This window comes from Thiomicrorhabdus arctica DSM 13458 (assembly GCF_000381085.1).
In the GTDB taxonomy this organism is placed as follows: Bacteria; Pseudomonadota; Gammaproteobacteria; order Thiomicrospirales; family Thiomicrospiraceae; genus Thiomicrorhabdus; species Thiomicrorhabdus arctica.
The window spans coordinates 1-57671 of sequence record NZ_KB905899.1; the positions used below are offsets into that span (position 1 = coordinate 1).

Here is a 57671-nt window from a genome sequence, read left to right on the forward strand (position 1 = left end):
GTGGGAGTTCCCATGTGAGAGTAGGTCATTGCCAAGCTTATATTCTAAAAACCCGTGTTGCCTTAGGCTTCGCGGGTTTTTTTTTGGGTGGAATTCATGCGTATTGCCAAGTATTGACTGTATACAAGGGTGTTGTTACGTTTAGATTTAGCGTTTATAAATGAAATTTTGTTTTTACTTAATGCCCACTAATTTAATCTATTTTAAAATATTTTGTGTAGAATGGATTTTATTTGCTGGAAAAATAATGTACAGAAAGTATTTTGGTTTAACTAACCTGCCTTTCAAAACCACCCCGGATATTAGTGTTTTTTACAAACATGGTTCTAGGCAAGAAATTCTCGAAGCTCTGGTCTATACGGTTACGCGAGGAGAGGGTATTGTTAAGGTTACTGGAGAGGTGGGTTGTGGCAAAACGATGCTTTTACGTTTGCTTGCCCACTCCCTACCGGAGTGTTTTTCAATTGTATACATTAATTCTCCCAACTTATCAGCAAAGGATATGATTCTTTATATCTGCAGTGAACTCGAAATCGACGTTGATAGTTCTATGCTCAAGTTCACAGTACTTACCGCCTTGAAAAATGAACTAGTGAGACTTCACTCCTTGGGCAAACATGTCGTTATGTTGATAGATGAAGCGCAGTCTATGACAATTGATGTTTTGGAAGAAATTAGGCTGTTGAGTAATTTAGAAACAGATGATGATAAGCTGATTCAGATTGTATTGTTTGGTCAGCCAGAATTAGACGTTGCTTTGCGAAATGACCATATTAGACAGTTAAAGAGTAGGATATCGTTTAGTATTTATATACCACCGTTGACACCTAGTGAAGTGCAAACATATCTTAATTATAGGGTTCGTAAATGTTCTTACAAGGGATTGGATTTGTTTGATGGTAAAGTTTCGAAGCAAGTTCACCGACTGTCTTTAGGATTGCCGCGTACCATTAATATAATCGCTGACAAATTGTTAATGTCTGCCTATGGTTGCGGTGATTCACAGATTAGCAGGAAACACATTAGGCTTCTGCCTGCTTCTTCAGATAATGCTTCCCAAAAATGGATGAATTCAAAATATGTGGCACTAATGTTTATTTCTTTACTTTTGCTGTCTATTTTACTGGTGTATTCTTTTTACAATAGTATAAAAATGGAGGATTCTTTAAGCCAGTTTATAAGTGCATATGATACAAATCTTGATGCTAAAAAAGGTACCCTTTCAGTTGAAAATAGCACCACTTTAAAGGGGGTACACCCCGTGACGCAAAGAATGCTGCAAGATTCTCAAGATTTTGGCCGTGAGTCCTCTCCGCATTCAGACACAGCAGTCGTTGGTAATGCAGCCGTTATTGATCGTAAGCCATTTATTAAGTATCAGGTAAAAGATGAAAATGCACTTGTTAATAACCCAGTACTACTAGAAAAATTGTTATCATTGCACGCTCAATCTCTTCAATGGATTAATCAATTGCCAGAAGCATCCTATGTCGTGCAGCTCTCTACCTCGAATTTACGAGATTTAAAGGCCGTCACGGCATATTATAAACAGTATGCTATCCCTATTGCCTCTCTCCATCTTCTGATAGACTTCAAGCCAAACGCAAGTAAATTCAAGTTGAAAGCTTTTTATGTGAGTTCACAGAATTATTCCGAGTTGGTGAAAGTTATACGCGAGTTGCCACCAAAGTTAACACTTTCTAAACCTTATATTACAACTGTTAAACAGTTGGCACAGAATTTTGAACTAACATCCAATAAACTTAATCAGCATGGAATATACAACGATGGTAAATAACCTTAAAGTTAAACGTAGAATTTCAACTTTGGCTTTTGTTGTTATGCTAAGCAATTTGTCTGGTTGTAATGAATCTGCTGTAAAAAGAGATCCTATCGCACCACCTGTATCCGATGCTTTTACCCCTGACGGACATATCCTTGCAAAGAGGAAAGTTGAGGATGTCGTACATGCTGGTGCGGGTATTCCTTCTATTGTAAATCGTAGAAAGCCAAGATTACCCCATCTATATGCGAAACCATCATTAAATTATTCTTTAACGGCTGTGAATGTTCCTGTTGCAGAACTACTTTTTCAAATTGCAAAGGATGCCGGTAAACAAATTGATATTTATCACGGTCTGAAAGGGCGTGCAACGATAAATGCTGTGAATCAACCATTAGAGAGGATTCTTGATAGACTCTCTGATCAATCTGGTTTTATCTTTGTGATGCAGGGTAATACCATTGTTATTAAACCTGATCGACCTGAGTGGCGAAATTATGATGTTGACTACGTTAATATCAACAAAACCAGTGAAGATGCTATTGAAATGAAAATGAGTGTCTCTGCTGGTGGAGCTAAATCAACAGGCCTGGGAGGAAGTTCGACAAAAGTTTCAGTCAAATCTGAGCACAATTTCTGGAGTCGACTAGAAAATAATATTACTTTACTTGCACAGCTTGACCCTTATTCACTCGCCTCTACAACATCAGCAACCACTACTGCAGGTTTATCACAAAATACGGTAATCAATCCAGAAGCAGGTGTGATCTCCGTTTACACCACCAGTAAAAAGCATAAAGCGATTAAACAATATATTTCTGAGGTCACAACGCGAGCGCAAAGACAAGTTCTCATCGAGGCAACGGTAGTAGAAGTTAAGCTGAATGACAGATATCAAGCTGGTATTGATTGGACCTTAATCGGAAATCGCGCTTTTGGGCGAGATGGTGGTTTGCAAATTTCATCACCCTCTCGGTCTAATTTTTCGGCTTCCGGTGATGGCTTTTCCATTTCCACTGTTGATAACCTTGGTAGTAAACTCGTGGGAGCAGCAAGCGGAGATTGGAATATCTTATCAAGTTTGAACTTACTTAAACAATTCGGTGATTCTAAAGTTCTTTCGAGTCCTAAAATTATGGCCATTAACAACCAGACCGCCTTATTAAAGGTGGTCAATAATCTGGTTTACTTTACTGTCGATGTCAATACGACGCTGGCCACAGCAAACATACCATCGACCTCTACTTATGAGACTAAAATACATACTGTGCCAGTCGGTTTTACAATGAGCGTAACGCCCTTTGTTAGTGAAGCAGGCGATGTGACCTTAAATGTGAGACCTACGATTTCTAGAAAAATAGGTGAGATTCAGGATCCGAACCCACAGTTGAAGGATATTAAAAGCGTCATTCCAATAATACAAGAAAAAGAGATGTCTTCAGTGTTAAAGCTTAAAGATCGCCAAACGGCTATTATTGGTGGTTTGATAGAAGATAATAATTCTAATGGTCGCACGGGTCTACCCTGGTTGAGTGATATTCCTGTGATAGGTGACCTCTTTTCCCAGCGGGATGATGAAACAAGCAAAAGTGAATTGGTAATTTTTATTCGTCCCGTCATAATCAAAAACCCTGATATTGATAACGGTGACTTGCAACAAGTTGGACGCTTTCTGAAAACCAGTAATTATTAGAGAAGTGAAATAGTTATGAGTGTTTTATTAGAAGCCTTAAAGAAAGCTGCTGCTGAAAAAAAGAGAGCAATGGAGGGTACTGTTGATACAAAAATGGTTCACTCGGATTCTCACAAAGTTTCCGATAAAATGACTGCTCCACCCCTTAAATTATCGACAGAAAAGGTTGGTTCAGTTGCATCAATTGTTGAATCGTCAAAGAGTGCTGTTGAAGAGGAACTGGACGTTGCAACCCCCTTGTCCTTTACCTTGAGTGATATGTCTGCCCCAGAGTTCAATCAAGACGAACTGGACCAAGCTAATACAGAGCCTTCCCTTTCAGTAGAATCGTCAGCTTTGGTATCCGATAATATTGATCACGTTTCTGAAGAAAGCGACCCATTACTGAACGAAGTTCAGCTCAACACCGCTGACTCTTTTGTTGATGAAAATGAATTAAATCAGGATATTTCTCAAGTTACATCTTCTATATTAAATGATTCTGAAAGAGCATCGTCGCCAGATTTGGAATCCAACACTCTGTTTGAAACGGATAAAGACAGTTTCGAATGGAGCATGAACGCGCTTCCTGGCTACGCGACTGCATTAGTAGATGATTCTACTCCGATTGAAAAAAATTCTATCTTGCTAACGGGAGCTTTAACATCTGAACCGAAAATAGAGAGAAAAAATAGTTCTAGTTGGCTCTTGGTTCTTATTGTTGTACTCATATTTATCGGAATCAGTGTTTATGGGTTGAATTACTACCAAAGCAAAAGTGAACAACTTGAAAATAGTATGCGTAAATACAAGTTGGACAAGATTCAGTCTGCATTACCAAAAAAACCGCTGCCAGTTGCAGTTGCGGTTGATCGCTCTTTGCAGAACGCAAATCAATCTTCACAAAAATTGGACTTTACCCCTGATGTAACTGTAAAGGATGCTATTCATGCTTCAAGCGTGTCAAACACCACTACCTCAAATCTTGTTGTGCTTCCGGTCGCCCAAAAAGAGCTGAACACCTCTGTTGTCAAGGGTTCTAAAAAGAGTGTTGTTAAACCTAAAAATACGCCCTCATCTATTAAAAAGAGGACGGCATCTCCCATTAAGCAACCCGTTTTGGTTAAATTTGATCAAACTAAAATCCCTTTATCGGAGGCATACAGTGCTTATGAACGTGGTCATCTAGAGTTGTCTCAACAAAAGTTTAACGAAGTTTTGACTCTTGATCCTAAAAATATAATGGCAATGATCGGTTTGGGTGGTATTGCTGCTTCGGCTGGCCATTATTACATTGCTATGGATCATTATCAGCAAGCTCTAAATATTGAGCCCAATAGCCTTTCTGTGTATGAGGCAATTGCCAATCTTTCGACGAATATCGAACTGAATTCCGACTGGTATGGCTCTCTTAAGAATATGGCTACGATATACCCTAATTCTGCTCCATTACAGTTTGCGTTGGGTAATTTATATGCATCAAACAATGATTGGTTAGCCGCTCAAGAGTATTATTTTAATGCATATGCTCTTGATATGAATAATCCAGATTTTACGGCTAATCTGGCCATTAGTTTAGATCGATTGGGCAAGTATCCACTTGCTGGACAATATTACACTCAGACATTGGCATTAGCCGGAGCCACTCAAGTGAGTTTTAATGTTTCAGACATAAAGAATCGTTTGATTTCAATCCGACAATTTATGGATCAGGAAAAATAGATGGAAAATCCGGGTCGCTTAGGGGAGCGTTTAGTTGAAGATGGTAGCATTTCCGCCGATCAATTAAGTATTGCATTGACTGAACATAAAAGAACAGGCCATAAACTAGGAGAAATTCTAGTCTCTATGGGATTTGTTTCAGTTGAAATTGTCCGAGAAATTGTGGGCTCCTATGTAGGTTATGCCTCCATGAGTTTAAAGGAGGTTGTACCCGATCCGAAAGCTATTTCCTTAGTCTCTGAGACATTCGCCCATAATTACTTGATTATGCCGATTAGTTTAAAAGACAATCGGTTGCAAGTTGCAATGTCTAATCCCGGCGATATATTGGTTTTAGATAAACTTAAACGCCATCTTCAAAATCCAAACCTACAGGTTGCCCCTGTACTTGTGGTTGAGTCTGAGATACAAACAGCAATCGATAATTATTACGGTTATGAATTATCGATTGAAGGCATTTTAAGGGAGCTTGAGACCGGAAAAGCTGATGCCTCTAATATTTCTATTGCCAATGAATATTCACAACCCATGGTTCGATTAGTGGATAACTTATTGACGGATGCCGTTAAAAGAAATGCTTCAGATATCCATTTTGAACCTGAAGAAGATTACATTCGCATTCGTTATAGGATCGATGGTGTTTTACAGCAGATACGTTTGCTTCATAAAATGTATTGGTCTGGTTTAGTGGTACGTTTAAAAGTAATTTCTTCACTGGATTTAACCGAACAACGTCTTCCGCAAGATGGTCGTATGTCACTCATTGTTCACGGCAGAAGAATCGATTTCCGAGTGTCTTCTCTTCCCGGAACCCATGGCGAAAACTTTGTTTTACGTATATTAGATCGAGAGAAAGGTATTGTACCGCTAGACGAATTGGGTCTTGATACCGATTCTTATTCTGAATTGAAGCTGATGATGAACCGTCCTACTGGAATTCTATTGGTAACAGGGCCCACAGGCTCTGGTAAAACAACGACTTTATATTCAATATTGAATGAATTAAATGACGTTGGCGTCAATATCATGACCTTGGAGGATCCTGTTGAATATCCAATGTCGATGATTCGGCAAACCCCAGTTAATGAAGAGATAGGAATGACTTTTGCTGCGGGCATTCGCTCATTAATGCGCCAAGATCCAGATATTATCTTAATTGGGGAAATTCGTGACTCAGAAACGGCAGAAATGTCTATAAGAGCTGCGATGACAGGGCATCAGGTTTTTGCGACTCTTCATACGAACTCAGCCATTGGTGCAATTCCTCGATTACTGGATATCGGTGTATCACGTTCTATTATGGCTGGAAATATTATTGGAATTATTGCCCAAAGATTAGCTCGAAAATTATGTACTCATTGTAAAAGTCCATATCAACCAGAAGAGTTTGAAAGACAATTACTCTCTATCTCAGAAGAGGATGATATTCAATTGTACAACGCAAAAGGGTGTGATAAGTGTAATGGCATCGGTTACAAAGGCCGTTTAGCGGTACTTGAAACATTGCGTTTTACCACAGAGATGGATGAGCTTTTACTCGAGGGTGCATCACAACACGCACTCCTTGATAAAGCCATTGAGAATGGATTTTCTACCATGGTTCAGAGTGGTATTCGCTGGGTAAAACAAGGTGAAACGACACTTGAAGAAATTAGCCGTGTTGTTAACTTAACTGAGTTAGTTTAAAAAGGGAATTTTCATGCAGAACTATCATTACACTGGCATCAATAAATTTGGTAAACGTGTAAACGGAGTATTACCTGCCAGTAATGAGCAAGAACTTGAGCAGAAGCTTATTAAATCTCATATCTCTTTACTCACATTCAAAAAGCAATCGACTTCTTTTTCATTTTCAACTAAACCCAAAGTAACACGTAAAGATATTATTGGAATGACCTTTCAGCTTGAGCAGTTATTGAAAGCGGGTGTGCCATTAATGGAAATTCTTGATGATTTAAAAGATTCTTTCGAAAGCGATGCGGTCAAAGAGATGCTTGCTAATATTTATGAGTCAATGGAAGGTGGAAACACTTTTTCTTCAGCACTCAGAAATTATGAAAAAGAGTTTGGTGAAGTGTATATTTCACTGGTTGCTGTCGGTGAAAAAACAGGTAAATTGGAAGATATTTTAATCGATCTTGCGAATATGCTTAAATGGGAGGATGAGTTAATTTCAAAGGCTAAAAAAGTCATGATTTATCCTGCTATTGTTGCGACAGTTGTCATTGCTGTTGTTATTTTAATGATGGTGTTCGTGGTTCCTGAGTTACTTGGTTTTATCACATCTATGGGTGGAGAGCTCGGTTTTGCGACCGTTTCGTTAATTGCCACCTCAGGTTTTGTACAAAATTACATTGTAGAAATTTTTGTGGTGCCAATTATCATCATCTTTATTTATAAATGGTGGCGTAAACAATCACCTGAATTTAAAATAAAAACGGATGAGATGTCGCTTAATGTGTGGATTATTGGACCAGTATTGTATAAATTGAAATTAGCTCGTATTGCTAACTCTCTGTCCGTCATGTATGGAGCAGGCGTGAGTTTTCCCGATAGTTTACGCATGGCGAGCATCATTGCAGGCAATAAATATCTAGAAGGCAATATCATTAAGGCTGTACGTATGATTGAGGATGGAATGCCGATTCATAAAGCATTTGAGGAAGCGCAGGTATTTCCATCAATGGCTGTTAGAATGGTCAAGGTAGGGGAGATTAGTGGTGGCATGGACAATGCCCTTAAAAATGTAAGCTACTTTTATGATAGAGAGGCTAAAGAGTTAATTGATAAAATCGAGCCAGCAATTGAACCGATTTTAACGGTGATTATGGGCTTTGTCGTGGGCTGGGTCATGATTGCAGTGCTCGGGCCTATTTATGACACCATTGCACAGGTTCAGTAAAGATGGAAATAATTTTTTATGTCACAGATGATGCTTTAACAAGCTATAACGACGCTAATAATGAGGTGTCAACTTTTTTATGGCAAGATGACGGAGCTATTGATCAATACTTATCTACGGTATCTGAAAAGAGTCAAGTCTCTATTGTTTTAGATGTTTTAGATGAAGACATCTCTTTTGAATGGGCTCCGGCCGTTTTCTCCTGGGAAAAGTCATCGATATTAGATCGGCGTAAAGAACGTATTTTCGGAGAGGATATTGCTCTTGCCGAGGTGCATTGGACCAATGCCAAGCAACAAAATTCAGATGGGCGAAAAGAAGAGTTGATGATGTCGGCAACGATCAGTGACTCGTTTCGCTTAAAGAATTTCTTGCAGAGTATTGAAGCAGCTCAACTTACCGTCAGTAGAATTTATTCTAAGCCGATTCTTTTAGAAGGTTACCTTAAAAGTAAGGTCAAAGCACACTTCAAACTATCCCGCCAAAGTCTTAAAAATCCACTATTATTGGTGACGCGCCAATCTCAACATACTTTTAGACAAACATTTTATTATGAAGGTGATTTACGAATAAGTCGTTTGGTTGAAATCGACAAAATTTATCAAACGGCCACTCAAATTCGTTCAGCACTTATTAATGAAACCAAGCTTGCTGTTACCTATGTCTATAATCAACAAATAGTGCCCTTCAATAGTCCCATTGGATTAATTTTCATTGATGGTGAGCAAGACGTTTTAGAGGACATTCTGGTACATAGTAAAGAGGAGGCTTTGGTCAGGTCTACCTGGGAAGAGGATCAATATCTCTTTGCAACGGCTGCATTCAACTCAATTTCTCCGAATGGTGTACATTGTGGTATTCCTGGTTCTGAATGTTTCTCGCCTCAGGCAATTGTTGACTTTATTTTCAGTGATTCCCCCAAGGGCTTTTATACAACGCCTTATACCGAAAAGGTCAGAAATTTAGTCCTCACCCGAAAAGTCCTTATTGGTCTCAATATTTTACTATTTTTGGGCGGGATGTATTACGTCCTGGTTTCAGGTGTTAATACGTTGATCAGTTGGCAGAAACAAGCATTATTGCAAGAGAGTATTGCACAGCATGAAATTGAGATAAACCGTCTTGAAGAGATGGTAAAACTTCAGGATGATGCGCAATTTATTAAAGCTTCAGTAGAATTTTCGGAGTCAATTTTACAATTAAAAGTTAACCGGTTAGTGAACTTTGATATTGCAAGTTTTAGTCAAGTAATTGCTCGTCATCCCAATATTCAGCTGTCAAGTCTTCAGTGGAAGACCTTGGGTCGTTTAGATAGTACAAGTAATCAAATTTCATTCTCTGCCTGGGTGTTTCCATTTCATGAAACTTACAAAGCACCCGTGGCTTGGGTGGATGCTTTTGTCGCTGATTTAAGAACTTTGCCAGGAATACAATCTGTGGTGTTACAGAAAGAGCCTTTAAATAGGGCATTAAGCCAGACACTTTTAATGGATGTTAAAAAGGGCGAAGTGAAAGCCTTGCCATTTACTATTCAAATGCGAGTTAACGATGTCGAATCTAAGTAATTATTTTTCGGATCCAATCATTCAGCGTTTTTTGAAACGAGTTGTAATTCTGCTTGTGCTCTTAATGAGTTTGTCAGCACTTACTTGGTACGGTTACGAGGAAGTAACTAAAGAACTCAACGCGCAAGAGAAGCCAAAAATTCTTAAATTGAATTCATTGCAAAGTCAGGTTCGATTTTTACAGCAGCAAGTTAAACTGTATGAACAGTATGGCGAGAAGTATGAGGAGTTAATCAAAAAAGGTTTGGTTAAAAAGCAAGATAGGGTTTTCTGGACAGATTCATTGATTCGCTTGACAGACGAATACTTAATTCCTAATTTAAAGTTTTCCTTTTCCGCTGAAAAGACCTTGGGCAGTGGGCAGTTTTCACATATTAACATTCCAAATGGTCTTTTCTTCTTTAGTCGAGTTGAGTTGAACATGGATTTACAGCATGAAGAAGATCTCTTGCGAGTGCTTGAAACAATTAATCAGAAAATTTCCCCCTTGTACTTGGTTGAAAGTTGTAAAACGCAGTTGAAAGATTCAGACCATAAGGTGAACGCAAATTTCGACTTACTGCAAGGCAATGTTTCAGCAAGCTGTTCGCTTATTGTTTTCCATACACACCCTAGCCAGAGAAAAAAATAGGATGTCGCTCGAATGAAATTACTTTTTATGAATACAAGATTTTCTAAACTATTGATCAGCATGACTTTGTTGCTCATGTCTAATGTTGCTCTTTCAGGCAGTGTCGAACCTTCTGCGAAACAAGTAACTAAAGTTAAGAGCCAGGATTCTTTGCAAACGCTTTTTTTATCCCACGCTACACGAGAGAAAATAGACAAGCAACGTGAATCTTATTTACACCCGGTTGCTGTAAAGAAAGTGACTCGAATCCTTCCCAAAAGAGATGGGGTATCAGGTAAAAGAAAAGTAAAAAGGATTTATATCCCCCCTAGAGTCGAAATTTCTGCAGTGATTGTAAAACCAGACGGTTCTACTTTGATTCGTGTGAATGATAAATACAACCATTCTCCATCCAAATATATTGATATGGATTATGCTGGCAGTAGTACTAATGGAGTACCCGTTACTATACAAGGAAAAACCAAGATTGTACCCGTTGGAAGTACACTTTTAACCCGTCAAAATAGACTGGTTAAAACGTATAAACTAGAACATTCAGCACGTATGAAATCGGCTCCTAAAACCAAGCAAATCGCTGTTAAAGAAAGATTAGAACAAGTTAAGAGTTTAACGCCACAATGATCCCTATTGAATTTCACCTCCCTTTAATCATGATGCTGTTTATTTTCAGCATCCTTATTGCCTATTTAGTGGTACATGCCAATCAATTTAAAAGGGCGCTAAAAGCTTCGCAAGATGCTCTACGACTTAGTCATGAGGCCACCATCCGAGCGGAGTTTTCTGTTAACCAGCTTGCGAAAATTGAACAGGAAAATCTTGAACTTTCTACTCAACTGCTAGTGCTTCAATCATTAAAAGGTTCTTCTGAACAGTTGCAGCGACAGGTTCAAACCTTACAGGAGCAATTGACAGACAGAGATCAACAACTTGAGATAGAGAGAGCTAAGCTTAGTCAGAGCACGGCCAAGTCAGCAGAACTTACGGTCGCTCTCGAGATGGAAAAAAGTGCCTATCATGAAAAAATCGCACTGTTAGAGTCTGCCAAAACAGAGCTTAGTAATGAATTTAAAGTGCTTGCTAACCAAATATTTGAAAGCAAGCAGGCGCAATTTACGCAACACAGCCAATCGACTATCGATGCGATGTTAAAGCCTATGCAAGGGACTTTAGAAGCCTTTAAATCTCGTGTTGAATTGGTGCATAAAGAAGACCTTGAAGGCCGTGCCAGTCTTACCGAACAGTTGAAACAATTGCACTCGCTTAATAATCAAATGAGCGAAGATACGCATAACCTTACGAGAGCCCTAAAAGGAGATAGCAAAACTCAAGGAAATTGGGGAGAACTCATTTTGGAGCGCTTGTTGGAACGCTCCGGATTGACTGAAGGGGTTGAGTTTGACCGTGAAAAAAGTTTCACTGATAATAGCGGAAAACGCTTAAGACCAGATGTCATTATCAATCTACCGGACAATAAACACATTGTCATAGATTCCAAGGTCTCTCTACTGCATTATGAATCCACTCTAAACAGTGAGAATGAACCAAAAAAAACATCGGCTTTAAAATCTCATTTACAGAGTTTAAAAAATCATATCGATGTTCTTGCGAGCAAACGCTATGAGCATTTAGAACAACTCAATGCACCAGATTTTGTCTTAATGTTTGTACCAGTAGAAGGGGCGTATTTAATGGCAATAGAGGCAGATCCTTCTATCTTTGAGATGGCCTTTGAAAAGCGAGTAGCCGTGGTAACACCAACGACGTTATTTACGACCTTGAAAACAATAGAGCAACTCTGGCGGTATGAAAGACAAAGTGAAAATACCCTTAAACTCATCAAACGAGCAGCAGAGGTGCATGATAAATTTGTCGGGTTTGTAGAAAGTTTTGAAAAAGTGGGTAAGCAGCTGCAAACGGCGCAAACCAGTTATGATTCAGCTCGTAAACAGATGATTTCCGGCCAAGGCAATTTAGTACGTCAAGCTGAAATGTTAAAAGATCTAGCGGGAAAAACAAAAAAAGAGATTCCAGCGCATTTATTGAGCGAGGCGGAGGGCAGTTCTCTCAGCCAGCTCTCTAATGATTCTTAATTTAGGTTTTTTGGGTAGGATTCATTGAATGAATAAATCTCATGCAAAGCCAATTTTCCCCCTGTTTCAGTGCATTTCGATAGGTATTTTGTAAGCTGAGAGGTAAGTCACTCAATCGGATGGAGTGAAAACTATTCTCTTCATAAAATTGCTTTAAATGAACATAGGGAAATGCGAATATTTCAAATTTATTATGACGGGATTTTAAATCAGAATTCATGAGATCCAATAGATGAGTAGCCAGACGGCGCTGTCTAAAATCAGTTTCTATAAATAAGCCTCTGAGCCAATACTGTGATTCTATTGTATCTCTCATCTGAACTAATCGTGCCAGCCCGATTAATCTTGTGTGATAACGCACTATATAAATTAAGTCGCTCCGGTTAGCACGGCTTTCTTTGTGTTGTTTAAGAAAGTGTTTAATTTCAAAGAAATCCGCAGTGGTGGCCAGGCTCAATTTAATTAGGTTTCTATCAAACAATTGAATCTCCAAATCTATTTTATAACTTCCGAATTTCACGAATCATCATAAGATAACTACTTTATGTCCCGACCTATTTGCCCAACATGTCAGCGCCCAACCAAAGTTTGTCTGTGTGATTTTATAGAACACATAGACAACCGAGTGGAAGTGGGGATTTTACAGCACCCCAGTGAAGTGGGTTTAGTAAAGGGAACCGCTAAAATAGCGCAATTATCTCTAAGTTACTGTCATACATGGTGTGGAGAGGATTTACAAGACTTACCAGACCTGGTGGAATGGTTGGGTGATGATAAACCCGTGTTTTTGCTTTACCCTGTAATAGAGGGTCAGCATGAGCCCGTTAAGTTCTACGAGGTAACACAGATTCGCCATTTACACGCGCATGAAGAGATCAAACTTCTTATATTAGATGGCACTTGGCGCAAAACACATAAAATCATGATGTTAAATTCGGTATTGAGGGGGATGGATAGAATCAGTTTAAAACCGTGCACGCCTTCAGCCTACCGAATCCGTAAGCAGAAGAGCGCTACAAGTCTATCGACTATTGAAGCGGTCTACGAGGCTTTATCACAGTTAGAAGATGATTATCTTCGCTATCAACCGCTTCTAAAAACATTTGAATCCATGCAACAGCAGCAAGCAGTGTTTACCAAAAGACCTAAATAATTTATTTAGTTTTAGCGGATGACTGTCGCGTTTCATTTTGCACTTCTTCTCTTAACTTCCTAAAGATGAATAGATTAGAGATTGAGAAGTTAAAGCCCATACCCATAATGACGCCGACAACCAAAGCTAAAATCATATGTTCTTCGAAAAAAGGGACAAAGGTCGTTAAAGTGTAATAGGTGCCATAGTTGACAGCAAACCCAATTAAAGAGCTCGAAACAAAAGCGCCCCATTGGGTGGTTTTTGCCGTTTTTTCGCGATGACTGAACGTGATGACTCGATTCAGGGCCCAGTTCCAAGAAACGGCTGGCCAAAACGAGATCGCACGCGCCACGGTATGGGAAATCCCCATCATTTGAAGTAACAGATAAACCGCTAAATCGACAATAAATCCACTACTACCAACAGCGGCAAATTGAAAGAATTCTGCTTTAGTTTGAAATTTATATTGATACAGGCGTCGCAGATGGCGTAAGTATTTTAGTTGCTCGGTTAACGTGAGTTTAGATTCACCGTGAATACGATCCACAAAATGAATAGGCACTTCTGAGACCTTATCAAAGTTACCTTTCACCATGACTTCTAATGCTATTTTATAGCCAATTGGAGACAAGTCACTAGGAGCAGGAAGATCAGCACGTCGCACTGCAAAAAAACCTGACATGGGGTCTTTTACACGTGTTAGTGGGAGAGCGGGCACCGTTGCGATAACAGAGTTGATATAACGCCATAATGTCCAACTATCATCAATACTGCCCCCTTCAACATAACGAGATCCTAAAACAAAATCACTTTCTCCGCTTCTTAATTGTGCAATCATTGTGGGCACCGCGGTCGCAGGGTGTGAAAGGTCGGCATCCATGACCACCACAAAATCACCATTGGCCTCTGAGAAACCGTCAATAACAGCGGGTGATAAACCACGGTTTTCAGTACGATTAATGAGACGGATAGGATGGTTTCGGGTAAAAAGTTCCGCGACTTTTTCGATAGAGCCATCTTGAGAATTATCATCCATGACCAAGATTTCATAGCTTAGATTCTCTTCTGCTAGTGCAGATCGAATCATTTCGCTTAAAGGGGCAAGGTTTTCTACTTCTTGATAGGTCGGAACAATAATCGATATCATGGGAGCCTTCCCTCTGTGTTTGGAATAAATCACTACAGAGTGGTTTATTAGGTTTGGTTTACTCGGTTTAATTCGTGAGTTGCAAATTTATGGTGGCATTATGCCTGAAATTTAGTGGTTAAACCACCTCGATTCCAGTCGTTTGCCCATCTTAATAAAGCGTGCTTCTACCCAATAATTCAACCAAAGTGAAAGGTATAAAGTCATGAGAACTGCCATCATAAAGACTAACGGGATAAGAGACAATTGGACGTGTTCCACTAGTTTGGGATCAATTGTGCCAAGGACAATCGCCCAGGCAATGGCCACAAAAGGAAAATGAAAGAAGTACATCGGGTATGCGACTTCGGAAAGCAGCCGCCAGCCTTTCCAGCAGGTAAGGTGATTGTTTTTCGAACGTGTATCAAAGTGAAATACCAACACTAAGGCTAATATGGCGGCACTAAACACAAAACGATGGAGCGTGATGGCGGCTAAATTTAGGTTTTCACTGAAATCAGTATAGTAAGCCGATGTCGGGTTATAGACCGGAAATTTCATACTGAGATAGATTATTCCTAAACCAAATGACCAGATAAATGCCTTTTGCATGAGGGACAGACTCAGTTCAAAATTCGGTTTTTGCCACAGTATAAACCCCCACAATACGCCTAACAACAGTGGGCTAATTCGGGTTTGAATCACATAGTACATGTTATTCATATAAATCGCAGGATCAACCTGTTGGGTAAATTGATACCAGTGCGTTTGATAGATCGCTGGCGTTTGATAAGCCACAGCAAAGCGGACTAACAATGCACCGACAATCATCAAACTTAACCACGTGAGAGGCTGCTTGCATTTGGCTAAAAAGACCACTAAAAAAGGCAAAATCAGATAGAACTGTACTTCTATCGACAAGCTCCATTGCACTGGGATAATGCCTTTGCTGTAGATATTTTCAATAAACAATAAGCTATACCAACCCTCGGTCAGTAGCTTATTGAGATCGCCAAGACTATAGAGCAATAAAGCCACGACAAACAGCGGATAAATACGAAAAAAACGGTGTAAATAAAAACGCCCAAAATCAATAGATTGGCGTTTGCTATAGACTTTCAATAGACCGTAAGTCAGTAAGAAACTGCTGAGCATAAAGAAAATATCAACGGCCTTGTCTGCTGCGAGTACGATATTGAGCCAACCAGGGATGCTTTCCACAAACACTGCTAATTTTTCAGGGTTGTTTTTAAAGAGAAAAAACACCGCAAAAAATACATGAAATAAAATCACCATTAATACGCTTATGCCTTTCAAAAAATCGATAACTGGAAAGGCTTTTGTCGGTTGGTGGAGTATGTCGCGAGCAATCGAAATAGGCTTGGTAATAGGTTTTGTTAGGAACCCGAAGAGAAAGTTTCGCATACTAAAGGTAAAGGCCGACATATATTACCGTACGCTCTTTGGTGCAATAAAGTTTTCACATAGGTAGTAATGGTAAGTCACGATAATCGAACCATTTTCGCTAAGAGATTCCTGTTTAAGCTCTGTGCACCTTTCAAAGTGATGTGGCTGCTGAGTTATTGGTGGAATTTTTTCATAATGAGGTACCACAAGCAACCCATTCATGCCAGCCTTCGGCAAGCCGTACCAAAACTCAAACTGGGTCAGCTTTGCACTGGTAATGAAAACAGGTTGGGGTCTGACATACCACGTTAGGTGACTAGCGACACTCCAGTTAGAGACAAACAAAGGCAATGGATGCCCGGTTGTTGAATAGTGTTTTTGCAATTCCAATACGGTTTTGGCGGCAGTTGGCCAACCATAATCCCCTTGAATAGGGTTCTTATAATCTTCCAGAGCAATCCAAGGTTTATAGAGTAGGCTGTGCGCCACCAAGACGAGAGAGCCTATCAATATTAAATGCAAGTAGATGACAGGTTTAAACCACGTTTTAGTTTGACGAAGCCACAACCAGTGGACGATGATTGGAATCAGTAATAACCAGGCTAGTGACACCCAATGTGGCAAACTCTTTTCATAACCTGAGCCCCAGGCAAATAACAAAGTCACAGGCAGTGAGAATAGTAATAGTAAACGACTGCCTGGGTTTTGATAGCTGGATGGCTTGAGCATCACCCACCAACCTAATAAAAACAGGAGGGGTGTGTAAGAGGCAAATTGAATGGCTTGGGTTTGCAGTAATCGTTGAATTGACCAGGTGTCACTTTTCGTGCCATGGTTTATCTGATAAATAAAGGATGCCCAGTCATGTATCGCATTCCAATACAGGATCGGTGTAATCATCAACATGGCGATAACAATGGCAATCCATAACCCTTTTTGTCCGAGCCAACTCCAGCGTTTTTCAACTACCATGACTAAAAACAAAGAAAGCACTAAGGTGACCGCGGTATATTTAGACAAAGCCGCGAGACCCACTAAAAATCCCAATGCGATCCAATATTTTAATTCGTTGGTTTGCAGGAGTTTAATCACTACCAAAATAAGGGAAAGAACGGCTACCATAAGTGGGTTATCTGGCAACATGGCCATGCCCATTAAAGAGAGAATCAAGCTGGTATTGAGAATAACCAAGCTGCCAAAGCCCATCCACTGTGCACCTATAGAGTTTAAAGCACTTTCAGTAGGGATATTTAAAGCGTGCTGAGGATTTGACCAGGCCTGGTCAGTTGTACGTCTTACAAAAAGTTGCATCGTGATTTGGTAAAGCAGGAAATTCAATAACGCATAGAGTACGATAGGAACGATTCGAGCACTCCAGTCGTATGGCGCTAACCACATTGGGATGATTTGCAGCCAACCGACCATGGGCGGATGATCAAAATAGCTCCAATCGGGCATTAAACCATAGAGTGCGTAGTGAGCCTCATCGCCGCCAAGTTCGGCTTGAAATGCTAGGAAAAGATGGAGCAGGCTCATAAAAGCCACCAGTATAAAACTGGCAATTTTAGGCGTGATAGTCCGAGTTGAAGACTGTATCAATGGCTTTTTCATAAGGGGTTAAACTCTGCCGTAATGGTCTTCAAAGCGAATAATGTCATCTTCACCGGTATATTCGCCGACTTGCGCTTCAATCAGTACTAAATCTAAACGACCTTCATTTGCCAAACGGTGCTTTTCACCAATGGGGATGTAAGTGGATTCATTCGGACGAACTAATGCTATTTTTTCACCCACTGTCACGGTGGCCGTACCAGAGACCACCACCCAATGCTCACTACGATGGAGGTGCTTCTGTAAGCTCAGGGTTTTGCCAGGTTTAACGACGATACGTTTAATCTTATATTTCTCTGCCGACTCCAACACCGTATAGGTACCCCATGGGCGATGCGCGGTGCGATGGATTTGCGGTAGGTCGCTGCCTTGTTGTTTTAAGGTTTCGACCACTGTTTTAATCTTTTGCCCTGAGCCTTTTGGTGCGATCAATAACGCATCTTCACTGTCTATGATCATCAAGTCTTCAAGATCGATTAAAACGATAGTACGTTGACTGCCGATAATCAGGTTATTTTTGGCGTTTAATAAAACGCCTTTTTCGATCTGCGTATTGCCATTTTCATCTTTAGGAAGCTCTTGATCTAAAGATTCAAAACTACCCAAATCACTCCAGCCGATATCACTCGGAATCACCTTAACAAGCGCACTTTGCTCCATGACCGCATAATCAATACTGTCTGCTGGGATGGCTTGCATTGCGGCCAGTGGAATTCGTAAAAATTCGCCTTTTTCGGTTTGTGCGTAAGCGTCGAGACAAGTTTGATGAATGTCGGAAGCATGCGCGGCTAACTCGGCCAAAAACAGACCTGCTTTAAAGCAGAACATACCACTGTTCCAGTAAAAGTTGCCTTGCTGAAGATAGGACTCAGCTAAGGCAAGTTCTGGTTTCTCTTTAAAAGACAAAACATCCAAACCATCGGCTTCAATATACCCAAAACCCGTCTCCGGATAGGTGGGCTTAATACCAAAGGTGACGAGTTGATTTTGTTTCGCAAGGGCTTGAGCTTTAGATACCGCAGCTTCATAAGCGACTTGGTCTTTTATGAGATGGTCAGAAGGGGTCACAAAAATAATTTCTTCTGGATCTACCGCCATACAGGCAAGTGCAATCGCCGGCGCCGTATTACGTGCAACGGACTCCAATACAAATTGTGCGTCAAAAACCTCACTAGGCGACTTTTTCAGTGCTTGCATTTGATCAAGCGCTAAAAAATACTGCTCTTGATTGGAGACAATTAAAAACTGGTCGCAGAAAGGCTGATTGCGCAATACGGTTTTTTGAAACAACGATTGGCCATCAAATAATGGCACAAACTGCTTAGGAAGTAGGGTTCGGCTAATAGGCCATAAACGTGTGCCAGAACCACCGCAAAGAATTAAGTTAATCATAAGTTTCTAATTTTTCTGCTGTTATTGAATCGTTTTAAATATGCATTAAGACGGTACAGACAACTCTGTCGTCTTTGATGACCGTGAGACATTTTACTGTATTTTAGCGGGCGCTTTGCAGATTCCCCTTTGAGAACCCTTTTTATGTCTAAGCGACGATGTCCTAAAGTTTAAAATGACTGCTTAAAGTTTCAAACGCTTAAAAATAACTTCTGGCACATGACGGATGATAAACATAATACCCGCCCAAAATACCGGTGTATAAAGTGTGTTTTTACGCTTTTCGATTGCATTGATAATGCTTTTCGCAATCTGCTCAGGTTGCGCCCACAAAGGGCCTTTCTTAAACTCAGCGGTCATCGGAGTATCTACAAATCCAGGCTTAATGTCTAACACATGTACGTGATATGGCATCAAACGGTTACGTAAGCCTTGCAAGAAAATAGAGACCATGCCTTTTGCAGCACCATAAACATAGTTAGATTGACGGCCTCTGTCGCCAGCGACACTGCTGATGACTGCAATACAGCCACTTTGCTGAGTTTGTAAACGATTGGCTAATAGGGTCAGTAAAGAGATCGTACTTAATGCATTGGTGTTGAGTTCCTGCAGGGTGACGGCAACACTTTGTTCGCAAGCGGCCTGGTCAGGTAAGGTCCCGTGTGCAATTAATATGGTATCCAGGGTGATGAACTTTTCAAACACCTCGTTTAACACGGATTCATGAGTTTCATATTCAGTAACATCCAGTGCCGAAAACACCGCTTGGTTAGCACCTCTAATCTTGGCATCGGCTGCAATGGTTTCTAACTGCTCTAGGTTACGTCCCAGTAAATAGAGGTTGGCATTTTGTTCAGCATACAAACGGATCGTAGCCTGAGCGATGGCAGAGGTTGCCCCAATAATTAAAATATTTTTGTGCATGAATTTGTTGTCCTATTTTTTAACGTGGTGTAACGTTTGTTAAAGGTTGAATCTTGGGCTTACGAATCAATGGATTTGCCTGAAAATCCTACAAACCTAGGCGTTGAGATTGCAAAGAGTTAAACCGTTTTTCAGCGCCGTATTGAGCGCGTACTTTTTGGAATTGTTCCCATAAAGGATAGCTTTGTTTAAAGGTCGCTTCTGACATACGTGCATCTTTTGTCAAATAGAGACGTCCACTATAATCGAGCACGATAGAATCGAGTTCATTTAAAAAGGCGAACAGAGTGGAATCTATTTTAAAGTCGAGTGCTAAGGTATAGCCTTCCACAGGAAAACTAAGGTAATTATCATTCCCTTTACCAAACGCTTTCAAAACCGCTAAAAAAGAACCCCGCTTGGATTCTGCTATTTTACTAAGAATCTTTGTTAGGCCTTCTAAACCAGAGGATTTGGGTAAGACGAATTGGTATTGAATAAAGCCATTTTTGCCATACAGACGATTCCAGTTTTGAAGACTGTCTAACGGATAAAAGAAGGGCGCATAATGCACTTGGCGTTGTGTCTGTTTTTGGCGAATTTTATTGTAATATAAGCTATTAAAGGCTTTAACAGAATGCGAGTTTAGCACAGCATTGGGCATATCTATGGGAATAGACAATTTGCCCGTCTTAGCGGTCTGTAAACCCTCACCTAAACCCTCTGCTAAGTCCTCTTTTTTGGCATGTTCACCTAACATGAGTAAAGAGCGTCCAAGCTGTTTTCCGGTAGACAGGCAGTCAATCCAGGCGACCGAATAGGTCGTTTTCTGAAACTCATCAAACAAGACTAAGGTTTCAGCAAGGTTGTGGGTTTTCCAAGTGGTTTCTTGGATGTATGCGCTTTCAATAGCCAACATTTGGAAGCTGGCCTCTAAGATGATGCCTGTTAAGCCCATGCCCCCGCAGGTGGCTAAAAACAGTTCGCGGTGTTGGGTTGCAGAGCATTCAAGAATCTCGCCTGAAGCCACCATCAACTTTAAATTGATTAGATGTGCACTAAAGCTGCCGTCCAAATGATGATTTTTACCATGCACATCACTGGCAATCGCTCCGCCGACGGTGACAAATTGTGTCCCGGGGGTGACGGGTAAAAACCAGCCTTTCGGAACAAAGACCTTCAGGATTTCGGCGAAGCTCACACCGGAGGCGCAATGTAAAATGCCTGTCTCTTCATCAAACGCTAAGAAATGGTCGAGATATTGAGTGGTGATAAGGGTGTTAGCAAGTGCACTGTCACCATAACTGCGGCCAAGCCCTCTAGCGACCAGTCCTGATAGACCAAGACTTGAATTAGCTTGAGCGGCAATCATTGATTGCACGGCGGGTGTATGCGCAGGTTTTAAGGGCGTAATCTCTATTTGTGGGTAACGACCCCATCCGCTTAGTTTCACAAATCGTCCTTATTTAAAAACATACTTTTTATCGAGTTGATATTTGACGTAATATCCAATTGCTAAACCGATAATACCCCCTATATAACGCATCTCTTTAGTCTGATAAATTGCATCAAAGGTAAACTCAAATCCCCAGAAAATTACCGTGGTAATCAATCCCATTACTGTATATAGATAAAAGGTCTTAGATCCATGCTGAATACTCACCGTTTGATATTGAAAAATATAGCGTTTATCGAGCCAGTATTTCAAGACTAAGCCCACGCCAGTCCCCACGAAAATAGACAATGTAATCGCAAAGGAGCCCTGGTAAAGCCTGATGGAAAGGTCTTGACCGGCGATGTTGGCCACAGTAGCGAATATCGCGAAAATCGTGTACATTAGTGCAATCTTCATTTATCACTCCATAATCCAAGAATCATCTAAATAATCGACTCGCCAGGATTGTTTTAAATGTGTTCCAAGAGAACACATTTAAAGGCGTTAGATTGCTTAAAAGTGCTGAAGGCACTGAGGTTAATTAATTTTATGAATTCTAACACTTCTACTGTCGCTAATAAATCGGTATTGCTTGGACTGGTAAAGTTAATGCGTCCACACCAATGGATTAAAAACGGCTTTGTGTTTGCGCCCTTGCTGTTTACCGGTCTGTTCTTGGATTTGGTTGCGGTCGGTCAGGCTTTGCTGGCTTTTATGTTGTTTAGCCTAGCGGCTGCGGCGACCTATGTGGTGAATGACCTTAAAGACATCGAGCAAGATAAGCAACATCCAGTCAAATCGCTGAAGCGTCCTTTAGCATCGGGCCTCGTCAAACCTTTGCAAGCCAAACAACTATTAGTGGGTTTATATGCAATTTTGTTGACTGGTTTTTGGTTTCAGCCCGCCGTTATGGGCGTGATTGTGGGTTATCTTCTATTAAATGTGGCTTATAGTTACTATTTAAAACACCAACCCGTACTGGATATTTTTACCATTGCTATCGGTTTTGTCTTACGGGTCTATGCGGGGGCGATGGCGATTGCTGTGCCTGTCTCCTCTTTGATGTTTGTTACGACCTTGTGTTTAGCCCTGTTTTTAGCCTCCATCAAACGCCGGCAGGAGCTGTTACAAACGAATCAACAAGGTCGAAAAGTATTGGCTTTGTATTCAGTCACTTTGATTGATCGTTATGCTGAAATTTCAGCAACGGGCGCTTTACTTTTTTATAGTTTGTTTGTCATGAATGTGCACCCAGAACTGATGGTGACCATTCCATTTGTGTTGTTTGGTCTGTTCCGTTATTGGTACCTCAGTGAAATGCTGGGAGAAGGCGAGTCGCCCACTGAAGCTTTAATGACTGATCACCAGTTATTGCTGACCGTCGTGGCTTGGGTCGGCGTATGTATCTGGGCACTCTGGCCAGCAGGCGGTTTGTAAATGGACGTTACTATGGATTTATCTTATATCGTGACCCCGTTTTTTGCTTGGTTGATCGCTGGATCAAGTAAGTTCCTCATCAATAGTTTTAAAGCCAAACAATTTGCCTTTGGTTTGATCGGTTATGGTGGCATGCCTAGTAACCACAGTGCAATTGTAAGCAGCATGGTGGCTTTAATCGCTTTTAAAGAAGGGTTTGAACATCCTGCCTTGGGTGTAGCGATTACGTTAGCGTTTATAGTGTTAATCGATGCAAACAGTTTACGTAATCAGGTTGGTCAGCAGGCAAAGGCGATTAATTTATTGAATCAAGACAAAGAGATACCAGACCTTCGAGAGCGTATGGGACATAGCAAATTAGAGCTTTTGGGTGGCATTGTCGTCGGTATCGTTACGGCTTATCTTGTTCATCTTGTTTTTTAAGTCGAGACATTTTCATTAATATTTCTCTGTATACAGACTGCTAAAAAAGGCGCTCTCTTGTCACATTCTCAATCATTAAGATCACTCTTCGCCACTCTTACCTTACAGCAACGTTGGTTGTTACTGGCCTTCATGGGTTTAAAAATGGCCTTGTTGTGGTTTGTGCCTTTGACGGGCGATGAAGCCTATTTTATTGTTTGGGGGCAAGAGTTGTCGTTGGGCTATTATGATCATCCACCAGCAGTGGGCTGGGTGCTTTATCTATTGAGCGGTATTGCTGACAACTTAGTGGTCTATCGATCGTTTGCTTTTTTTGCTGCCATCATAATTGCCTATCTGATTTACAAAATACTGAGATTACACCCTAAGATTGAACAAACCACAGCCTTTTATGTGGCGATGGCTTTTTTAGTATCACCCATATCTCTAATGTTTGTGGTTACCGCGAATGATACTGTGTTGGTATTCTTTTCTGTTTTAGGCTTTTTCTATTACGCCAAAACTCTTGCGCAGCCTACCGTGGTGAATGCATTATTCGCAGGCTTATTTTTAGGAATGGCATTTTTATCAAAATATTTCGCCGTTTTTATGTTGTTAGGGCTGGTTGTCTATAGTCTGATTTACATCAAACAATACGGCTGGAAACTCATCACTTTAATGGTCCTGATTGTTCTGGTCTTTGTGGCTGAAAATCTCTATTTTAACGCCACACATTGTTGGAATAATATTCTCTTTAATTTCTTCTCGCGTACGAAACAGAGTGCATTTGACGTCGGTAATGTTGTAAGTTATATCACAATAATTGTCGGATTGATCTCGCCGTTGGGCCTCTATTATCTAGTCCAACAAGCCAGATATCCGCAGGGTCTGACTTTACCTCCTATGATGCATCAAGTGTTATTTGCCAGTGCGCCATTGTTATTGGTTTTACTGTTGGTCAGCTTGACCAATCCGGTAGGTCTACATTGGCCTTTATTGGCGGTTACCTTGCTCTATGTGTTGTATGCACTTCTGCCACAGCAAAAACTAGTGACACTTTATCTCTTTAATGGCTACAGTTCGATGGTCATCGTTTTTGTTCTGCTTATCGCGCTAGGGTTTGTTAATCAGCTGGTTCCCGCCACACAAAAACATCATGTGGCCGTTTATACTCAGCCAGAAAAAATCTGTGCTTTACTGCCAAAATCGACTTTTTTTACCTTGGGGTACAGTAGTCAATCAGCTTTGTCTTATCACTGTCAAAATGACAATATTCACGTTTTTATGAGTGTTTCTAAATTTGGTCGTGAAGACGATAAGAAAACAAATTTTAAAGCGTTGGCAGGGCAGGATCTGAAGGTGTTTGTGACCAATGAGAAAGACATAGAAAAAATGAGACCTTTCTTTGATCATTTAGCGGTAGAAACGTTGAAAATAAGTGATGAGGTAAATTATTACCTGGTAGAAGGTCAAACATTTCATTATGGTTTCTATCGTGAACAAATCTTAAAAGTCGTGAATGAAAACTTTTATACCCCTCCCGAATGGTTTCCAGTGTTTTCTACATCGTGTGGCTTTAAAGAAAAATACGATTTTAATTGATGCATAATTTACATATTAACGATTAGCAGTAAAGTGACCAGGCCTGGTCACTTCTGTTTGGAAAGAAAACTCTAGTCTCTTTGCGCTTTACAAAGGCGTCTTGTAAGGCTGTCCTTCAATCTCTCTAACCAATTTAGGAACAAGGTAACCAGGCAGCTTTTGGCGCATGTTTTCATGCAATTCTAGTGCTTGTAAATCAGACACTTCAAAATGGCTCGCACCTTGCACTTTATCGAGTTGGTGAAGGTAGTAAGGCAATATCCCTTGATTAAATAAGGCATGACTTAAGTCGATTAATACGTCACTATTGTCGTTGACCTCTTTTAATAAAACCGTTTGATTGAGTAGCTGAAAGCCAGCTAATCGGTATTGTTGAAAGAGCTGAGCGGTCTGGCCACTGAGTTCGTTGGCATGATTACAATGCACGACTAATACTTTATTTAAACGACTCCGTTTAGCCCATTCTATGAACAGGGTTTCCGGTGCCTTACTCGGCGCAACCACCGGGGTTCTCGAGTGAATTCTTAGGGTTTTAATGTGAGGGATCTGTTCTATTTTTTCGATTAACGTGACAAGTGCAGCTTCCGACAAACTCATCGGATCTCCACCACTCAAAATGACTTCATGAATGCTCTCATCCTGATTGATCAATCCTAAGGCTTTGTGCCAATGGCGCTGATTGATCTGCTGTTCGTAAGGAAAGTGACGGCGAAAACAGTAGCGACAGTGTATATCGCATTTTGGACTGGCGATCAGCAGAACTCGGCCATGGTATTTGTGAATTAGACTTGGGGTCGGGTTATTGTTTAAATCGCCCACAGGATCAAGACTGAAACCCGGCACTTGATTGGTTTCAGCGAGCACTGGTAACACTTGCTTTAATAACGGATCTAAAGGATTACCAATTTCAATCTGCGCTAAAAAATCAGCCGGAATTTTGAGCGGGAATTCGCTCTGCGTGAGAGCCCCAATATCTAAAGCACTGATTTGCAACGTTTGACACAACTCTTTAACGGAAAAATGCTTGATGGATTTGGTCGTAGGCTTATTGGTTTGGGGCATAGGGAATATTTGTCATTGCTTGTAAGTTTTATCGGGATTCAATAGACTCCGCTGTAAATGTTTTACAGTTTACGTTAGAATACCCAGATTATAATTTTATATTCTATGACAAGTATTCGGGTAAAGATATGGCAACGTACAGCACAACTGAGTTTAAGGGTGGTTTAAAGTTTTTAATGGATGGACAACCATGTTCGATGGTTGACAATACACAGGTTTCACCAGGTAAAGGTCAGGCCTTTAACCGCGTTAAATATCGTAACCTTGTCACGGGTAAGTTAGTGGAGAAAACCTTTAAATCGAATGAAAAGGTTGATGCTGCGGATGTAGTTGATACTTCGTTGCAATATTTATATACCGATGGTGATTTTTGGCATTTCATGGATGCTGTGACGTTTGAGCAATTCCAGGCCACTGAATCTGCCGTTGCGGATGTTAAAAAATGGCTAGTCGAACAAGATGAATGTATGGTGACGTTATTTAACGGTCAGCTCATTGCCGTAACACCGCCAAAACAAATCACCTTAGAAGTGACAGATACCGATCCAGGTTTAAAAGGCGATTCGGCGGGGACTGGTGGTAAGCCAGCAACCCTTTCAACGGGGGCGGTCGTTCAGGTGCCTCTATTTGTTCAGATTGGCGAAATGGTCATTGTGAACACTGAAAAAGGTGAGTACGTCTCCCGTGCGAAGTAATCGCTTTAGCTTTCTAGCTAGCTTAGAATGGGATTGCCCGCATAGATGAATTCAAATTCTAAACGTTCCATGTTAATTAAACGCTCGCAACTGCTTCAACAGTTGCGGGCGTTTTTTTATGCCCGATCGGTTATTGAGGTCGACACTCCAATGTTGTCTGCCGGGGGTGTTCCGGATGTCCACCTATCGGCCCTGAGTACGCGCGTGCAAGTTCCCGGGGTGCGCGACCCTCAACTGTTTTACCTGCCGACGTCACCGGAGTATCCGATGAAGCGATTATTGTGCGAGGGCAGTGGTGATATTTTCTATCTTGGAAAAGTGTTTCGTGATGGTGACTTAAGCCCCAGGCATCAAGTCGAATTTACGATGCTCGAATGGTATCGCCTCGGTTTTTCGATGTTTGAATTAATGGATGAAGTCGCCACTTTAATTAATACATTCCTAAAGCGACCTTTAAATATAGAACGCCTTAGTTATCAGCAAGGCTTTGCAAAATATGCAGGAATTGAGGATATCTTGACGGCTTCGGCAGAAAGCTGTCAGGCCTGTCTGAAACAGCATGGCGTTGCGGAAATTGTTGGGGTGGCGGCAGAAGATAAAGCTTTGTGGGAGCAGTTGATACTGACTGAAGTGATTGAGCCACAATTGGGTCTAAAGGAGGGCAAAATTGCGATGACCATCTTGTTTCACTTTCCTGCCAATCAAGCTTCATTGGCACAAATTTCTGTCGATAACCCTCTGGTTGCTGAGCGTTTTGAACTGTTTGTAAATGGCATGGAGCTGGCAAATGGTTACCATGAATTGATTGAAGCCGACTTATATCAAGAACGTTTTAATACCGCTTTAATAGAGCGACAACAATTGGGCTTTAAAAGTATTGCTTTAGATAAGCAGTTATTGACCACGTTAAAAAATCAGCCCTTACCCGACTGCAGTGGGGTGGCCTTGGGTGTGGATCGTCTGTTTGCACTACAGCAAGGGTTTGATGATATTGCTTTAGGTATCGCTTTCGGTCTTGAGGACTGTTGATCAAGGTTTACCTGCTTTTAATAATTGTGTTTTAACCTATTTTTAAAATGACCAGGCCTGTTCAAGTGTCCAGAAACCTTTTCAATATTTTAGCTGATAAGTAAAAGTAGGGGGATTGACGGGGGGTGTATACTACTAACAGTGTTTTGTTTTCTAAAACAATGGGAGTTTCATTTGGAGCTCTCAATTCCCTCATATATAGGAGTTGTTCATGTCTGAAATTCCCGTTACCAAGCGTTCGGTCATTGTTTTGTTTTCTGATTCTAAAAGTCCTAGTTCACACCGTGTGCGTCTAGTCGCTAAAGAGAAAGATATCCCAATAGAAATTATTGAAGTAGATGTCGATAACATGCCAGAAGACTTACTTGAGTTGAATCCTTATGGTACCTTGCCGACTCTAGTTGACCGTGAGCTGGTTTTATATGATCCACAAGTAATTATCGAATATTTAGATGAACGTTTCCCACACCCTCCACTTATGGCGGTAGATCCAATTTCTAAAGCGCGTTCACGTCAAATGTTACGTCAAATTGAAACAGAATGGTATCCTCTCGTTGACACGATTGTTAACAGTGATGACCAGGCGGCTGTTAAAGTGGCTCGCAGAAATTTACAAGAGCGTCTTATTCAACTGATTCCAGCATTTGAACACAAGCCCTACTTTATGAATGAAGAATACTCTTTAGTTGATATCAGCATGTCTGTATTACTTTGGCGTTTACCTTCTTTAGGGATTGAATTGCCTAAATCTGCTAAGCCTATCGTTGATTACGCTGAAAAAGTGTTAGGACGTGAAATGTTCTTAGAAAGCTTATCGGATGATGAAATTGATATGCGAGATGTGATCTAATTGATTTTTGCTATTAATAAGGTGTTGTTATGATTTCTAATCGATCTTATATTATTCGTGCGATGTATGACTGGATCGTTGATAATAATTGGACACCGCATGTTCAGGTTGATGCTCATTATCCAGGGGTCGATGTACCACAAGCTCATGTTCAGGAGGGGGTCATTGTTCTTAATTTGGCACCATCCGCCGTGGTGGGATTATCGATGAAAAATGACTGGTTTACCTTTAAAGCACGTTTTGGAGGGATTGAAACGACTTTAAACTTTCCACCAGAAGCTGTTTTAGCCATTTTTGCACGTGAAAATGGCCAAGGTATGCCGTTTCCGCCAGAGCCTTACCCTGAGGAGCTTTTGCAGGGTAAGGAAGAGAACTTGGAAACAAGCCCTCGGCTGTCTGCGGTAGAGAAGAAAACGGATTCAGAAAAAAGTGCAGTAAAGTCGTCTTCTGATAAAAAGAAGCCTAGTCTGTCAATCGTTAAGTAGCGGTTGTGAAACGGGGTGATTAAGAAAATTTTATCAAAGATAGTCTTCAACGGCCATGTTAAACCGTTGGTTTAACGCTTTGTTTTGAAGGGTTCGATAATCGACAGTTCTGGAAAAGCCTGCTTTATTGCAGGCTTTTCTGTTTCTGGAAACAGCAATTTAAGGTTGGGCCCTGCGTCCATCGTAAAGTAGACAGCAATACCTTGTTCTCTTAACTGCCAAACGGTTTGCATTGCGGCGACCGACTCAGGTTGCCAATAGACAATTGGCGGCCACGTCGCCATCATGGTGGCATGCATACTTAATGCATTATGCTCAGCAGTCTGGCCGAGCAGATTGAAATCTTGCTGTTGAATTGCTTGCAAGATTTTCGCCATATCCTTTTCCGCTTGCTTGGGCCAAGCCTGGTATAAATCACAGTTGTTAACGGTGTTTTGCATGCCTAAAGTCGAACTAATCGGTTTCTGTGCGACATCAACTTTAACAAGACCCACACAGAGCCCGGGCCATGGAGTATCAATGGGCTCTGCAAAACTATCCATGCCGTCTGCCTGTCGGCCCATATGCCAAATGGAAAATCCTGAAAACAGTGAACGACTGGCGCTACCACTGCCTAAGCGAGCCAGTAATGAGAGTTGTTGAGATGCGAGTTGCCAAGCAAACAAGTCATCTAATGCTAAGACCAGTGCGGCATAACCTGAGGCCGAAGAGGCCAGGCCTGCTGCAGTGGGTACCGTATTCGTTGTCACGACATCAAAGAAAACAGTGGCGGTTCTGAAAGGATTCAAAAAATGGGATAAGCGTTTAACAAACGGGTTGCTGGGCTCTAATAATTTTCCATTTAACCTAACGGAGTCTTGTCCCGCTTGAGCAATCTGAATAGTGGTTTCTGTGCCTAAGCCGGGGAGGCTGATAGAGACGCTGCCATTCATAGGTAAGTTCAAGACTTCATCGCGTTTGCCCCAATACTTACTCAGTGCAATATTGACAGGTGCGATACCTTTACCACTTCGTTTCACCGCGGTGAGTTTAGGATTGCTTTCAGGGTGATGTCCAATGACCTGGTGCACAAAGTTTTGTTGTTGGCGCTGTTTACTCATGTTGGCTGAGTCCCTTTTTAAGGTCTGTTTTTGTTGTACGTTCGCTAGGAATAGCGCGTGTCATTGCACCTTGCACAGTGATATTAACGTGTAGTTGTTTATAGCTTTGTAGAATTGTCTTGCATGAATCTGGACAGTTTTGTAAAGAGCCTAAACCGATGACGCAATCTCCAAGTCCTGAGCCTGATATTTTAGCCGCGTGAATACTCGGACACGTTGCCAAGGTTTCGATTAAAAGTGATAACGTGGCATCATTTACGCCCAGTTGCGTCATCAACTCTTGATACGTTTTGAACAGGCTATAAAACCGTGTTAGGTTTTGCTGTTGTAAGGCTTCAAAAGCCGCCAAAGTGGTAAGCCCCATCTGTTGATAGAGAGAGGCTAACGCGGTGGGTCGAGTTAACCACTGCTTGGCGACGACTTCTAAGACTTCTGCGGTTGGAGTTTTATAACCGGCATAAATCAAACTGACTGGAAAGTCCTGATTAAGTTGCATCAGTGATTTAATTTCTAGTGGCTGTTGATCGGAGTGCGGCTGAAAATAAATAACCCCTCCGCTTAAGCTTGCGGCCAAGTCCGTACCAGAACCCCGTCCTTGAATCTTTAAGATAAGAGAATGACCGATTGCAAACAGTTCAAGGATTGATTTCTGTTGGTGTGTGATTTCGTTTAAACCACTGAGCATAGCTGCTAATACGGCTGCAGAGCTACCTAAGCCAATCGTTGAAGAAAAATCACTGCGAATACGAATCGTTAGTCCAAAAGGTAGGCGGTCCGCAAAGGCTGCAAGTGCATGACAGACAAATTTCAGTTTGGGGTGAATGGCTTCGGTTTGAGTGAGCAAGCTTTGAAGGTTGGTCATGTGGTTAGCCAGCGCTGAGTGAATATGGATTTCGCTGTCAGGGCGGCTTTGCCAATCAATATGGATGAACTGATCTAGGGCACAGGCGATCGCTGGGTGCCCGTAAACCACGCTATGCTCTCCTAGCATCATGCTATTGGCAGGTGCGGTACTCTGCCATTTTAAGGGCAGGTGGTATTTTATTGGGTGTGTTAGAGGCATTTAAGCTCTCTTTTCGCTTTCAATGACATTGCATTCAATGGCTTTGGTATATAAATGTAACGGCAGGCATTCATAATCGTAAGTTTCACACAAAGCATAAGGCGGGTCTTCAGAGATGCATAGCACTATGCCGGCATTGTCACCTGATATACTGCCAGCCCCACATATTTTGGCGGCGGCATGATGTTGATTTTCAAGTCTGTCGATAAAGCCTTGAACCTTGGCAGGGACAACTCCTATGTTAAAGAGCAATTTTTGATTTTTTCGAATGGCTCTTTTAACCCCTAACGAATCTTCTTCCGACCATGCTTCCATCAGCCTCCGTGTCACTTTTTTAAAACTTTTCCAACAGGATTTATTATCTGCCCACTCTTGTTTAACGTGCTCAACACATTGTCCTGTGGTGCTCAATGGTTTGCCGGTATCAATCAGCCATGCGTTAAAATTTTGTGCATTAACGCGCTGTATGGGTAAATTTGATTGGTACTGCAATAATCCACCATAGATGAGGGTGGCTGGATCAATGCCACTGGATTTACCATGCTGCCGACATTCGATACGCTGTGCCAGTGCAAGTAAAGCATCATTTGAAAGGTCAAAATTGTGATGTTTTATTAGGGAGGTTAATAAGCTGAGGATGACGGCCGCGGAGCTACCCAAGCCTCTACCTATATAAGCGTCTGAATATATTTTGAACTGCCAATCACCTGCTTTAAGTGGACAGAGTTCTTCAAAGTGAAAGAGGGTGTTAAGGATAAGGTCTATAGGTTTTGTCAATACGGATTGAATGGCACCTGACTTGTGTTGGAATAAAAGGTATCGGGACTCTATTTCAATACACATTTTTTGCCATATCTCATAGGGAAAACAGTGCTTTTGTTGAAAATCAACGAGTTCAATGGTGACTGAAAACAGCGTGCTTGGAGTATATTCACATTCACAGTAAGTTGGCAGGTCTATTGCCATGCTCAAAGCAGGGCATTGGTATAAAACGGCATGCTCACCAGAGAGTATCAATTTAGCCGGTACAAAGCAGAGCGTTTTCATAGGGGTCTCGCTTAACGATTAATTGTCCATCTTTTCATAGTAGCGTTTGTGGTCTTTAATGCCAGCCAATCGGTAAGGTCCATAATTATTGATGTTTAAAACAATATTTTCATCTGAAGCCCCCATCTGTTGATGGAACTCTAAATACTGTATATAGGTCAGGGGGGTTCGCTTGTCGATTTGTGCTTTATGCTTTTCAGTCATTAAAACGCTTTGATAACCGGGTTGCATTACCCCCGTAAAGAACTCAGCGACACAGCCAGAGCCATAGCTAAAGAAACTTACTCGCTTGTTTTCTATGTTGGACGTAAGGTTGTCCAATAATGAGATGAAGCTGATAAAGAGTGAAGCACTATAGCTGTTACCAATTATACGGTTATAGAGTTGGCCTGGTAAAGTTTGCGCTTCAAACTGTGCTTGCGTCAATTTCACGCCGGCTTTTCTTACCAAGGTCTGATGTGCTTTTTCGGCCATTTTGGTGAAAGGGATGTGATAGCAGAAGTAATCAATATCAGTAAAGCTTTTGCCAGTCGATTCAGTAAAATGTTCCCACACCTGTTTCAGGCTGTTGAGGTACACTTTGGTTGAATATTTACCATCCACCAGTGCTGTTGTTCTGCTATTAGGACGCCAGAAATCCATAACATCATCCGTGTAATAGCCTGAACCAGGTTCGATTTCAAGAATGCGTGGAGACTCTGTCACCAACATCGCGACAGCGCCGCAGCCTTGGGTTGCTTCACCCGACGTCTCCAAGTCGTATTTGGCAACATCCGCTGCAATTACGAGGATTTTCTCTTTTGGATTGGCTTTGACTAGGGCCGTCGCCATCTGTAATGCTGCTGCGCCAGCATAGCAAGCCTGCTTAAACTCTACGACGCGACATCGGTTAGACAGATTCAGAAGGCCATGCAGAAAAACACCCGCTGACTTCGATTGGTCAACCCCTGATTCGGTTGCAAATAGCACGGCAGAAATCTCACTAGAATTAATTTTCTGTAAAATGGGTGCCGCTGCTTTGGCAGCCAAACTGACGATATCTTCATCTGGCGATGCAATCGACATTTTTTCTTGGCCAATGCCGACATAGAACTTATCTACATCAATATTTTTTTCGGCTGCAAACGTATCTAATCCTAGATAGTAGTTGGCAGTCGCAAAATGGAGTAAATCGATACCTACTTTCATAGTGAGAATGGATTCTTTTTCTTAAATGATTTTTATTTCTTTACTGACTTAAAAGGCTTAAATGCCCAGAAAATTTCTCCGGCGTTCAAGGCAGCAGTAAAGCGCTATTCAAATGCAAGTCATCGACACTGTCGATGCCTAACAAGAATTGTGCAGTCACAAACTCTTGTTTAAATTGTTCGATTGTCTGCACCACCTTTTCGGTGGATTCCAATGCGGGTGTCAATAAAGGCGCGGCGACACCACATAAACGACCGCCCATTATAACAGCTTTTACCATGTCTATACCGTTGCGTATGCCGCCACTGGCAATAATTTTTGCTTTCGATTGGAAGGGTTGGCTTAGCTGTAAAGCCTCAACGGTAGTTAAGCCCCAGTCCTGAAAAGTAAAACCAAGCGGGTTATCCGCTCGGTGCGCTTCAATACGACTCCATGAAGTGCCGCCTCTGCCAGCTACGTCAAAGTATGTAATGCCTGCTTGGAGTCCGAGTTCAATATCCTTAGGGGATAATCCTGCACCAACTTCTTTAAGGATGATGGGCACATCCAACTGCTGTGAAAGCTGATGGATTTTATCAGCTAACCCGGCAAAATTGGTATCGCCTTCGGGTTGGATAACCTCTTGCAAAGGATTAAGGTGTAAATACAGTGCATCAGCCTGTAACACTTCAATTGCCCGTCTGGCTTCATCAACGCCAAAGCCATAGTTTAGTTGAACCGCACCTAAGTTGGCTATAAGGGGAATGCTTGGCGCGTATTGGCGTAACATAAAACTTTGCTTGGCAGCATCCTCAAGGATCATCGCGCGTTGCGATCCGACCGCCATCGGTACTTGGCAAATTTCAGCCGCTTCTGCTAGATGACGATTAATGCTTCCCAAGTTGGTCGCAGCACCGCCTGTCATGGAGGCAATCAGAAAAGGGAATGAGATGGTTTTACCTAAAAACTGGCTGGTGGTATCGATTTGCTTAAGGTTGCATTCAGGCAGGCCGCGGTGCGTTAACCTAATCTGATCAAAACCGCCTTGTTGACGTTCTACTAAAGGGTCGTGTAGTACGGCATCGATATGTTCTTGTTTACGTTGTGTCACTTGTTGCGAGACAAAGTCAGCTTTCGTGGGTGTTTTAGAATGTGACATCTAACTGCGCTCTAATTTGATGTGCGCTTCCATCAGTTCACCAGGATTTGTCTGCGCGGCCAGTAAAGAGAGTTCTCCGCAGAAAGCGGTTGCCCCTGCGATACAAGCCAAACGACGAGCATTAACACCAGGTTCGACATCCTTGCGAGCGCACCCTAATTGTTCTAGGTTGTCTAAAACAAAATCTAAGCCTTTGCCATTGCCGACGGTGCCGACAATTAAATTTGGAAGCGTTGTGGAGAAATACAGATCACCATCAGCAGTGACTTCGCAATGGTTAATGGCTTGAGAACCTTCTACGATATTGGCGGCATCTTGACCCGTCGCCAAATAAAAGCCCAACAACATGTTTGCCACATGGGCATTCGCACTTCTTAGGCCACCAGAGATAATGCTACCGATCAGGTCTTTTTTAATGTGGAGATCAACCAAGGCTTCTGGAGTCGTTTTCAGGAACCGTTTGCAGAACTTTCTGGGTATGGTGGTTTCGCAGACTACATATTTACCGCGTCCCAAAATGCCATTGACGGCAGAGACTTTTTTGTCAGTGCAGTAGTTAGCTGAAATGGAGACATATTTCAGATCGCTATAAGTCTCTAAAATCCAAGGAATCAATTTATCCGCAGCATTGGTCACCATGTTATGGCCTGAAGCATCGCCAGTATCAAATTCCAAACGTAAATAGATGAGATTACCCACTATCTGAAAATGAGTATCCAGTAACTTGGCAAAACGACTGCTTTGAGAAACCACGGCTTGCAAATCGGCATGGCGACTTTGAATATCTCGTAAACGTAAGGTGGCAATACCCGCATTCGGGGCTTCTAATAAAATAGAGCGTGTCATACGTTCATCAACAACCGTGACTCGAATGCCACCAGAGTGCGCTGCAACGCGTGCGCCTCGAGCAACCGACGGCCACAGAGGGGTTTCATAGGTTGCCATGGGGACCATCATATCGTCTACTTCAACATCCCCGATTAATTTGAAAGGACCAACTGATTGCATTGGGACGGAAGCATAGAGTATTTGTGGGTTTCGTTTAATATCAGTCATAGCACTTATTATAAATGAGCCATTTGCGATAAATACATAAATACCATAAATAAAATAGTAAAAGAGAAAGTTAACCCTTGAATATGAGAGGAAAGACCTTATATTTAATCGTAAGAAAACGTGTTTGGAATGGTTAACGTCACTAATAGACAAATATCGTTGTCTATTCTGCCGATAAAGTATTTCAACCACGATTTAAACGTTAATTAAAATATAAATAAAGGAAGGTCTCATGGCTTTAGCGACAGCACGTCATATTTTGGTAGATTCAGAAGAAAAATGTAACGAACTAAAAGATCAAATTGCCAATGGAGCTGATTTTGCTGATGTTGCAAAAGAGCACTCCAACTGCCCATCAGGGGGCAATGGTGGAGATTTAGGTCAGTTTGGTCCAGGAATGATGGTTCCAGAATTTGATAAAGTTGTTTTTAGTGCTGACATCGGTTCTGTTGAAGGTCCGGTCAAAACCCAGTTTGGTTACCACTTATTAGAAGTGACTAGCCGTAGCTAACGGCGATTAATGTCCGTTTAATCAAAACGCTGCATTCAAAGAAAAAAGCCGTAAACAACCAGGCCTGGTTGTTTACGGCTTTTTTTATGCGACATCTAAAGGAATCAGTTTAACGGTTCCTATCATTTTTGGTCTGTTTGGCCACATAGAATTTTGCTTTTGGTTATTTAGAATGACCTAGGGTATTTTTAGGAATAAAATTTCTAACAGAGCAATGCTAGAACCGACTGGTAAATCCGCTAAAAGCTGCAAAATCCTGGGCTTTACTGGCTAAACCAAACTTTGACCCAATATCCCATTGGAAATTGGCTGAAGTTTGCCAAGTGAACCCTAAACTTGCATAAGGTAAATAATTGTTCTTTAAATCGACTTCACCGATGTATTCGACATAACCCTCTATCCTTGAGTTAACGTCATATCCCAAGACGGCCGTATGACTCCAAACCCAATCATGTTGATTTTGAGTTTCGTTATACAGATAATCGCCCTGCAACTGCAGACCCACGCCATAATCAGAGATATTGGTACCGTAGGTCATAATCACTCCGCCTTCAAATTCCTTATTGCTCAAGCGACCATTGTGCACTTTAAAATAGGGCAGTAATGCCATAGCACTTTCAGAAGAGTCATTTCCCCATAGATTGATTTTGCTCCGAATTTGAATGTCGCCAGATGATCTAATACTGTTTTCATTGCCATTGGTTTTAGTGACATTATCGATATAAGGCGTGAGCACCACTTGAAGGTCAATGTTATCGGACACACCATATTTAATGTTGGTTTCTAATGCTGACCAACGAATGTTTTTAGTACCATTCGCATCGTTAAAGCGATACGCGAGTAACGAGGACTCTATCTGGACATGTCCCTTATCGACCGTTTGTGGGCTTTCGGTCGCATCAGGCCTATCGGCCGCCAGAGGACGGAGCTCAGCAGAGGCTAAATTGGGAATAAAGGGCAGTAAGCTGGTAGCGGTTAATGTGGCGAGTAGTGTACGCATGCTGAGGTTACCTATGGTTATTGTTATGAATAGCTAGGTATTGTAAATTAAAGTTAGTCGTGATGAAGTAAATAATTAGTCTTGGCTAATCTTTGTGGCGGGAAAGCTCCTCTCTGAATGTGTCGAGCTTGCGCAAAAAAATGATGGTCTTAAAGGTGAGGTAAAAATATCGGTGGCGGAAGGGTGAATAGGTAAATGTCATCTAACAGGTTCAAGCAAACTTATCAGGTCTGATAAGTTTGCTTCGATGGCTTTGAGGGTGTTTAAAGAGGCAGGCTAAATTGTTATGAATTAAATCATGCCTTTTTTCTGTGCGGCTAACCCAATCAGATAGTAGCTGATTATGACAATGAATGGCAGCCAGAGCTTGTCGACTTGGCCAATAGTTTGACTCATCAAAGGCGTAAGGAACGAAGTAAGGAAAGCGAAACCGAAAGCACAAAAAGCCACAAATAAACTGATGCGTAAAAAAATCCTTAGGCTACCGATCTGTTTTTTAACAAACGATAAAATATCGTTACCATAGATGACGAGCAAGGTCGCCACCATGGAGAGAACGATTTCATTTAAATAAGTTTTCATCAAGCTTGAAAGGCTATTGATGAGGTCAGTGATAAAGTTTAAATCCACAGAAAACTCCGTTATTCATTTCAGGGTAATTGAAGTCATATACTATAAAAGGCAAATTCAAATTTGGCAATACACTTTAAATTTTGAAATAAAAAAAGGCACTCGTCTCAACTAACGCCTTTGAAGCCTTTCTAACGGTGGACTTTTTTAAAAGTTAGTTCGGATGAAAATTGAATTTTTGACCACTCAATACCGCTTCATACATTAAACCGCCCTTGGCAATGTTAAAGACCGCCATACCTTTGTAATATTGACCTTCGGCTTTGACATACTGGTTACCGGCATTGGCGGTCGCAGAGGTGCCTTTGGTCGAAGCCTCAGCGGCAACACCCGCAGTAATGACAACTGCAGAAGCATTTACACCAAATTCAAAATTACCACTGGTAAACTCATCATAAGACCTTTGATCCTGGAAGAAAATGATTTGGCTATAGGCTTGTCCACCGAATTGGAAACCAATGGAGGCTTGCGTCATTTCTGTTTGACCGGTGTAACGCCCTTTTTCATAAACTCGGCCTTGACCATAAGCGCCGCCAATGACAAAACCGACCTTACCAATGGTTGGAAAAACAGCATAACCGTAAGCGTGTTCAAAGAAGTTTCCGGCCTTAGAGTTTTTAAAGGCTGCTAAGGTAACATCATATTCTGCTTCATTGATATTTTGCGTCATTTGCGCTTCTGATTCAGTAAAGTCATCATCCGCATGAATCGCTGGTGATAAAACGGTAAAAGCCGTTAGAAATAGTGCCGAAAAGCGAAGGTGTTTAAACATTGCAATCATCCTTTTAGTAAATGAACTTATTAAGGCTCATTCTAATCTTTATCAGACCAATAGGGAAATGACAACCTTAAAAAATAGTGGAAAAAGATTGAAGGTTTTTTGGCATATAAACAAGTTGATAGGGGAGTGAACGTGCTTAACAATTTAGAAACTTGAGTTGAATTGTGTAGAATGGAATCAAAAAAAAAAGACGACTCTTATTGGCATCAGTAAAGTCTCTGGTGTCATGCACTCCGTTTATACTATAGTAGTATACTGCTAAGTATATTGACTTACAGTAGAGCCTTGATAAAATTTCAATCATGTCGTTAAAACCAGATGCCGTGGCAGAATGGACAAGCCGTTTTTGAAGTTCCTGTGAACGCTGCTTTTAGCTTGGTGAGCATTGAGAAGACTAAATGGAATATAATTTCCCACCGCTTTTTAACGCTTTTGACCGACTAAGGCCTCATGAAAAATACATAAAGGATGAACTCTTATGAGTTTGATTAAAACCTCATCGACTTATATTTCTGTCATTAGTGTGTGGTTTTTGCCATGGACAGTGATGGCACAACCGGCTGCAATCGCAATGCCGGATATATACAGTGCGCAGACCGCAAAGCAGATTTTAATGCAGGGTGGAAACGCCGTGGATGCTGCTGTAGCCTCAGCATTTGTATTAGCTGTGACTTACCCAGAAGCGGGTAACTTAGGCGGAGGTGGGTTTCTAACATTATTTGAACCTAACAAACAGTCTAATAACGCCACTCATGAGCCGAACCAAGGTAAGAGTTACTTTTTAGACTATCGTGAAAAAGCCCCTTTAGCGGCATTTCGTGATCTTTATTTGGATAGCAATAAGGCTGTGGTTCCATATCGCTCCTTAGTGGGTTATCAAGCGTCGGGGGTTCCGGGAACGGTTCGAGGGATGTGGAAAGTTCACCAACGTTTTGGTCATTTGCCATGGAAGCGCTTATTGTCATCGGCCATACAATTGGCTAAACAAGGTTTTGTTGTCTCCGAGCCTTTAGCGCAACGAGCGATTTGGTATCAACAGTGGATCATTGATAAATCGCCAATTCCGCTCAATTATACAGCGTATTTTGCAGACCTCAAAACCAACAGCATTTTTAAACAGCCAGAACTGGCGAAGACCTTAACGTTAATTGCGGAACAGGGGGCGGATGCTTTTTATACGGGCAAAATAGCCCAACAAATTGTTAAGCAAATGCAAAAACCAGAATCCATGGCTGATAAGGGGTTGATTACATTAGCGGATTTAAAGGGGTATCAAGCCATTTGGCGACAGCCCGTTCAGGGACAATGGCAAGGGCGTACCATTGTGTCTGCACCACCGCCTAGTTCTGGCGGTATCGCAATTATCCAATTGTTAAAGATGAAGTCCTTATTAGAGGAGAGCCACAAACCGAGTTGGCTTAAAGCAGAGGCCAATCTACCGGAGCAGGCTTTTAAAGCGCATGTGTATGCGGAGTTGGAAAAACGAGTTTATGCTGACAGAGCCTTTTATTTAGGCGATCCCGATTTTATTGACGTACCTATTAAACAACTCATCTCGGAGACTTACCTTACGTCTCGAATTAAAGGTGTGTTGCTGGACAACATATCCGATACTGAAAGCCTTAAACCCGGAAAATTAGAATCGCCAGAAACCACGCATTTTTCTATTATCGACAGTCAAGGAATGGCGGTTTCGAATACCTACACTTTGAATATGCCTTTTGGCAGTGGAGTGGTAATCGAAGGGGCTGGCTTTTTGATGAATGATGAAATGGATGATTTTAGCACTAAGCCGGGTGTCGCCAATGTATTTGGTGTCGTCGGAGGCAAGGCAAATGAAATCGCTCCGAGTAAAAGGATGTTATCGTCTATGTCGCCGACCATTGTTTTAAAAGGTGGGCAGGTTGAAATGGTCGTTGGCACACCCGGTGGCTCAACGATTATCACTTCGGTTTTTCAGGCAATTGTCAATGTGGTCGAATCGGGCATGAGTGCCCAACAAGCAGTGGATGCTCCACGAGTACATCATCAACTATTACCCGTAAACCAAATTGCATATAATCCAGAATTGTCCGATGCAACCAAAGCAGCACTGGAGTTAATGGGTTATCACCTAAAGCACAACAGTTACATGGGCGATGTGCAACTCATTGCTAATATTAATGGACACTGGCAAGCGGCGTCTGATAAACGAGGGCAAGGCGTTTCTGAGGTATTTTCACTAGATTAATTCACTTTAAATCTAGAAGCATTAAATCATCAAAACAGTTTGTGGAAAAAGGGGTGATTCAGTCTCTTAAAAAGTGACTATTTTTCTTGAAGCGCACTTTTTGCGGACGACTTTAAGTCTTGTGTCATTTTTGCCACCTGTGCTCTGGCTCTGGAAAATTCAAGATTGGTGATTCCTAATTTAGCCATGGAATCCGAACTACTACTTTGTATTTCTTCCGTTACATAACGTTTATCTTCTGTGTGAGCCACCACTGAGCGTGCAATATTCAGTAAATGAACCAATTCATAAATATTATGCTCCGAATCATCGATCTTTTGGTGGTCAGTACCTTGTAATAAGATCGCGCCATAGAGTGAGTTTTTGACATGCCATTTTTTTGCAACATACACTCCAATAAATTTCGCACTGGTGCCAAACGTTTCCATCTCTCTTTCGGAGGCCGTAGAAGGGCTTAATAAACTCTTTAAGTAATGTGTTTTATAAGTAGAGCTATCGTAACGGCTTAAGACGATATAACCGACGTTATGCAATAAACCAAATAAATAACAATCACTTTTAGAAATATTTAATCGACCTGAAAGCTCAGCCAGAGCAATCGCAACTTTAATGGAGTGATTGATAATATCGGCACTGTCATCCGCAGATTCAAACACATACTCAATGGCATTCGAAAAAAACAGGGTAAATACGCCTTTGACTCCTAATATATCAACCGCTTGCTTGGCAGTGGTCACCTCTTTTTTAGACACAAAAGAGGAGACCGCGAGAAAGCGAGTGAGTAATTTGGGGTTACGACTAATGCACTGCGCAATGACAACTGTATTTGGATTTTTATGCAGTGACTCATCTTGCAGGGCAGCCACTTCATTAGGAATTTTTGGCAGTTTTGCTTTGCTTAAGATGTTCGCGGCGATCGCTAATCGTTGTTTCATGCAACCCTTTTGGGTATAAAGTCGGCTTATTGTAGGTAATAAGACGTTCTAGATAGGAATTGAACCACCAAGCATGCTATTTGTCTAGAGAATAAAAACCCTAGAGATTGTGTGATCGTAACGAATTGATATCATTTGTTTGATTAAAGTGGTAGCAATGACCACTGTATATTGCATTTGCCTTATTTTTAAAAAGCTTCAGTCTTGGCATGTGAACCCGTATGCAAGGATACCGGTTCAAATGTCATGAATGAATTAAGGGTTATGTCGCCACAAAATAGGTGACGGCAATAATTGCAATGATGATGAATGTGATAACCCACTTATTCTTTAAAGAAAGCATGCTATTTTTCTGACCTTTTGATTTAAAAACGTCAACGCCTTCAATGTGTGCATTATAGGCCCGGTTCTTGCCGTCGTCTTGTACTTGAATTTGATAAGTGATGACATCACCAATGGTCGGGCGACGAGTCATTTGCTTTAGTTCTGAGATGTGAATGAATATGTCGCGGTCTTCATCTTCAGCACCAATAAAACCAAAGCCTTTTGAATCGTTCCATCGCTTTAGTTGACCTTTGTATGTATTGTTGTCCGTTGAACTCATTTATAACACTCCTAACACTTAATCTTGGAAAAATTGAAACTACAACTCTTTTTGTCGATAGTCGACTCGTACAAAAACTCTATTAGAGACCATTGCATGAGTCAAATACGAGAGAAAAATTAGATAAAATTTTACTGATTAAGACGGAAAACGTAGTTAATAGCTAGCTATTGACAAGTTTTTCAACGAAAAGCAGTGACATTTTAGCCATTTTTATTCGTTTATGGTCCCGTGCAAAGGTCTCTATTATATTAACCTGATTGGATTCTGTCTCATTTCTTGTGAGATTTTAAAAAATCAGGACAAACTCTTTAAATCTTTAATTCTGAAGCAACGTGAATAAAGAGGGGCTAAATTCTAACGAGCTCTTAATGAAAAGCTATCCGTCGCTTTCAGCTTTATAATCGTGGGATTCGGCGTTTTGTGATCGATTAACCAGGCCAATTCATCTTGTAGGTTGGCATCATCAATCACTTGTTGCCATACGCGTTCATCGGCATTCCAACGATAGCCGCGTGATCGTAGGGCATCTTTAACGGCAAACGGTGCGCCACTGGCTTTAATCAGAGATTTACTTTGGCGGATTGAGTGCAGTAAATAATAAAAAGCCGGCTGTTTATCTTCTGATATGGGGATGGACAGAAGCTGACAAAGTGCCTGCACATCATCTAAAGCACGGTGGGCACCGTAAAAAAACTGCCCCACCTTCCAGCATAAAAATTCTTGGCTGCGCGAGCTAACATGGGCTAGATTTTGCCAATCTATTTGAGCGACTGAGCATCCCCAGATCTTATTCAAAAATACGTCATGGTAACGTTCAAGTACTGGGCGATCAAAAGCGGCATTATGGGCGACGCAGAGTTGTACTTGGGCAATGTCCTCCGCCACTTTGTCCCAAGGAATGCTATGACCTTTAACATCGTCTAGGGTGATTCCGGTCACGCGAGTCACTTCTGCACTGATTTCACCTTGCGGCTCATTCAAGAAGTTTTGTGAACTGAGTACTTGGTAGAAATTTCCGAGTGAATCAAATTCAATAATTTGATAACCGACTTCAATCACTTCACAAACGTCAGTGTCTAACCCCGTTGTTTCGGTATCAATCACACAGACACGGTGACAATTTTCAGGCGTTGGTGTATTGAATACAGTGGTCGGCTTGACCTTTGTTAATACCTGAAAATCCTCAGATAAATTCAGTAAATTGGCACACTGTTGTTGATTACTTTGGTCGGTGTTCGTCGGTGTCATCAAATTTAATAAGCTCGCGTAATGTATGTTGTATCGTTTTGATTATATTGGATTGTAGCAATTGTGACGCACTAAAGTAATAAGAAGTGTTCAAAAGACTCTCATTCGTTTGTCTGTGTTAAATAGCGTAACACTCTTTTAATCCGTTTTATTTGCTAAACCCATAGGATCAAGAGGCGGAACTTCAAGGCGGTAAACCAGGGCAAATGCATTTCAAGGAGACACTCTATTTCGATACGTTTGCCTAATTTCGCCCTGTGGATAACCTGTAGACTATATGTACAAGACGATTTTAATTGGTGGCTTAGAATAGACGAAAGTTGCCTTGGGACATAGCCCAACAGTAGTCCTGGAGTATGGGGATTTAAAGATTCCATACTAGGCATTTCCTGGTTTGAAGAATCTTGTATTATTGGAAGAACAATTTGTAAGGCATGATGGTCATACTCATTGTCAGGCTCAGCAATTAAACGCAATACGGTATTGAGGGTCAGCCGGTTTTCATCAAATGCGATCTCGGCCGCATAATAAAAAGTCCCTTTAATCGGTAGCCGGTAACGTTGTAACATGTCCTCTCCTTCGTTGTAATCCCTTAATACTTATTCAACCGTCATTAAATCCAGTTGTTGTTCCGTTAAGACATACAGTGTGACTTGTTGAGAGAGAGGGCATACAAAACTCAGTTTATAAGCGGTAAGTTGCAAATCAGGCCGACTTTCACCATTTGCTTGTAGGGCCAAATCCAATGACTCATCACCGTATAAACGATCACCAATAATAGGAAAACCGGATGCAGACAGATGTCGACGAATTTGATGTTTGCGGCCGGTTTCAATATCCACCTCAACCCGCGAGATATTTAATTTAGCATTGTAGGTTATTAACCTGACGTGGCTGATCGCAGTTTTATCGTCAATTGCTAAATTTATGGTTTGGGCTTTTACTGGAAATTCGCCCCATACATTCGCTTGGTAAGATTTGTGAATTTGACGACTTTCAAATGTGTGGCTCAAGGTTTGCGCCATCCTTTTAGTGTGCGCAAGTAACATCACTCCTTGAGTGGCTCTGTCTAAACGGTGTACTATCCAGGCTTGACGAGTTTCATTGTTGGGTTTGTAGTGCATTTCTACCCAACGATACAGCGCCGTATGGTCGCCCCATTTAGAGCCTTGTGACAGCATGCCGCGAGGTTTCAGCCAAACTGAATAGCCCTGTTTATCCTCAATAAGCTGAGCAGGGGGTTGCTCTGCATTTAACAACTCGGGAAAATAGTAAAAATCTAAAATCATTCCAGGTAACAGTGCTTTTTTCAAACGTCTGAGACGTTCCGGTTTAGAGGGTTTCGATGGACTAAATTGCGTCAACCAAACCGCGCCTTTAAGAGCATAGGTTTTCAACTGTTGTTTACTTAAACCAGTCTGCTCCGCCAAGTGTTCAAGGGCATCTCCAGGATGCTCAATCGTAAGATTATAGTGCTGCTGTGTTGGCTTTGTATTCATAGTGAGTAGTATAGAGTAAAATGCATAAATGCATAAATGCATAAATCGGTTTGATAAAACAATGACAGAGCATTCTAAAACTGTACTCTAAGCAATTGGACTCAAATGACCTGGTTTTTAAATCATAAAAACCCTTTTTTGTTCAAAACAGACCTATAATAAATTGTTGTTAAAAACGATATTTAAACGTCGTTTGCGATTTGAAGCCGACTTCAGTGAAGGTCCCAAATAAAAGATAAAATATGTCTTTATTCTCGTCTTTAAAGCTTAAAGCCAAATCTGAAACAAAACCCGACTTGAATCATTTTCAAGTGGGTCATCAACGGCTGCCTATCGTGCGCACTACACGCAAAAAGTCGATTGCCTTAAAAACGCGTCCTGCAGGTGTCGCTATTTTAGTGCCCAAACACTTTTCCAATAAACGCTTGTTAGCTTTGTTAACAGGGCATCATGAATGGCTACATAAAACACTTAATACCCTAGAGATGCGCTATGCCTCTTCTCAATCCATGTCACTTTTTAAAGGGAAAAAGGGCGATATTCTAGAGTTTTTAGGAGCGAAAACGGTTTTTCGTATTCAGCATAACGAAACAGCTCCGTATGAGACCGTTGCAGATGTGTTGATAGAGGATGCAACCTGTTCTCTTTATTGGAATGAACAGCATTACGGCCAATTGAGTGCCGATGACTACGCGACCCAGGTCTGTCAAAATATTCAAGCCTTTATGCACAAGCAAGCGGTGGAATACCTTGAACCTAAATTAGCTCATTACGCGCAGAAAATCGGTGTAAAGCCGAAAAGTCTCACAGTCAAAGGTTATAAGTCGCGTTGGGGTAGCTGTTATGCCGATGGTCGAATTCAATTCAATTGGCGTCTAATGCAAGCGCCAAGTTGGGTGATTGATTATGTTGTGGTGCATGAGCTATGTCATTTAGTCCATGCCAATCACTCAAAAGACTTTTGGGCATTGGTCAACCAGCACTACCCGCAAACGCCAGAGGCAAAATTGGTCATGAAAACCCATGGGGCACGCTGGATTCAATTGTTAGCTTGATTTAGGAGTATCGTACTTATTTGTCTGCGTTAACAAACTTATACCCTGAATATTTGCCATAATAGCCACTTCTTTACATGTTCTCAAGCAACGGTTCTACACCGTCTGTAAAATCTCTATAAACCATTTTTGAACCATTTCCGTAAGAAGCGAGTTTGATGAAAACCATCCATATCACCGCCAACAGTCGTTTAAGCGCGACGCTTAAACAGCAATCCATACAGCAGCAAAGTCATTCGGTGATTCAAACCCCGGAGATTATGACGTTTGGCCAATGGTGGACGCTATGGCAAGAAGGGTGTTTGCTGCGTGGCGAATTGTCGTTTGATGAACTGCCGAGTAAAGTCTTAAGTGGTTTTGAGGCGCAGTGGTTGTGGGAGCAGGTCTTACAAGAGGAGCTAGAGTCTCGTGAAACAGCTTTGAGTCATTTGGCCAACTCAGGAGAACCGGATCAAGAAACGGAAGGTAACAATGCCTCCCATAACATTCAAAGCATTGCGTTGCTCAACGTCTCAAGTACGGCCAAACAACTTTACCAGGCCTGGTCACTTGCACAATCCTGGTTTCCAGAAGATTGGTTAGACACGCCTTTTCAATCAAATGAGACTCAGTTATTCAAAAGCTGTCAGGCTCGTTATCTTAAAAAGTTAAAAGCCAACAATTGGCTGGATGATGTCTTAGCACAACAACAGCGTTTGGTGTGGTTGAAAATGGGCAAAGGTAAACTGCCAGATTCCTTTTTCTTACATGGTTTTGATGAAATAACTCCTCAAATAAAACAATGGCAAACGATTGTAGAATCGCTAGAGTGTCAGGTGGCTGAAGCAGACATAACGTCTCATGCCAATCTAACCAATCAATCTCTGCATAGCGCGTTAGACGCGCAAGATGAAGTACAGCAAGTGGCCTTATGGTGTGTTCAACAATGGCAAGCCCAAGCCCTCGCTTTATCAAAACCCGCCCATGAAATTAAAATTGGCGTGGTGTCGCCCAATCTAGCCGATTATAAAGTGGCCTTAAGCCAGTGTTTGGATGAGCAACTGAGCTTGCAAGGGTTGCAAGAACTCAGCAGTAGGCGGACGACACCGCCGTTTTATAACTTGTCTTTAGGGGAGTCATTACTGACGTTGCCACTGGTACAAAATGCCTGGTTGAGTTTACAACTATTTTTACGCCCCAAAAAGCCTTGTACCTATGCCGACTGGAGTCAGTGGTTAATCTCGCCTTATAGTCAGGGCAGTTTTGTGCAGCGCCAACAAGCCGATGCCGGTTTTAGACGGTTACAGTGGTCTAATTTTGCTTGGCCGAGTCTGTTGGAGACCGAGTCTGCCAAAGCTTTACCCAAAGTCTTATTACAAAGTTTACGCCAACAAGCGGTACTCGAACTGCCTGCTAAATTGAGCCTAACGGAGTTCATTCAAGCCACCTGGGATGTTTTACAGTTGATAAGCTGGCCTGGTAGCAGAACCTTAAACAGTGACGAATACCAACAAAAAACGGCGTTTGAAAGCGCTGTCACCCATTTTTCAATGGTCACTGAAATGGTTGGCAAGCAGTCGGTCTCTGCCTGGTTATCGCTCTTTAGACGTTTTCTGTCAGAGCAACTACACCAATCGCAAAGTAAAGGGCTGCAACCCATTCAGATTATGGGAATGCTCGAAGCCGGTGGTCAACAATTTGATGCCTTGTGGGTCATGGGGTTAACCGATGAAGCCTGGCCGAGAATGCCCAATCCCAATCCTTTTTTACCGATGGCCTTACAAAGAGAGCTGCGTTCGCCGCGTTGCGATGCAAAACGTGAATTAGATTACGCCTTACAAGTGACTGAACGTTTAGCCGAATGTGCTCCGGCGCTGGTTTGGAGTTATGCGCAACATCAAGGCGATGCCGAGTTATTAGCCAGTCCGCTCATTCAAATTCGTCGAGATGCATTCCAGGTCATGCAAGAGATAGAGTTACCAGCTTACACTCCGCTCAATTACCGTTCACTAGCCGAACAGGTCTTTTTATTACGCGATACCGAACAGCCAATTGATTGGGTGCTTGATACCAAAGGTCCACAAGTAGCCGAAGGCTCAAAAGCCCCTGGCGGTACCGGTATTTTACAGGCGCAAAGTCAGTGTCCATTAATGGCCTTTATGGATTATCGTTTAGGCGGAAAATATGGCTTGCAGAGCGTCGAAGAAGGCTTGCAAAACACCAATCAGGGCACCTTGGTGCATGCGGTTTTGGAGCATTTTTGGCAAGAGACCAAAACCCAGAATGCGATGTTACTGTTGAGCGATGATGAATTGGCAGAACGTCTGCAAAATAACATTACGCTCAGTTTTGAAGAGCTTCAAGGCACCATTGAAAACGCCTATTTAGAACTGGAACAAGCCCGAATTCTAGAGTTGTGTTTGCAGTGGCTAGAGCTTGAGAAAAGTCGATCAAGTTTTGAAGTGGTCGCCACCGAGGAGAAACATCAAATCACCCTGGCAGGCATTGAGTTTACCGTGATTATCGATCGAGTCGATCAGGTCGCGGGCGAAAAGGTCATTATTGATTATAAGACCGGTAAAGCCAGTATCAATGACCTGTTAAAAACCCCCACCAAAGCGCCACAGTTGGCTGTGTATTTGCATGCCGTAAGTGATGACGTTTCTGGCATTGGTTATGGACTGTTGCATTCGGACGATGGCGTCAAAATTAGCGCCATAGCCGCAGAGGATGATGTGTTACTCAAAGCCCGCTCGATTCAGGTGTTTGCCAAGATGGCTGAAAAGGAAAACCATGAATATTATGAAACCACCTGGGTGCATTTTTTAGGCCATCTAAGACAACAGGTTTCCGACCTGGCCAGTGATATTCAACTGGGCTGTGCCGAGATGGCCTTTGATAAAGAGACCGATATTCAATATGCCAATTGTAAGTTGGCATTGCGTTTGCCAGAGATGAAGCAACAGCAACGTTTCACCGATGAAGATGACAATAACCCTAATAACGACTATGACTTTCAAGGGGGGGCTTAATCATGTCAAACATCCCGACAGAAACGACCAACCTAGATTTGTTCGCCGAGCAAGAACCATCTAATGGCACAAATTACGATTCAGCTTACGATCAAACGACCCCAGTTTTTCAAACTGAAGATCGCCCCGGCGTGGCCGAACTGTTCGGCGTTGAAGAAGACAAAAAGTTAATTGATGGGCTTGCCCGATTTGAAGCCATTAATCCGTTTAGCTCTTTTATTGTGCAAGCACCGGCTGGCTCGGGTAAAACGGCTCTGTTAACGCAGCGATTTTTAGCTCTATTGTCGCAAGTCGACCAACCCGAACAGATCGTGGCGATGACCTTTACCAAAAAAGCCGCCGCTGAGATGCGTGACCGTATTATGGGCGCGTTAAAAATGGGATTGTTGACCGAGCTGCCTGAAAACGCTACCTTAAACGACTTTAATACCTGGCAATTGGCGAAAAGTGCCTTGCAACAAAATAACCACCAGGCCTGGTCACTGCTGCAAAACCCCAACCGTCTGCGCATCAAAACCATTGATGGTCTGAACAGCTATCTGGTCGGCCAAATGCCGTTGTTATCCAAGATGGGGGCGCCGTCGCAGATTTCGCATAAGGTGGATTCATCCTATAAAGAGGCGGTGCACTTAACCTTAAAAACACCTGAGTTAGAAGAAGCCGTGGCGCGTCTCTTAGGTTTGGTGAACGGTCGCTTTAACCGTGCTGAAAGTCTGTTGATGAATATGCTGAAAAAACGTGACCAATGGATGGGCAATCTATTACGCCTCAACGGAGATGATTCCCGAGCGAATCTAGAATCCGCTTTAGAGACGATTGTGTTAGACGAACTTAAGCAACAAGTTGCTATGTTAAGTCATGTTCGACCGCTGTTGGAGGAAGCCTGTCAGGTGGCGGAATACGCGGTGCAAAAGGATCAGCCAGAGTTAGATATCTTGTGCGGCGCTTGGCCTTTGAGCGATTCGCTATCTGACATTCAGGCTTGGCAGCGTTTGGCGGATTGGTTAATCACCAAAGACTCAAAAGGTATTCGCAAGACCGTCACCAAAAACAATGGTTTCCCCGCAGGCAAAGGCGAAGCCAAAGAGCGTAAAGACCAGTTTCTAAATGTCTTGGCAGGGTTACGAGAAGGCAATCAGTCGAAAGACGTTTTGGATGCATTAGCGATTTTAAAGGAATTGCCAGAACCGCATTACAGCGATGATCAGTGGTTGGATCTACAGTGGTTAATCCAGTTATTAAGAGTCTCCTCGGCCTATTTGAAAGTGGTCTTTCAATCCAGCGGACAAGCCGATTTTATCGAGATCGCCCAAGCGGCCAGTCAGGCATTAGGTCATGAATTAGAACCGACCGACTTGGCGCAACAGTTAGATTATCAAGTCAAACATTTGCTGGTCGATGAGTTTCAAGATACCAGTAGTGAGCAGTTTTCATTGATACGTAAATTGATTGCAGGTTGGCAGCCTGGAGATGGTCGAACCTTGTTTATCGTGGGTGATCCAATGCAATCGATTTACCGTTTCCGTGAAGCCGAGGTCGGTAACTTTCTCAAGGTTTGGCAAGGTAAGGTCGGTTCAGTCAATTTAACGCCATTGAACCTCAAGGTGAATTTCCGTTCTAGCCAAGGTGTGGTCGATTGGGTCAATCAAAACTTTAGCAAAGTCCTGCCGAAAGCCAATAATATCGAAAAGGGCGCGGTGAGTTACAGTGATTCGGTCGCCTTTTCAACCGATACAATGCCGGCGGTGCACAGCTTTTGGGCGGTCAATCGTTCGCATGAAGAAGAGGCCGAAGAGATCGTGGCGCTTATTCAACAACGCCTCTCGGAACTGAATGAAGGCGACGGCAAAAGCATCGCTCTGTTAGGCCGTTCTCGTTCCAGTTTAATGGGCATTGCCCGTCTATTGAAACAAGCCGGCATTGGTTTTAGAGCGGTTGATCTGGAAGCCTTGAACGAACGTCAAGAAGTTCAGGATAGTTTGGCGTTAAGCCGTGCTTTATTGCATCTGTCTGACCGTGCGGCGTGGATTGCGTTACTGCGTTCGCCTTTGGTTGGGCTATCGTTGAATGACCTGTTTGCGGTCATGGGCAACTGGCCTTATCAATCTGTCTGGTCTTGTTTAACCTATCCAATCTCAGCCTTAGACAAAGGGTCGCATCCAAAATCAGCAAACGACCAGGCCTGGTCACTTCAACAAATCCTGGCCGAAAAACAGCTTTCAGAGGAAGGTTTGCAGCGGTTAGTGCATGTTATTCCCATCTTGCAGCAGACCTTATCACGTTTAGGCAGTCTGCCTTTCTCAACCTTGGTCAGAGAGTGCTGGATTCAACTGGATGGCCCGCAGACGGTGGAAACACACTTGGCATTGGAGAATGTCGAGGTGTTTTGTCATACCTTGGCGGAGTTCGATGGTGAAGTGTTGGACTTTCAGCAACTCGAAACCATGATGGATGCGTTGTTTGCCCGAGCCGACAGCTCACCAGAGAGTCAGCGTATCGAGTTGATGACCATGCACAAATCCAAAGGGTTGGAGTTTGACAGCGTCATCCTACCTGGTCTGGGTCGCAAGCCACGGGGCGATGATACCGAACTGGTTTCTTGGTTCCAGTTTATGGCGGATGAGACAGAGTCCGAGATATTAGGCGAGTCTGCTGAAAAATTGGTGATTGCGCCGATTACCCAAAAAGGCCAAGGCGTTTCAAAATTAAGTCTGTTGCTGAAACGCTTTGAGTTGGAAAAACAGAATTATGAACTTGGTCGTCTATTGTATGTCGCCGCCACTCGAGCCAAACAAAAACTCTATCTATTTGGGCAAATCAACGTCAAAGAACCCGAAGACATTGACGTGGTGATTAATCCGGTGAGAGGCAGTATGCTGGAGGCGTTGTGGCCGTGCGTGAATTTAACCTTTACAAAATTACTGCACGAACATGAGTTTGTGGAGTTAGATCAAAGCCAACAGAAATCTCCTTGGCCGAAAGTCAGTCGCTTACCGCTGTTAAGAGCCGGTTTTAGCACACTGTTTCAGCCAGAGGCTGATCTGGTTAAGAGTGAGGACGAAATCGCTCGTACGAGCGCCACTGCAAGTATCAGTACCGATATCGATACAGGCACCGCCAAAACAGCCAATGTAACGGAAGCTACAAGCGATAAAACGTCACCAGAAGTCGACACTCTGTTTGCCAGCCGACAAGCATTGCTTAATACCTCGGTGGGTAATCTCGTGCATGCGGTATTAGAGCAGATGGTCGACGAAGGCATTGAAGTTTGGGATGCAACACGCCTAACCCAACGTCTGCCTTTCTACAAACAGTGGTTAGGCCAGCAAGGCTTAAAAGAGCGTGAGTTAGACGAAGCTTTACACCGTACCGAACACTCTTTGGCCAACGCCATCGGCAATCCGCAGTTGCGTTGGGCGCTCGGCAGTTCATTTGTCGAATCACAAACCGAACAACCGCTGACGGCTTTGGAAGAGGGTGGGCTCGTCAGCAACCATATTATTGATAGAACGTTTGTCGATGAAACGGGTTTGCGCTGGATTGTCGACTACAAAACCAGTATTCATCAAGGTAAGGTCGATGATAAGAAAGGCTTGGAACGGTTTATCCAACAGCAAGTGGAGCATTATCAGCCACAATTAGAACGTTACGGTCGTTTATTTGCAGAACTGGAAGATCGTCCACAAAAATGGGTGCTCTATTTTAGCTATATCGACCAATGGGTCGAGTTGAATTGATTTTGGCAACGGTCGTCATGGTTCAAACCCATTTTTAGATTAGAATGAACGCCAAATAGACAGATATCAACCAGTGAAGTTTGGCTTTCAGTAGAAGAGGAAATTGCAATGGAAAAGACACAACAACAGATTTTAAGACACCACGGTGGAGACGGAGAGCATGCCCGTCAAATGATTACCCAAACGTATGAGCGTCGTCACGATACCGACTTTTGGGAGTTCTGGAACGAACAGATGGCCCCGGTGATTAGTCATGGTGACTGTCTGCTGGATTTAGGCGCAGGCACCGGACAATTTGTCAGCGATTTAGCGCTGCGTTATCCGCATAATTCCGCTTTGGGGATTGATGCCGCAGACTATATGTTAGTCGCACAAGAAGCCCTGCCTGAAAATGGTCGCATGGTCAAAGGCGATTTGAACGAGCCACAAGTCAATATCGAAGACGGCCGCGTGGGTGTCGCCATGGCGAGTATGCTGGTGCATGAACTACCACAGCCGATTAATCTGTTTAAAGCAGTCTATAAGTGGCTAAAACCAGGCGGGCGTTTCTGTATCATTGATTTGGTCAGACGACCATTGGCCGAGTATCTAGAACATAAATTCCCTGATGGGCAGTTGTTCAAAACGGATGTTGAACGAGATGAGATGGAAGATGTGTTTGAGCATTTTCTAGAACACAATCGCTATCATGCCGATGACATACTCTATATGTTGAAAGGGGTGGGTTTTACGGTCATTGAGAATACGCCGCAACGTGATGGGCGTTTTGTTCGGATTGTGGTTGAGAAGTAGGGTTTGGGTTTGGGTTTGACCAGGCCTGGTTGTTTATTCTGAAGGTTTTTTAGAAAGACTTATAAAAGATAGGGTTTGCTGACTCCTGAAGTGTAAAAGGTTTAATCTGATTGTTATACGCTACAGTGAAACCTACGCATGAACTTGCTTAGCAGATTGCTTGAATGATTAAAGTTATCTAGCTGATTTTGAGGCCTAACTTTTTTGGTTTATGGAAAATGTTTGTAACCATTTTCATCATAACGGTAATCTCCCGATTGACCTTTTCCTAAGTCAAAATTGGGCGCATCTTCTTCCGTCATGTCTTCTGAAGAATCGTTGTTGCTAGTAGTCATAGGTTCGTCAAAGAAAAACTTAAACAAAATAACAAACACGCTAAAGAATAAAACGATAGTTGCTTTTCCGTACTTAAATAATGTATTCATAATGCTCTTCTAATAAAGAATTCTCTGTTTCGTTAGGTTCTAATTTAACAGTATAAAATACGTTTGCAAGCAATTATTTTAATTTATTTTTATTTTTCAACGGTTTATATTGTGCAAGTTATTTAATAAGTATTGTACCAATGTAAAGATTGGGAATTTGGTGCAGTTCTTATTAGTAGTTGGATAGAAGTTTATGAGTCAGTCCTATTAAGATGTAATAATATTTATCTGGAAAAGGGGGACGCTACCCTTTTATTTAAAAATTTTCAGAAAAACCATATTGAGTTCCATTGTTTCCAGGCCTTGTAAGTTTATTAATCTGATTTCTGATTAGGTTGAGAAGCCTTTTTATTTTCGTCGTTCACTAGTCTTTTTCCTATTCGGCTTCCCGTCACTTTATTTGCTTGTCCAAATAAAATAACCAAACAAAAGACACCCTGCTGACGCCCTCTATTTCACTAAGCTTGTCCGCTGACATTCCCTAAACTCGCTTCGCTCAGACACAGGGAATGTTTAAACGCGTCCTTCACTAAGTTCAATGACGATTGCTTACAAAAGGGGAGGTCTCCACGTGAGTTTGTCTATTCTGATTTAGGTCGTTGTAGTGCTTTTGGATTTGACCAGGCCTGGTCAATTTAAATTTAGAGTTTATCTGAAAACTTAAACTTCACACCGAAGTCCCCCCTTTGAAAGCAATCGTGCGATTCCCTTAACGAAGTGAACGGTTAAAAATCCCAGGTGTCTGAGCGAAGCGAGTTCTGGGATTTCAGTGAATGAGTTTAAGGAATGCCGATTGATTGAGCGGGGTGCCCTTTTGTGGTGACTATTTTGGGCACGCAAAATAGTCACGTGAAGCCTTTAAGGCAATAACTTTAGAAAGCAGGTGCTCAGAAAGGCTTCTCAACAGCCATTAGAAGCAATTTTGAATAACTTCAAAAGAATCCAACCAGGCCTGGTAAGTTTATTAATTTGATTTATGGTGTTGTTGAGAAGCCTGTTTATCTTCATAGTTCGTCATTATTTTTCTTATTCGGCTTCCCGTCACTTTATTTGCTTGTCCAAATAAAGTAACCAAACAAAAGACACCCTGCTGACGCCCTCTATTTCACTAAGCTTGTCCGCTGACATTCCCTAAACTCGCTGTGCTCAAACATAGGGAATGTTTAAACGCGTCCTTCGCTAAGTTCAATGACGATTGCTTACAAAAGGGTAGGTCTCCACGTGAGTTTGTTTATTGTTGTTTGGGTCTTCTAGTGCTTTTGTATTTGCCCAGGCCTGGTCACTTTTAGTTTTAAGTTTATCTGAATCATCAAATCCCACGCCAAATTCCCCTTTGAAAGCAATCGAGCAATTCCCTTAACGAAGTGAACGGTTAAAAATCCCAGGTGTCTGAGTACCCCAAGGGCATTTGCTTCGCGTGCACGAGCGAGTTCTGGGATTTGAGTGAATGAGTTTAGGGAATGCCGATTGATTGAGCGGGGTGCCCTTTTGTGGTTACTATTTTGGGCACGCAAAATAGTCACGTGAAGCCTTTAAGGGAATAACTTTAGAAAGCAGGTGCTCAGAAAGGCTTCTCAACAGCCATCAGAACCAATTTCGAATAACTTCAAAAGAATCCAACCAGGCCTGGTAAGCTTATTTTGAACTAAATCGTTTCGGCCTAGATTCATATAGTTTTTACACTGACTCCGATCTTCATGAGCTAAGGATTGAGGCAAATTATTCGCTTTTAGCTCATCATGAGGTTTTGAACCTAGTGAACAAAAGCAGAGTTATTACCTTACTTGCAGACCTTAATTTTGCTTTAAATCATATTTTAAATCAACTATTGGCGTTAACACTTTAGTATTAAATGTACAGATGTTAGCATAAGGTTATTAACTTTATTGATAGGGATTGTAAAGCCATAAAATGATGCCAAATAATACAAAACAAGAGATTGTTGAACTTTCCCTTAAGTGCTTTTCACAGTTTGGTTTTAGCAAAACCAATATGTCTATAATCAGCGAGTATACCGGTTACTCTAGAGTGACTGTGCATAAGTACTTCAAAAATAAAAAAACTTTATTTAGAAGTGTTGTGCAATTGTGTACCAAAAATTCTATTAGTGCAGCAGAAGATAGAATGCAGAAAATTCAGTTAACTAATCCTTGGGATATGATTGAAGAGTATTTAATGGCCATTGGCAAAAAAGTGTTTGAAAATGTGCAAGATGATTATATTTTAAAAGATTTACAAAGTGCCGTTCATGACGAGGCAAAAGATATTGTTGATGCTAAACAAGCCATTACCATTAAGTTTATTCAGAATGAACTTGAACAAGGGATGAAACAAAACTTACTTGATTTGGAATCCATTCATACAACCGCTGAAGAGCTGGCCTATTTAATTGATTATTCTTATTATGGCATTATGCGCAATGCAACTGTGCACGATATACCGAATCACGTGCATCGTTTGATTAAGGTTTATAGAAGCGCGACACAGGTGGCATAAAGCCTTTACGTTGTGGGTTGCAAAGACTTGATTGTTATCTTTCTGCGCGAGTAACGTGTACCTGAAGATTAATCTTTACTGTTGAGTTCAGCTTCTATTACTTTGCGTTCATTTATCCACTTCTGCTGTTCAAAATCGACATTCATGCAGCTATAACAATGTTCTTTAAAGATTCCTACTTTAGCTAAAAGCCAGTGGATTTTACAACCTAAGCAAAAACCAAATACCGCTTCTAGCCACATAAAAGCAAAACAAACACCCACGAGTAATGGAATAAAATTAGGCATCCAATTTGTGGTGGTGGGTAATAATTCTTTAGAAAATAAAGTATTAACAGCTACTGCCACCGTGTCGGGATGAAAAAAAGTTAAGCACGATAGAATTAACGCGGCGCCAATGGCCCAAGCAAAACGTTTTGGTTTTAGTGGATCCCATCTTGGACGGATATTTCGCGTCAAAAAGGTGGCGATATGAATCGTTGGTGAAAGATACGCCGTTCTAACAAACATACCGACAATCATTTCAAATAAGCCATAAAACAATACAAACGTTGGAATCGTGTAATCAAAAGGCGTTTTAAAAGCCTGAACATTAAATATAACTCTAAAACTGTCTGTCATTTCAAATGTTTCTTCCGAAAACGTATTTGGTGTTACCGTCCAGGTAGGGGCAAGAACGGTGGTGAAGAGTATGATCACCATATAGATGGGGATTAACAGCATTAACCCCGCGCGCAATTGAACTGCATATTTATTGATAAATATGATGTCTTCTGTCTTATCTTGAAACCAAAGGTTTTTAAAATGATATTTAAGCATTTTTCTTTCAATCCATATTGATTCATGTCGTTTGAGTATACAAGGTTAACATTTATTATATATGTGTAAAGTCAAAATGGTGTTAAAGAATGTGGTCGACTGTGAATGAAGTCTATGAAGAGCGAATTATTCAGTTTGTTTTTAAATAAACACCATGCAGGCAATTTTTAAATTTAACCGATGCTGATGCCCTCCATTTTCCTCAGTTTGTCTGCTGACCTACTCTAAACTCCCGTATCGATCAGATACAGGGAAGGTTTAAACGCGAAATTTTTTTAGGCACTAGGACCGTATTCTATTAGGTATTGAATAATGATATTTTTGTCATTACAAAGAATGGGTAACTTCTCTGCAAAGTAAAGTCTGCT

At 41.8% G+C, this 57671-nt stretch carries 49 protein-coding genes; 24 read left to right on the forward strand and 25 right to left on the reverse strand.

From position 1 onward, the window contains the following. The first annotated feature begins 160 nt into the window (after positions 1-160). From F612_RS12795 to rmuC, 9 genes are read left to right on the forward strand one after another with little or no spacing between them, the layout of a single operon-like run. Positions 161-1798, forward strand: a complete 1638-nt coding sequence (locus F612_RS12795) for an ExeA family protein (RefSeq protein WP_019555680.1) — start codon at positions 161-163, stop codon at positions 1796-1798. 28 nt (positions 1799-1826) lie between these two features. Further along, a complete protein-coding gene (gene mshL, locus F612_RS11775; protein WP_211209468.1) occupies positions 1827-3476 on the forward strand; it encodes a pilus (MSHA type) biogenesis protein MshL in 1650 nt (549 codons plus the stop codon). A gap of 15 nt (positions 3477-3491) precedes the next feature. After that, positions 3492-5177 carry a tetratricopeptide repeat protein gene (locus tag F612_RS0100020; RefSeq protein ID WP_019555682.1) on the forward strand — a complete coding sequence of 562 codons (1686 nt, stop codon included), beginning with the start codon at positions 3492-3494 and terminating at the stop codon, positions 5175-5177. Beyond that, positions 5178-6863 (forward strand): GspE/PulE family protein, encoded by a 1686-nt coding sequence (locus F612_RS0100025; RefSeq protein ID WP_019555683.1) that lies wholly within the window; start codon positions 5178-5180, stop codon positions 6861-6863. Positions 6864-6876: 13 nt separating this feature from the next. Next, positions 6877-8079: a type II secretion system F family protein gene (locus F612_RS0100030; RefSeq protein ID WP_019555684.1), complete on the forward strand. Its 1203-nt coding sequence runs from the start codon at positions 6877-6879 to the stop codon at positions 8077-8079. Between the two features lie 2 nt (positions 8080-8081). Next, positions 8082-9644 carry a hypothetical protein gene (locus F612_RS0100035; protein WP_019555685.1) on the forward strand — a complete coding sequence of 521 codons (1563 nt, stop codon included), beginning with the start codon at positions 8082-8084 and terminating at the stop codon, positions 9642-9644. After that, the gene (locus F612_RS0100040; protein ID WP_019555686.1) at positions 9628-10275 is read left to right on the forward strand and encodes a hypothetical protein; all 648 of its coding nucleotides are present in this window, start codon (positions 9628-9630) and stop codon (positions 10273-10275) included. Before F612_RS0100035 ends, F612_RS0100040 begins: the two co-directional genes overlap by 17 nt. 12 nt (positions 10276-10287) lie before the next feature. Further along, entirely contained in the window at positions 10288-10896 is a 609-nt protein-coding gene (locus F612_RS0100045) for a hypothetical protein (RefSeq protein ID WP_019555687.1), read from the forward strand. Then, the gene (rmuC, locus tag F612_RS0100050) at positions 10893-12365 is read left to right on the forward strand and encodes a DNA recombination protein RmuC (protein WP_019555688.1); all 1473 of its coding nucleotides are present in this window, start codon (positions 10893-10895) and stop codon (positions 12363-12365) included. Before F612_RS0100045 ends, rmuC begins: the two co-directional genes overlap by 4 nt. A 1-nt stretch (position 12366) precedes the next feature. Here the strand turns inward: rmuC and F612_RS0100055 are convergent, their stop codons facing one another. Further along, positions 12367-12885, reverse strand: coding sequence for a GNAT family N-acetyltransferase (locus F612_RS0100055; protein ID WP_019555689.1), 519 nt, complete (start codon positions 12883-12885; stop codon positions 12367-12369). Positions 12886-12909: 24 nt separating this feature from the next. On the opposite strand from F612_RS0100055, the gene F612_RS11780 reads away from it, so the two are divergent. After that, positions 12910-13518 carry a tRNA-uridine aminocarboxypropyltransferase gene (locus tag F612_RS11780; RefSeq protein WP_083917238.1) on the forward strand — a complete coding sequence of 203 codons (609 nt, stop codon included), beginning with the start codon at positions 12910-12912 and terminating at the stop codon, positions 13516-13518. A gap of 1 nt (position 13519) precedes the next feature. Here F612_RS11780 and F612_RS0100065 read toward each other — a convergent pair whose 3' ends face one another. From F612_RS0100065 to F612_RS0100095, 7 genes are all read right to left on the reverse strand, one after another. Beyond that, positions 13520-14647 (reverse strand): glycosyltransferase, encoded by a 1128-nt coding sequence (locus F612_RS0100065; RefSeq protein ID WP_019555691.1) that lies wholly within the window; start codon positions 14645-14647, stop codon positions 13520-13522. A gap of 111 nt (positions 14648-14758) precedes the next feature. Then, positions 14759-16072, reverse strand: coding sequence for an acyltransferase family protein (locus F612_RS0100070; RefSeq protein WP_019555692.1), 1314 nt, complete (start codon positions 16070-16072; stop codon positions 14759-14761). A 3-nt stretch (positions 16073-16075) separates the two neighbouring features. Continuing rightward, entirely contained in the window at positions 16076-17644 is a 1569-nt protein-coding gene (locus F612_RS0100075) for an ArnT family glycosyltransferase (protein WP_019555693.1), read from the reverse strand. A gap of 6 nt (positions 17645-17650) precedes the next feature. Next, on the reverse strand, positions 17651-19036 hold the full coding sequence (locus F612_RS0100080) for a mannose-1-phosphate guanylyltransferase/mannose-6-phosphate isomerase (protein ID WP_019555694.1): 1386 nt from the start codon (positions 19034-19036) through the stop codon (positions 17651-17653). A 183-nt stretch (positions 19037-19219) separates the two neighbouring features. Next, positions 19220-19960, reverse strand: a complete 741-nt coding sequence (locus F612_RS0100085) for an SDR family oxidoreductase (protein WP_019555695.1) — start codon at positions 19958-19960, stop codon at positions 19220-19222. A gap of 88 nt (positions 19961-20048) precedes the next feature. Continuing rightward, positions 20049-21392, reverse strand: coding sequence for an FAD-binding oxidoreductase (locus F612_RS0100090; RefSeq protein WP_019555696.1), 1344 nt, complete (start codon positions 21390-21392; stop codon positions 20049-20051). 9 nt (positions 21393-21401) lie between these two features. Continuing rightward, positions 21402-21791 (reverse strand): GtrA family protein, encoded by a 390-nt coding sequence (locus tag F612_RS0100095; RefSeq protein WP_019555697.1) that lies wholly within the window; start codon positions 21789-21791, stop codon positions 21402-21404. Positions 21792-21923: 132 nt separating this feature from the next. Here F612_RS0100095 and F612_RS0100100 point away from each other — a divergent pair, with 132 nt between their 5' ends. The 3 genes from F612_RS0100100 to F612_RS0100110 are packed head-to-tail and all read left to right on the forward strand — an operon-like array spanning position 21924 to position 24815. Continuing rightward, complete coding sequence (locus F612_RS0100100) at positions 21924-22811, forward strand: decaprenyl-phosphate phosphoribosyltransferase (protein ID WP_019555698.1); 888 nt, start codon at positions 21924-21926, stop codon at positions 22809-22811. A 12-nt stretch (positions 22812-22823) separates the two neighbouring features. Next, a complete protein-coding gene (locus F612_RS0100105; RefSeq protein WP_026329529.1) occupies positions 22824-23234 on the forward strand; it encodes a divergent PAP2 family protein in 411 nt (136 codons plus the stop codon). 57 nt (positions 23235-23291) lie between these two features. Beyond that, a complete protein-coding gene (locus F612_RS0100110) occupies positions 23292-24815 on the forward strand; it encodes an ArnT family glycosyltransferase (protein ID WP_019555700.1) in 1524 nt (507 codons plus the stop codon). A gap of 87 nt (positions 24816-24902) precedes the next feature. Here the strand turns inward: F612_RS0100110 and epmB are convergent, their stop codons facing one another. Continuing rightward, positions 24903-25877: an EF-P beta-lysylation protein EpmB gene (gene epmB, locus F612_RS0100115; protein ID WP_019555701.1), complete on the reverse strand. Its 975-nt coding sequence runs from the start codon at positions 25875-25877 to the stop codon at positions 24903-24905. Positions 25878-26005: 128 nt separating this feature from the next. Between epmB and efp the strand changes: the two genes are divergently transcribed. From efp to F612_RS0100135, 4 genes are all read left to right on the forward strand, one after another. After that, positions 26006-26572: an elongation factor P gene (gene efp, locus F612_RS0100120; protein WP_019555702.1), complete on the forward strand. Its 567-nt coding sequence runs from the start codon at positions 26006-26008 to the stop codon at positions 26570-26572. 45 nt (positions 26573-26617) lie between these two features. Further along, positions 26618-27601, forward strand: a complete 984-nt coding sequence (gene epmA / locus F612_RS0100125; protein WP_019555703.1) for an EF-P lysine aminoacylase EpmA — start codon at positions 26618-26620, stop codon at positions 27599-27601. Positions 27602-27812: 211 nt separating this feature from the next. Further along, a complete protein-coding gene (locus F612_RS0100130; RefSeq protein WP_019555704.1) occupies positions 27813-28451 on the forward strand; it encodes a glutathione S-transferase N-terminal domain-containing protein in 639 nt (212 codons plus the stop codon). Between the two features lie 29 nt (positions 28452-28480). Further along, positions 28481-28936, forward strand: coding sequence for a ClpXP protease specificity-enhancing factor (locus F612_RS0100135; RefSeq protein ID WP_019555705.1), 456 nt, complete (start codon positions 28481-28483; stop codon positions 28934-28936). A 71-nt stretch (positions 28937-29007) separates the two neighbouring features. On the opposite strand, the gene mvaD is transcribed toward F612_RS0100135, so the two are convergent. From mvaD to F612_RS0100165, 6 genes are all read right to left on the reverse strand, one after another. Continuing rightward, positions 29008-30036, reverse strand: coding sequence for a diphosphomevalonate decarboxylase (gene mvaD, locus F612_RS0100140; RefSeq protein ID WP_019555706.1), 1029 nt, complete (start codon positions 30034-30036; stop codon positions 29008-29010). Further along, complete coding sequence (locus F612_RS0100145; RefSeq protein ID WP_019555707.1) at positions 30029-31099, reverse strand: mevalonate kinase family protein; 1071 nt, start codon at positions 31097-31099, stop codon at positions 30029-30031. Before F612_RS0100145 ends, mvaD begins: the two co-directional genes overlap by 8 nt. After that, a complete protein-coding gene (locus tag F612_RS0100150; RefSeq protein WP_019555708.1) occupies positions 31100-32146 on the reverse strand; it encodes a mevalonate kinase family protein in 1047 nt (348 codons plus the stop codon). An 18-nt stretch (positions 32147-32164) separates the two neighbouring features. Continuing rightward, entirely contained in the window at positions 32165-33334 is a 1170-nt protein-coding gene (locus F612_RS0100155; RefSeq protein ID WP_019555709.1) for a hydroxymethylglutaryl-CoA synthase, read from the reverse strand. A gap of 85 nt (positions 33335-33419) precedes the next feature. After that, a complete protein-coding gene (gene fni, locus F612_RS0100160) occupies positions 33420-34472 on the reverse strand; it encodes a type 2 isopentenyl-diphosphate Delta-isomerase (RefSeq protein ID WP_019555710.1) in 1053 nt (350 codons plus the stop codon). Beyond that, positions 34473-35528 (reverse strand): hydroxymethylglutaryl-CoA reductase, encoded by a 1056-nt coding sequence (locus F612_RS0100165; RefSeq protein WP_019555711.1) that lies wholly within the window; start codon positions 35526-35528, stop codon positions 34473-34475. Between the two features lie 232 nt (positions 35529-35760). Here F612_RS0100165 and F612_RS0100170 point away from each other — a divergent pair, with 232 nt between their 5' ends. Then, on the forward strand, positions 35761-36039 hold the full coding sequence (locus tag F612_RS0100170) for a peptidylprolyl isomerase (RefSeq protein ID WP_019555712.1): 279 nt from the start codon (positions 35761-35763) through the stop codon (positions 36037-36039). A 217-nt stretch (positions 36040-36256) separates the two neighbouring features. On the opposite strand, the gene F612_RS0100175 is transcribed toward F612_RS0100170, so the two are convergent. The 3 genes from F612_RS0100175 to F612_RS0100185 form a co-directional block, all read right to left on the reverse strand. Beyond that, on the reverse strand, positions 36257-37039 hold the full coding sequence (locus F612_RS0100175) for a transporter (RefSeq protein ID WP_019555713.1): 783 nt from the start codon (positions 37037-37039) through the stop codon (positions 36257-36259). Between the two features lie 291 nt (positions 37040-37330). Next, entirely contained in the window at positions 37331-37669 is a 339-nt protein-coding gene (locus F612_RS0100180) for a DUF3392 family protein (protein ID WP_019555714.1), read from the reverse strand. 154 nt (positions 37670-37823) lie between these two features. Further along, positions 37824-38441, reverse strand: coding sequence for a lipid-binding SYLF domain-containing protein (locus tag F612_RS0100185; protein ID WP_019555715.1), 618 nt, complete (start codon positions 38439-38441; stop codon positions 37824-37826). Between the two features lie 487 nt (positions 38442-38928). On the opposite strand from F612_RS0100185, the gene ggt reads away from it, so the two are divergent. Continuing rightward, positions 38929-40680, forward strand: coding sequence for a gamma-glutamyltransferase (gene ggt, locus F612_RS0100190; protein WP_019555716.1), 1752 nt, complete (start codon positions 38929-38931; stop codon positions 40678-40680). A 77-nt stretch (positions 40681-40757) separates the two neighbouring features. Here ggt and F612_RS0100195 read toward each other — a convergent pair whose 3' ends face one another. From F612_RS0100195 to F612_RS11790, 5 genes are all read right to left on the reverse strand, one after another. Continuing rightward, positions 40758-41615: an HDOD domain-containing protein gene (locus F612_RS0100195; protein ID WP_019555717.1), complete on the reverse strand. Its 858-nt coding sequence runs from the start codon at positions 41613-41615 to the stop codon at positions 40758-40760. Positions 41616-41877: 262 nt separating this feature from the next. After that, on the reverse strand, positions 41878-42219 hold the full coding sequence (locus tag F612_RS11785) for a cold shock domain-containing protein (RefSeq protein ID WP_019555718.1): 342 nt from the start codon (positions 42217-42219) through the stop codon (positions 41878-41880). Positions 42220-42576: 357 nt separating this feature from the next. Beyond that, positions 42577-43470, reverse strand: coding sequence for a 3'-5' exonuclease (locus tag F612_RS0100205; RefSeq protein ID WP_019555719.1), 894 nt, complete (start codon positions 43468-43470; stop codon positions 42577-42579). A 155-nt stretch (positions 43471-43625) separates the two neighbouring features. Further along, entirely contained in the window at positions 43626-44039 is a 414-nt protein-coding gene (locus F612_RS0100210; RefSeq protein ID WP_019555720.1) for an HIRAN domain-containing protein, read from the reverse strand. A gap of 30 nt (positions 44040-44069) precedes the next feature. Further along, entirely contained in the window at positions 44070-44969 is a 900-nt protein-coding gene (locus F612_RS11790; RefSeq protein WP_019555721.1) for an RluA family pseudouridine synthase, read from the reverse strand. A gap of 242 nt (positions 44970-45211) precedes the next feature. Here F612_RS11790 and F612_RS12800 point away from each other — a divergent pair, with 242 nt between their 5' ends. From F612_RS12800 to F612_RS0100235, 4 genes are all read left to right on the forward strand, one after another. Beyond that, positions 45212-46024, forward strand: a complete 813-nt coding sequence (locus F612_RS12800) for a M48 family metallopeptidase (RefSeq protein ID WP_019555722.1) — start codon at positions 45212-45214, stop codon at positions 46022-46024. Positions 46025-46182: 158 nt separating this feature from the next. Next, on the forward strand, positions 46183-49035 hold the full coding sequence (locus F612_RS0100225; RefSeq protein ID WP_019555723.1) for a PD-(D/E)XK nuclease family protein: 2853 nt from the start codon (positions 46183-46185) through the stop codon (positions 49033-49035). Between the two features lie 2 nt (positions 49036-49037). Continuing rightward, complete coding sequence (locus F612_RS0100230; protein ID WP_019555724.1) at positions 49038-52772, forward strand: UvrD-helicase domain-containing protein; 3735 nt, start codon at positions 49038-49040, stop codon at positions 52770-52772. 108 nt (positions 52773-52880) lie between these two features. Beyond that, positions 52881-53564 (forward strand): class I SAM-dependent methyltransferase, encoded by a 684-nt coding sequence (locus tag F612_RS0100235; protein WP_019555725.1) that lies wholly within the window; start codon positions 52881-52883, stop codon positions 53562-53564. A 209-nt stretch (positions 53565-53773) separates the two neighbouring features. Here F612_RS0100235 and F612_RS0100240 read toward each other — a convergent pair whose 3' ends face one another. After that, positions 53774-53989, reverse strand: a complete 216-nt coding sequence (locus F612_RS0100240) for a hypothetical protein (protein WP_019555726.1) — start codon at positions 53987-53989, stop codon at positions 53774-53776. Positions 53990-55903: 1914 nt separating this feature from the next. On the opposite strand from F612_RS0100240, the gene F612_RS0100250 reads away from it, so the two are divergent. Further along, on the forward strand, positions 55904-56485 hold the full coding sequence (locus tag F612_RS0100250) for a TetR/AcrR family transcriptional regulator (RefSeq protein WP_157760436.1): 582 nt from the start codon (positions 55904-55906) through the stop codon (positions 56483-56485). A 68-nt stretch (positions 56486-56553) separates the two neighbouring features. Here the strand turns inward: F612_RS0100250 and F612_RS0100255 are convergent, their stop codons facing one another. Next, the gene (locus tag F612_RS0100255) at positions 56554-57303 is read right to left on the reverse strand and encodes a DUF4395 family protein (RefSeq protein WP_019555729.1); all 750 of its coding nucleotides are present in this window, start codon (positions 57301-57303) and stop codon (positions 56554-56556) included. Positions 57304-57671: the final 368 nt, after the last annotated feature.

What these genes read in the sequence shown, in the direction of transcription:
- F612_RS0100210 (WP_019555720.1), bottom strand. Translation starts at nt 44,039, where the DNA reads ATGTTACAACGTTACCGGCTACCGATTAAAGGGACTTTTTATTATGCG.
- F612_RS0100035 (WP_019555685.1), top strand. Translation starts at nt 8,082, where the DNA reads ATGGAAATAATTTTTTATGTCACAGATGATGCTTTAACAAGCTATAAC.
- F612_RS0100255 (WP_019555729.1), bottom strand. Translation starts at nt 57,303, where the DNA reads ATGCTTAAATATCATTTTAAAAACCTTTGGTTTCAAGATAAGACAGAA.
- mvaD (WP_019555706.1), bottom strand. Translation starts at nt 30,036, where the DNA reads ATGAGTAAACAGCGCCAACAACAAAACTTTGTGCACCAGGTCATTGGA.
- F612_RS12795 (WP_019555680.1), top strand. Translation starts at nt 161, where the DNA reads ATGAAATTTTGTTTTTACTTAATGCCCACTAATTTAATCTATTTTAAA.
- F612_RS0100235 (WP_019555725.1), top strand. Translation starts at nt 52,881, where the DNA reads ATGGAAAAGACACAACAACAGATTTTAAGACACCACGGTGGAGACGGA.
- F612_RS0100175 (WP_019555713.1), bottom strand. Translation starts at nt 37,039, where the DNA reads ATGCGTACACTACTCGCCACATTAACCGCTACCAGCTTACTGCCCTTT.
- F612_RS12800 (WP_019555722.1), top strand. Translation starts at nt 45,212, where the DNA reads ATGTCTTTATTCTCGTCTTTAAAGCTTAAAGCCAAATCTGAAACAAAA.
- F612_RS0100230 (WP_019555724.1), top strand. Translation starts at nt 49,038, where the DNA reads ATGTCAAACATCCCGACAGAAACGACCAACCTAGATTTGTTCGCCGAG.
- F612_RS0100070 (WP_019555692.1), bottom strand. Translation starts at nt 16,072, where the DNA reads ATGTCGGCCTTTACCTTTAGTATGCGAAACTTTCTCTTCGGGTTCCTA.
- F612_RS0100020 (WP_019555682.1), top strand. Translation starts at nt 3,492, where the DNA reads ATGAGTGTTTTATTAGAAGCCTTAAAGAAAGCTGCTGCTGAAAAAAAG.
- fni (WP_019555710.1), bottom strand. Translation starts at nt 34,472, where the DNA reads ATGTCACATTCTAAAACACCCACGAAAGCTGACTTTGTCTCGCAACAA.
- F612_RS0100195 (WP_019555717.1), bottom strand. Translation starts at nt 41,615, where the DNA reads ATGAAACAACGATTAGCGATCGCCGCGAACATCTTAAGCAAAGCAAAA.
- F612_RS0100225 (WP_019555723.1), top strand. Translation starts at nt 46,183, where the DNA reads ATGAAAACCATCCATATCACCGCCAACAGTCGTTTAAGCGCGACGCTT.
- F612_RS0100150 (WP_019555708.1), bottom strand. Translation starts at nt 32,146, where the DNA reads ATGAAAACGCTCTGCTTTGTACCGGCTAAATTGATACTCTCTGGTGAG.
- F612_RS0100095 (WP_019555697.1), bottom strand. Translation starts at nt 21,791, where the DNA reads ATGAAGATTGCACTAATGTACACGATTTTCGCGATATTCGCTACTGTG.
- F612_RS0100135 (WP_019555705.1), top strand. Translation starts at nt 28,481, where the DNA reads ATGATTTCTAATCGATCTTATATTATTCGTGCGATGTATGACTGGATC.
- rmuC (WP_019555688.1), top strand. Translation starts at nt 10,893, where the DNA reads ATGATCCCTATTGAATTTCACCTCCCTTTAATCATGATGCTGTTTATT.
- F612_RS0100080 (WP_019555694.1), bottom strand. Translation starts at nt 19,036, where the DNA reads ATGATTAACTTAATTCTTTGCGGTGGTTCTGGCACACGTTTATGGCCT.
- F612_RS0100040 (WP_019555686.1), top strand. Translation starts at nt 9,628, where the DNA reads ATGTCGAATCTAAGTAATTATTTTTCGGATCCAATCATTCAGCGTTTT.
- ggt (WP_019555716.1), top strand. Translation starts at nt 38,929, where the DNA reads ATGAGTTTGATTAAAACCTCATCGACTTATATTTCTGTCATTAGTGTG.
- F612_RS0100155 (WP_019555709.1), bottom strand. Translation starts at nt 33,334, where the DNA reads ATGAAAGTAGGTATCGATTTACTCCATTTTGCGACTGCCAACTACTAT.
- F612_RS0100240 (WP_019555726.1), bottom strand. Translation starts at nt 53,989, where the DNA reads ATGAATACATTATTTAAGTACGGAAAAGCAACTATCGTTTTATTCTTT.
- F612_RS11785 (WP_019555718.1), bottom strand. Translation starts at nt 42,219, where the DNA reads ATGAGTTCAACGGACAACAATACATACAAAGGTCAACTAAAGCGATGG.
- F612_RS0100205 (WP_019555719.1), bottom strand. Translation starts at nt 43,470, where the DNA reads ATGACACCGACGAACACCGACCAAAGTAATCAACAACAGTGTGCCAAT.
- F612_RS11790 (WP_019555721.1), bottom strand. Translation starts at nt 44,969, where the DNA reads ATGAATACAAAGCCAACACAGCAGCACTATAATCTTACGATTGAGCAT.
- efp (WP_019555702.1), top strand. Translation starts at nt 26,006, where the DNA reads ATGGCAACGTACAGCACAACTGAGTTTAAGGGTGGTTTAAAGTTTTTA.
- F612_RS0100165 (WP_019555711.1), bottom strand. Translation starts at nt 35,528, where the DNA reads ATGACTGATATTAAACGAAACCCACAAATACTCTATGCTTCCGTCCCA.
- F612_RS0100145 (WP_019555707.1), bottom strand. Translation starts at nt 31,099, where the DNA reads ATGCCTCTAACACACCCAATAAAATACCACCTGCCCTTAAAATGGCAG.
- F612_RS0100250 (WP_157760436.1), top strand. Translation starts at nt 55,904, where the DNA reads ATGCCAAATAATACAAAACAAGAGATTGTTGAACTTTCCCTTAAGTGC.
- F612_RS0100025 (WP_019555683.1), top strand. Translation starts at nt 5,178, where the DNA reads ATGGAAAATCCGGGTCGCTTAGGGGAGCGTTTAGTTGAAGATGGTAGC.
- F612_RS0100100 (WP_019555698.1), top strand. Translation starts at nt 21,924, where the DNA reads ATGAATTCTAACACTTCTACTGTCGCTAATAAATCGGTATTGCTTGGA.
- F612_RS0100030 (WP_019555684.1), top strand. Translation starts at nt 6,877, where the DNA reads ATGCAGAACTATCATTACACTGGCATCAATAAATTTGGTAAACGTGTA.
- epmB (WP_019555701.1), bottom strand. Translation starts at nt 25,877, where the DNA reads ATGCCCCAAACCAATAAGCCTACGACCAAATCCATCAAGCATTTTTCC.
- epmA (WP_019555703.1), top strand. Translation starts at nt 26,618, where the DNA reads ATGAATTCAAATTCTAAACGTTCCATGTTAATTAAACGCTCGCAACTG.
- F612_RS0100130 (WP_019555704.1), top strand. Translation starts at nt 27,813, where the DNA reads ATGTCTGAAATTCCCGTTACCAAGCGTTCGGTCATTGTTTTGTTTTCT.
- F612_RS11780 (WP_083917238.1), top strand. Translation starts at nt 12,910, where the DNA reads ATGTCCCGACCTATTTGCCCAACATGTCAGCGCCCAACCAAAGTTTGT.
- F612_RS0100085 (WP_019555695.1), bottom strand. Translation starts at nt 19,960, where the DNA reads ATGCACAAAAATATTTTAATTATTGGGGCAACCTCTGCCATCGCTCAG.
- F612_RS0100075 (WP_019555693.1), bottom strand. Translation starts at nt 17,644, where the DNA reads ATGAAAAAGCCATTGATACAGTCTTCAACTCGGACTATCACGCCTAAA.
- F612_RS0100170 (WP_019555712.1), top strand. Translation starts at nt 35,761, where the DNA reads ATGGCTTTAGCGACAGCACGTCATATTTTGGTAGATTCAGAAGAAAAA.
- F612_RS0100045 (WP_019555687.1), top strand. Translation starts at nt 10,288, where the DNA reads ATGAAATTACTTTTTATGAATACAAGATTTTCTAAACTATTGATCAGC.
- F612_RS0100065 (WP_019555691.1), bottom strand. Translation starts at nt 14,647, where the DNA reads ATGATATCGATTATTGTTCCGACCTATCAAGAAGTAGAAAACCTTGCC.
- F612_RS0100105 (WP_026329529.1), top strand. Translation starts at nt 22,824, where the DNA reads ATGGATTTATCTTATATCGTGACCCCGTTTTTTGCTTGGTTGATCGCT.
- F612_RS0100185 (WP_019555715.1), bottom strand. Translation starts at nt 38,441, where the DNA reads ATGTTTAAACACCTTCGCTTTTCGGCACTATTTCTAACGGCTTTTACC.